The sequence below is a fragment of the Massilia polaris genome, from assembly GCF_012927275.1.
GTDB lineage: Bacteria > Pseudomonadota > Gammaproteobacteria > Burkholderiales > Burkholderiaceae_D > Telluria_A > Telluria_A polaris.
The window spans coordinates 1-57,519 of sequence record NZ_JABBGG010000001.1; the positions used below are offsets into that span (position 1 = coordinate 1).

General features: G+C 64.3%; 51 protein-coding genes and 1 pseudogene (1 of these 52 only partly in view). 34 read left to right on the forward strand and 18 right to left on the reverse strand.

Going from position 1 to position 57,519, the window contains the following annotated elements:
- Positions 1–216: pseudogene (locus HHL21_RS21330) on the forward strand (IS4 family transposase); the annotation flags it as partial.
- Positions 217–259: 43 nt separating this feature from the next.
- On the opposite strand, the gene HHL21_RS00005 reads toward HHL21_RS21330, so the two are convergent.
- The gene (locus HHL21_RS00005) at positions 260–1,027 is read right to left on the reverse strand and encodes a substrate-binding periplasmic protein (RefSeq protein ID WP_169463209.1); all 768 of its coding nucleotides are present in this window, start codon (positions 1,025–1,027) and stop codon (positions 260–262) included.
- 330 nt (positions 1,028–1,357) lie between these two features.
- Between HHL21_RS00005 and HHL21_RS00010 the strand changes: the two genes are divergently transcribed.
- The 3 genes from HHL21_RS00010 (at position 1,358) to gluQRS (ending at position 4,503) form a co-directional block, all read left to right on the forward strand.
- Positions 1,358–2,977: a S8 family serine peptidase gene (locus HHL21_RS00010; RefSeq protein WP_169463210.1), complete on the forward strand. Its 1,620-nt coding sequence runs from the start codon at positions 1,358–1,360 to the stop codon at positions 2,975–2,977.
- A gap of 122 nt (positions 2,978–3,099) precedes the next feature.
- Positions 3,100–3,594 carry a nuclear transport factor 2 family protein gene (locus HHL21_RS00015; protein WP_169463211.1) on the forward strand — a complete coding sequence of 165 codons (495 nt, stop codon included), beginning with the start codon at positions 3,100–3,102 and terminating at the stop codon, positions 3,592–3,594.
- 9 nt (positions 3,595–3,603) lie between these two features.
- On the forward strand, positions 3,604–4,503 hold the full coding sequence (gene gluQRS, locus HHL21_RS00020; RefSeq protein WP_169463212.1) for a tRNA glutamyl-Q(34) synthetase GluQRS: 900 nt from the start codon (positions 3,604–3,606) through the stop codon (positions 4,501–4,503).
- Positions 4,504–4,590: 87 nt separating this feature from the next.
- Here the strand turns inward: gluQRS and HHL21_RS00025 are convergent, their stop codons facing one another.
- The 3 genes from HHL21_RS00025 to HHL21_RS00035 form a co-directional block, all read right to left on the reverse strand.
- Positions 4,591–5,058, reverse strand: coding sequence for a DUF421 domain-containing protein (locus tag HHL21_RS00025; RefSeq protein WP_169463213.1), 468 nt, complete (start codon positions 5,056–5,058; stop codon positions 4,591–4,593).
- Between the two features lie 80 nt (positions 5,059–5,138).
- A complete protein-coding gene (locus HHL21_RS00030; RefSeq protein ID WP_169463214.1) occupies positions 5,139–5,336 on the reverse strand; it encodes an oxidoreductase-like domain-containing protein in 198 nt (65 codons plus the stop codon).
- Positions 5,333–5,713: a BlaI/MecI/CopY family transcriptional regulator gene (locus tag HHL21_RS00035; RefSeq protein WP_169463215.1), complete on the reverse strand. Its 381-nt coding sequence runs from the start codon at positions 5,711–5,713 to the stop codon at positions 5,333–5,335. The genes HHL21_RS00030 and HHL21_RS00035 overlap by 4 nt, the downstream gene beginning before the upstream one ends.
- A gap of 120 nt (positions 5,714–5,833) precedes the next feature.
- Here HHL21_RS00035 and HHL21_RS00040 point away from each other — a divergent pair, with 120 nt between their 5' ends.
- Positions 5,834–6,208 carry a four-helix bundle copper-binding protein gene (locus tag HHL21_RS00040; protein ID WP_169463216.1) on the forward strand — a complete coding sequence of 125 codons (375 nt, stop codon included), beginning with the start codon at positions 5,834–5,836 and terminating at the stop codon, positions 6,206–6,208.
- A 10-nt stretch (positions 6,209–6,218) separates the two neighbouring features.
- On the opposite strand, the gene HHL21_RS00045 is transcribed toward HHL21_RS00040, so the two are convergent.
- The 9 genes from HHL21_RS00045 to HHL21_RS00085 all read right to left on the reverse strand — a co-directional run bounded on the left by HHL21_RS00045 (position 6,219) and on the right by HHL21_RS00085 (position 17,336).
- Positions 6,219–6,899, reverse strand: a complete 681-nt coding sequence (locus HHL21_RS00045) for a Fe2+-dependent dioxygenase (protein WP_169463217.1) — start codon at positions 6,897–6,899, stop codon at positions 6,219–6,221.
- Positions 6,900–6,913: 14 nt separating this feature from the next.
- The gene (locus HHL21_RS00050; protein ID WP_169463218.1) at positions 6,914–9,214 is read right to left on the reverse strand and encodes a catecholate siderophore receptor Fiu; all 2,301 of its coding nucleotides are present in this window, start codon (positions 9,212–9,214) and stop codon (positions 6,914–6,916) included.
- Between the two features lie 167 nt (positions 9,215–9,381).
- The gene (locus HHL21_RS00055; protein WP_169463219.1) at positions 9,382–10,719 is read right to left on the reverse strand and encodes a sulfite reductase subunit alpha; all 1,338 of its coding nucleotides are present in this window, start codon (positions 10,717–10,719) and stop codon (positions 9,382–9,384) included.
- Positions 10,716–11,717: an FAD:protein FMN transferase gene (locus tag HHL21_RS00060; protein WP_169463221.1), complete on the reverse strand. Its 1,002-nt coding sequence runs from the start codon at positions 11,715–11,717 to the stop codon at positions 10,716–10,718. Before HHL21_RS00060 ends, HHL21_RS00055 begins: the two co-directional genes overlap by 4 nt.
- Positions 11,718–11,719: 2 nt before the next feature.
- On the reverse strand, positions 11,720–12,538 hold the full coding sequence (locus HHL21_RS00065) for a DUF4198 domain-containing protein (RefSeq protein ID WP_169463222.1): 819 nt from the start codon (positions 12,536–12,538) through the stop codon (positions 11,720–11,722).
- 12 nt (positions 12,539–12,550) lie between these two features.
- Entirely contained in the window at positions 12,551–13,066 is a 516-nt protein-coding gene (locus HHL21_RS00070) for a DUF2271 domain-containing protein (RefSeq protein ID WP_169463224.1), read from the reverse strand.
- 10 nt (positions 13,067–13,076) lie between these two features.
- Positions 13,077–13,721, reverse strand: a complete 645-nt coding sequence (locus tag HHL21_RS00075) for a PepSY-associated TM helix domain-containing protein (RefSeq protein WP_169463225.1) — start codon at positions 13,719–13,721, stop codon at positions 13,077–13,079.
- 75 nt (positions 13,722–13,796) lie between these two features.
- Positions 13,797–14,786 carry a glucokinase gene (locus HHL21_RS00080; RefSeq protein WP_169463226.1) on the reverse strand — a complete coding sequence of 330 codons (990 nt, stop codon included), beginning with the start codon at positions 14,784–14,786 and terminating at the stop codon, positions 13,797–13,799.
- Between the two features lie 102 nt (positions 14,787–14,888).
- Positions 14,889–17,336: a TonB-dependent receptor gene (locus HHL21_RS00085; RefSeq protein ID WP_169463227.1), complete on the reverse strand. Its 2,448-nt coding sequence runs from the start codon at positions 17,334–17,336 to the stop codon at positions 14,889–14,891.
- 313 nt (positions 17,337–17,649) lie between these two features.
- Between HHL21_RS00085 and HHL21_RS00090 the strand changes: the two genes are divergently transcribed.
- The 10 genes from HHL21_RS00090 (at position 17,650) to HHL21_RS00135 (ending at position 31,119) form a co-directional block, all read left to right on the forward strand.
- Positions 17,650–18,660, forward strand: coding sequence for a LacI family DNA-binding transcriptional regulator (locus HHL21_RS00090; RefSeq protein WP_169463228.1), 1,011 nt, complete (start codon positions 17,650–17,652; stop codon positions 18,658–18,660).
- An 85-nt stretch (positions 18,661–18,745) separates the two neighbouring features.
- The gene (locus HHL21_RS00095) at positions 18,746–21,094 is read left to right on the forward strand and encodes a glycoside hydrolase family 65 protein (RefSeq protein WP_169463229.1); all 2,349 of its coding nucleotides are present in this window, start codon (positions 18,746–18,748) and stop codon (positions 21,092–21,094) included.
- Positions 21,091–21,732: a beta-phosphoglucomutase gene (gene pgmB / locus HHL21_RS00100; protein WP_169463230.1), complete on the forward strand. Its 642-nt coding sequence runs from the start codon at positions 21,091–21,093 to the stop codon at positions 21,730–21,732. The genes HHL21_RS00095 and pgmB overlap by 4 nt, the downstream gene beginning before the upstream one ends.
- Before the next feature lie 54 nt (positions 21,733–21,786).
- Entirely contained in the window at positions 21,787–23,016 is a 1,230-nt protein-coding gene (locus HHL21_RS00105) for an MFS transporter (protein WP_169463232.1), read from the forward strand.
- Between the two features lie 244 nt (positions 23,017–23,260).
- Positions 23,261–26,119, forward strand: a complete 2,859-nt coding sequence (locus HHL21_RS00110) for a 2-oxoglutarate dehydrogenase E1 component (protein ID WP_169463234.1) — start codon at positions 23,261–23,263, stop codon at positions 26,117–26,119.
- A 54-nt stretch (positions 26,120–26,173) separates the two neighbouring features.
- Positions 26,174–27,424, forward strand: a complete 1,251-nt coding sequence (gene odhB / locus HHL21_RS00115; protein ID WP_169463236.1) for a 2-oxoglutarate dehydrogenase complex dihydrolipoyllysine-residue succinyltransferase — start codon at positions 26,174–26,176, stop codon at positions 27,422–27,424.
- 85 nt (positions 27,425–27,509) lie between these two features.
- Positions 27,510–27,851 (forward strand): PspC domain-containing protein, encoded by a 342-nt coding sequence (locus HHL21_RS00120; protein WP_169463238.1) that lies wholly within the window; start codon positions 27,510–27,512, stop codon positions 27,849–27,851.
- A gap of 15 nt (positions 27,852–27,866) precedes the next feature.
- The gene (lpdA, locus tag HHL21_RS00125) at positions 27,867–29,300 is read left to right on the forward strand and encodes a dihydrolipoyl dehydrogenase (RefSeq protein WP_169463240.1); all 1,434 of its coding nucleotides are present in this window, start codon (positions 27,867–27,869) and stop codon (positions 29,298–29,300) included.
- 55 nt (positions 29,301–29,355) lie between these two features.
- Positions 29,356–30,453 carry a cell division protein ZapE gene (zapE, locus tag HHL21_RS00130; protein ID WP_169463242.1) on the forward strand — a complete coding sequence of 366 codons (1,098 nt, stop codon included), beginning with the start codon at positions 29,356–29,358 and terminating at the stop codon, positions 30,451–30,453.
- 24 nt (positions 30,454–30,477) lie between these two features.
- Positions 30,478–31,119, forward strand: coding sequence for a hypothetical protein (locus HHL21_RS00135; protein WP_169463244.1), 642 nt, complete (start codon positions 30,478–30,480; stop codon positions 31,117–31,119).
- A gap of 218 nt (positions 31,120–31,337) precedes the next feature.
- Here the strand turns inward: HHL21_RS00135 and HHL21_RS00140 are convergent, their stop codons facing one another.
- Positions 31,338–32,144: a PP2C family protein-serine/threonine phosphatase gene (locus HHL21_RS00140; RefSeq protein ID WP_169463246.1), complete on the reverse strand. Its 807-nt coding sequence runs from the start codon at positions 32,142–32,144 to the stop codon at positions 31,338–31,340.
- Positions 32,145–32,356: 212 nt separating this feature from the next.
- Here HHL21_RS00140 and HHL21_RS00145 point away from each other — a divergent pair, with 212 nt between their 5' ends.
- Both HHL21_RS00145 and yoaA read left to right on the forward strand, forming a co-directional pair.
- Positions 32,357–32,557: a YdcH family protein gene (locus tag HHL21_RS00145; RefSeq protein ID WP_169463248.1), complete on the forward strand. Its 201-nt coding sequence runs from the start codon at positions 32,357–32,359 to the stop codon at positions 32,555–32,557.
- 67 nt (positions 32,558–32,624) lie between these two features.
- Entirely contained in the window at positions 32,625–34,625 is a 2,001-nt protein-coding gene (gene yoaA / locus HHL21_RS00150; RefSeq protein ID WP_169463868.1) for a DNA repair helicase YoaA, read from the forward strand.
- A 1-nt stretch (position 34,626) separates the two neighbouring features.
- On the opposite strand, the gene HHL21_RS00155 is transcribed toward yoaA, so the two are convergent.
- The 3 genes from HHL21_RS00155 to HHL21_RS00165 form a co-directional block, all read right to left on the reverse strand.
- Entirely contained in the window at positions 34,627–36,453 is a 1,827-nt protein-coding gene (locus tag HHL21_RS00155; RefSeq protein ID WP_169463250.1) for a potassium-transporting ATPase subunit KdpA, read from the reverse strand.
- Positions 36,453–36,542, reverse strand: a complete 90-nt coding sequence (kdpF, locus tag HHL21_RS00160) for a K(+)-transporting ATPase subunit F (protein ID WP_169463252.1) — start codon at positions 36,540–36,542, stop codon at positions 36,453–36,455. Before kdpF ends, HHL21_RS00155 begins: the two co-directional genes overlap by 1 nt.
- Positions 36,543–36,761: 219 nt before the next feature.
- The gene (locus tag HHL21_RS00165; protein ID WP_169463253.1) at positions 36,762–37,511 is read right to left on the reverse strand and encodes a TorF family putative porin; all 750 of its coding nucleotides are present in this window, start codon (positions 37,509–37,511) and stop codon (positions 36,762–36,764) included.
- A 605-nt stretch (positions 37,512–38,116) separates the two neighbouring features.
- On the opposite strand from HHL21_RS00165, the gene HHL21_RS00170 reads away from it, so the two are divergent.
- The 8 genes from HHL21_RS00170 to rlmD all read left to right on the forward strand — a co-directional run bounded on the left by HHL21_RS00170 (position 38,117) and on the right by rlmD (position 48,346).
- Positions 38,117–39,997: a potassium transporter Kup gene (locus HHL21_RS00170; protein ID WP_169463255.1), complete on the forward strand. Its 1,881-nt coding sequence runs from the start codon at positions 38,117–38,119 to the stop codon at positions 39,995–39,997.
- A gap of 164 nt (positions 39,998–40,161) precedes the next feature.
- A complete protein-coding gene (locus HHL21_RS00175) occupies positions 40,162–40,770 on the forward strand; it encodes a toll/interleukin-1 receptor domain-containing protein (RefSeq protein WP_169463256.1) in 609 nt (202 codons plus the stop codon).
- A gap of 9 nt (positions 40,771–40,779) precedes the next feature.
- Positions 40,780–43,224 carry a tetratricopeptide repeat protein gene (locus tag HHL21_RS00180; protein WP_169463258.1) on the forward strand — a complete coding sequence of 815 codons (2,445 nt, stop codon included), beginning with the start codon at positions 40,780–40,782 and terminating at the stop codon, positions 43,222–43,224.
- Between the two features lie 70 nt (positions 43,225–43,294).
- Positions 43,295–44,032, forward strand: coding sequence for a 5'/3'-nucleotidase SurE (gene surE / locus HHL21_RS00185; RefSeq protein ID WP_169463260.1), 738 nt, complete (start codon positions 43,295–43,297; stop codon positions 44,030–44,032).
- Positions 44,029–44,895, forward strand: coding sequence for a protein-L-isoaspartate(D-aspartate) O-methyltransferase (locus tag HHL21_RS00190; RefSeq protein WP_169463261.1), 867 nt, complete (start codon positions 44,029–44,031; stop codon positions 44,893–44,895). The genes surE and HHL21_RS00190 overlap by 4 nt, the downstream gene beginning before the upstream one ends.
- A 36-nt stretch (positions 44,896–44,931) precedes the next feature.
- Positions 44,932–45,858, forward strand: a complete 927-nt coding sequence (locus HHL21_RS00195; protein ID WP_169463263.1) for a peptidoglycan DD-metalloendopeptidase family protein — start codon at positions 44,932–44,934, stop codon at positions 45,856–45,858.
- A gap of 22 nt (positions 45,859–45,880) precedes the next feature.
- Positions 45,881–46,897 (forward strand): RNA polymerase sigma factor RpoS, encoded by a 1,017-nt coding sequence (gene rpoS / locus HHL21_RS00200; protein WP_169463265.1) that lies wholly within the window; start codon positions 45,881–45,883, stop codon positions 46,895–46,897.
- Positions 46,898–47,005: 108 nt separating this feature from the next.
- The gene (rlmD, locus tag HHL21_RS00205) at positions 47,006–48,346 is read left to right on the forward strand and encodes a 23S rRNA (uracil(1939)-C(5))-methyltransferase RlmD (protein WP_169463270.1); all 1,341 of its coding nucleotides are present in this window, start codon (positions 47,006–47,008) and stop codon (positions 48,344–48,346) included.
- 132 nt (positions 48,347–48,478) lie between these two features.
- Here the strand turns inward: rlmD and HHL21_RS00210 are convergent, their stop codons facing one another.
- Positions 48,479–49,162, reverse strand: coding sequence for a Bax inhibitor-1 family protein (locus HHL21_RS00210; protein ID WP_169463272.1), 684 nt, complete (start codon positions 49,160–49,162; stop codon positions 48,479–48,481).
- Positions 49,163–49,388: 226 nt separating this feature from the next.
- On the opposite strand from HHL21_RS00210, the gene ndk reads away from it, so the two are divergent.
- From ndk to der, 9 genes are all read left to right on the forward strand, one after another.
- A complete protein-coding gene (gene ndk / locus HHL21_RS00215; protein ID WP_169463274.1) occupies positions 49,389–49,802 on the forward strand; it encodes a nucleoside-diphosphate kinase in 414 nt (137 codons plus the stop codon).
- A 79-nt stretch (positions 49,803–49,881) separates the two neighbouring features.
- Positions 49,882–51,051 (forward strand): dual-specificity RNA methyltransferase RlmN, encoded by a 1,170-nt coding sequence (rlmN, locus tag HHL21_RS00220; RefSeq protein ID WP_169463275.1) that lies wholly within the window; start codon positions 49,882–49,884, stop codon positions 51,049–51,051.
- Positions 51,048–51,863 (forward strand): type IV pilus biogenesis/stability protein PilW, encoded by an 816-nt coding sequence (gene pilW / locus HHL21_RS00225; protein WP_169463277.1) that lies wholly within the window; start codon positions 51,048–51,050, stop codon positions 51,861–51,863. Before rlmN ends, pilW begins: the two co-directional genes overlap by 4 nt.
- Entirely contained in the window at positions 51,856–52,845 is a 990-nt protein-coding gene (locus HHL21_RS00230; protein WP_229495729.1) for a helix-turn-helix domain-containing protein, read from the forward strand. Before pilW ends, HHL21_RS00230 begins: the two co-directional genes overlap by 8 nt.
- 2 nt (positions 52,846–52,847) lie before the next feature.
- Entirely contained in the window at positions 52,848–54,116 is a 1,269-nt protein-coding gene (ispG, locus tag HHL21_RS00235; protein ID WP_169463279.1) for a flavodoxin-dependent (E)-4-hydroxy-3-methylbut-2-enyl-diphosphate synthase, read from the forward strand.
- Positions 54,109–55,449, forward strand: a complete 1,341-nt coding sequence (hisS, locus tag HHL21_RS00240) for a histidine--tRNA ligase (protein ID WP_169463281.1) — start codon at positions 54,109–54,111, stop codon at positions 55,447–55,449. The genes ispG and hisS overlap by 8 nt, the downstream gene beginning before the upstream one ends.
- Positions 55,450–55,485: 36 nt before the next feature.
- A complete protein-coding gene (locus HHL21_RS00245) occupies positions 55,486–56,139 on the forward strand; it encodes a YfgM family protein (RefSeq protein ID WP_169463282.1) in 654 nt (217 codons plus the stop codon).
- Positions 56,140–56,236: 97 nt separating this feature from the next.
- Entirely contained in the window at positions 56,237–57,391 is a 1,155-nt protein-coding gene (gene bamB, locus HHL21_RS00250) for an outer membrane protein assembly factor BamB (protein WP_169463284.1), read from the forward strand.
- Between the two features lies 1 nt (position 57,392).
- On the forward strand, positions 57,393–57,519 hold the 5' end (the start) of the coding sequence (gene der, locus HHL21_RS00255) for a ribosome biogenesis GTPase Der (RefSeq protein WP_169463285.1). The gene runs 1,217 nt beyond the window's last position; 127 of the gene's 1,344 nt are visible here — the first part of the coding sequence; the start codon lies at positions 57,393–57,395; its stop codon lies beyond the right edge, outside the window.

A 57,519-nucleotide genomic window follows, 5' to 3' on the forward strand; every position in this document is an offset into this window, starting at 1 on the left:
GAAGTCAGTTTCATCCGTGCATTCCACCTGATCCAGTTTGAGTTGCACTGGGCTGCCGTCACCAGGTCGTACGGAAAACTACCAGCCTCGATGAAGCATTTGCGCGAAAGGCTGGTTAGCCTCCTGAATGACGAACGGCCCGATCGCAAATACGACCGGGCCGTCAAAGCGACACCGAAGCGCTACGCCGTTCGCGTCATTAAGAAATCACCTTAACTGAACGGCATTAAGCTTCGGCTCGCTTTTTTTGGTCCGGGTTTTAGTGTGGCGCCTGCAAGCTCTTGTCGTATTTCCTGACAATCTTCGCGAAGCGCTGGCGGCCATGCCCGGCCGCCCAGTCCCACATCGTCGTCACCTGCGCCGGGTTGCGTGCGTAATAGTCCTTGCTGATCGCGAGCCAGATATTGCTGGTCTGAACCGGGCGCTCGAGCCGCACCACCGCGTTGCCGTATTTCGCCGCTACCCAGCCGTCCATGTCCGTCAGCGCAGACACTGAAATGGCATAGCCATCAATCCGGTTGCGCAACAGTTTTTCGAAATTGCGTTCGGTATCGAGCGCGCCGTCGTCGACGCGGAAGCCTTGCTTGCGCAGCGGCGCCACCAGTGGCGCGCCGAAGTTGCTGCCCAGCCAGCGCTGGCCGAAGTCGCGCGCCGGGTCGATGTTGCGCAGCGCGGTGTCGCTTGCGCGCACGAACACCACGGTGTGCGCGCGCAGCGCCTTGCCCACGTCGAGCTTGCCCGCCGCATCGAGCGGCAACGCATAAAGTTCCTTGTCGGATTCGACCGCCTCAATCGACATCATATCGATGGTCCCGGCCTTGAGCGCACTGCGCAAACGCGCGGGCGGCAGGCGCACCGCCATGACCTGGCAGCCGGCAATCGCCGCGACTTCACGGATCATGTCGACGCTCGCGCCCGCCGGGGTCGCTTCCGCGGTGCCGCTGCCCAGGAAGTACGGCGGCCGATGCTGGTCGACGTAGCCCAGGCGCAGCGGCGCGCATTCAGCGGCGGCGTTTCCAGCGGCCATTACCAGTCCGAACATCCACGAAAAATGAAGAAGGCGCATTAGCTCAGCAATAACAGTGACAGACTATTATAGTCGCCCGCGCGGCAGCTGGGTAACTGCCGTTGATGGATGGCGCTTTGGATAAAAGGCCGGGTTTTGCAGTTATTGTCAATATAATCCGGTCGTGTCTCAACTTGTGAAAATATCATCGGAAAATGCACCAAATGTTGTTGACGTTGCCATGCTGCAGACTTAGCATCAACTCTTGCTGAGTTCGTGACGCTTATCCGGCGTACATCGGCCTGCTGCAAATCCAGTTAATTTAAACACTACAACCATATTGGACGAGACATGAAACGCAAAATTACCGCACTCCCAGTACGCACCCTTGCCATGCTGTGCTCCGTCGCCGTGCTCGGCATGGCTGCCAGCGCCGCTAGCGCCGCGCCGCCAGTCCGGTACATCGTCGGCTTCAAGGCTGGCGCCGACAACGACGCCAGCGCAGCGGTCATCCGCGCACGCGGCAACGTGAAGCGCAAAATCCGCGGCATGAATGCAATGTCTGTCGAACTGCCTGGGGAACAGGTCGACACGCTGCGCGCCGATAAGAACGTGGCGTACGTCGAAATCGACCCGCCACGCTACCTTCCTTCGATGGAGATGAGCGCCGAGTACACCAGCGCCACCGAACGCAGCTCCGCCGCCAACCCGGCATCGGGCAAGAATTACTATCTTGGCCAGCTTGTCCCATACGGGATCAGCATGACCCAGGCCGACCAGCTGCCGAACGGCGGGGCCAAGTCGGGCAACCGCAAGATCTGCATCATCGATTCGGGCTATGACCGCAGCCACGAAGACCTGAACAACAACGGCACCGTCACGGGCGAGTACGACCCGGGAACAGGCTGGTGGCACACCGATGAAAACAGCCACGGCACCCATGTGGCCGGCACCATCGCCGCCGCCAACAACAGCGGTATCGGCGTGGTCGGCGTCATCCCTAACCAGCAACTGAAACTGCACATCGTCAAGGTGTTCGGCGCCGATGGCTGGGCCTATTCGTCGGAACTCGCCGATGCAGCAAACAAGTGCGGTGACGCCAAGGCGAATATCATCAGCATGTCGCTGAGCGGCCCTGAACCTAGCGCCACCGAACAGGCCGCGTTTGACGCGCTGGCAGCCAAAGGCATCCTGTCGGTCGCCGCATCGAGCAATGCCGGCACCACCGCGCCACGCTGGCCAGCCGGCTACCAGAGCGTCGTCTCGGTTGGCGCGCTCGACAGCAACAAGAGCTGGGCAACCTTCTCGAACTACAACCCGAAGGTGGAACTGTCGGCGCCGGGCGTACGCGTGCTGTCGACCGTCCCGATGGGCACCGCGCTGGTGTCGTCGCTGAACGTGGGCGCAAGCAGCTATGCGGTCGGCTCGGTCACCGGATCGCCACACGCGACCGTCACCGCGCCAATGGCCGACTTCGGCTTCGGCGGCGCGATCAATCCAGCGATGGCTGGCAAGGTCTGCCTGATCTCGCGCGGCGCGGGCCTGCCGTTTGGCGTCAAGGTCGCCAACTGCGAAGCCAGCGGCGGCGTTGGCGCGATCCTGTACAACAACGTTGCAGGCAGCCTGAATCCAACCTTGGGCACCACCGTCACCACGATTCCATCGGTGGCGGCATCGCTGGCTGAAGGCGCCGCGATGCTGGGCCAGCTGGGCCAGGACGCGACGGTGTCGGTCAAGGTTGGCAACTACGCTTACTTCGACGGCACCTCGATGGCCACGCCGCACGTCGCCGCCGTCGCAGGCCTGGTGTGGAGCTACTTCCCAAGCTGCACCGCTGCGCAGATCCGCAACACGCTGGCCAAGTCGGCTGAGGACCTTGGCACCGCGGGCCGCGACGACAAGTACGGCTATGGCCTGGTCCGGGCGAAGGCCGCTTACGACCGCATCGCCACCATGGGCTGCAACAACTAAGCAAGCAACGCGTCAGGAGAAAGGCTGCCGCGGCAGCCTTTTTTCATGCGTCGCTGCCGCCATTGTGTACAATCGCCAGCGCAGTTTTGAACGGCGCGCTGCGCCTCACCACACGGGAAAATATGAAGAACTTCATTCTGTCGGCCTGCCTGGCCTTGTTCGCCCTGTCCGCCTTCGCGGCGCCTGCCACCCCGGCCGATACGCGCGCCCAGGTCAACGCCTTCATCGACGAGTGGCACGACGACGCCGCGCACGCGCGCCTTGCTTACTTCGACAAGATGGCAAAGGACGGTATCTACATCGGCACCGACAAGACCGAACTGTGGAACCGCGACGAATTCAAGACCTGGGCAAGGCGTTTCTTCGAGCGCAAGTCGGCTTGGGCTTTCAAGGCCACCAAGCGCAACGTCTACATGTCGGAAGACCAGAAGTTCATCTGGTTCGACGAGCTGCTCGACACGCAGATGGGCGTATGCCAGGCCAGCGGCGTGATCCGCAAAACCGACAACGGTTTCGAGATCCAGCACTACCAGCTGTCGATCGCCGTGCCGAACAGCGTGGCGGACAAGGTCACCAAGACCATCAAGGACCACGAAGCGCGCCCCGGCGCGAAGTAAGCGGCAACGATGCACAGCACTTATACGGGCAGGTTCGCGCCATCGCCAACCGGTCCGCTGCACGCGGGATCGGTGGTGGCCGCGGTCGCCAGCTACCTCGATGCGCGCGCGCACCACGGCCGCTGGCTGGTGCGCATCGAAGACATCGACGAAGGCCGCACGGTGTCCGGCGCCGCCGAGGGCATCCTGCAGGTGCTCGATGCGCTCGGCATGCACCCGGACGGCGAGGTGGCCTGGCAAAGCACGCGCAAGCCGCTGTACCAGGCCGCCGCCGACAAATTATCCGCGCACACTTTCGGCTGCGGCTGCAACCGCCGCGAAATCGCCGACTCGCGCCTCGGCGTCGCGCCGGATGGCTCGGCGATCTATCCGGGCACCTGCCGCGCCGGACTGGCCGAAGGGCGCACCGCGCGCAGCCTGCGCGTGCGCGTACCCGACGCCGGCCAGGCAGGCGAGGCCATCTCGTTTACCGACCGGTTTGCCGGCATCGTCACCCAGCACCTCGCCACCGAATCGGGCGACTTCGTCCTCAAGCGCGCCGACGGCTTCTGGGCCTACCAGCTCGGCGTCGTCGTCGACGACGCCGAACAGGGCGTGACCGATGTCGTGCGCGGCACCGACCTGATCGATTCCACCGCGCGCCAGATCTACCTGCAAGGCCTGCTCGGCGTGCCGACCCCGCGCTACCTGCACGTGCCGGTGGTGCGCAACGCGCAGGGCGAGAAGCTGTCCAAGCAGACCGGCGCGGTCGCCGTTGCGCCCGGCGACGAGCCTGCCGCGCTGGCCGTATTGCAGGACGCCGCCGCGTTCCTGGGACTGCAGCCCATTCCCGCAGCGACCGTCAGCCAGTTCTGGCAGGCCGCGATTCCCGCCTGGGACTCACTGCTAAGGCAACGCGGCGCCGCTTGATGGCCGCACGCGCATCCGGTGCGCCTGCGCCGCCCCGCAATCCCAGCGCACCGATGCCCATCGCCAGCATGGCCCAGCCCGGCGGGGTCAGGACGGACGCTTCTTCTGCACCGTGATGCGGCCGTCCGCTTCGAGGAACATGTATTCCATTTCGTCGAGCTTGCAGTCGCACTCGCGCATCGACTCCTGCACTTCTTCGTCCGACAAGCGGCATTTCTTGATGACCTCTTCAAACAGGGCGCCGTTGCGGCCCAACAGGACCGCCGAGCCGTCGAGTACCTTCGCCATCCTCTCGCTGTGCGAGGACAGGAAGGCCATCAGTATGTTGAGTGCGACCAGCACCGCCGCCACGATCAGGCCGCCGCCGATCGAATGGTCGCCCCCGGTGAGCGCGTTCGACACCGATTCGCTCAGCAGCATCACCACCAGCAGGTCGAACGGGGTGAACTGGCCGACCGTGCGGCGGCCCGAGACCCTCACCATGACCAGCAGCACCAGGTACACGATGGCGCCGCGCGCGATGAACTCCCACCAAGGATATTCCATTTCAAACATGTCGTTCCTTCCCAGCGCATCGGCCTGACCTGTATTGCGTTATCTTTACATATTGCAAATAAACGTGCCAATACCCTGAGTCAGGCGTGCGGGGGAGCCTCCGGATGGCGCAGCCGCCACGCCGCCATCTCGGTGCGGTAGCGTTCCAGCGCGTCCTCGTACAGGTCGAAGATGCACGGCGAGCAGCCGCTCAGGCAGCAGTCTTCCAGCGCGGGCTGGTGCGGGGGGCGCGGCTCCGGATCTGCCGGCGCGGCGGTTGGGGCAGGGCGGGGCTTCACTTTTCGCGGTCGAGGATCGACTGGATTTCGGCCCGTTCGCGTTCGCTGACGTGGCCGCGCAGTGCGGCCAGGATCAGCTCCTTGCCGGACCCGGCGAAGGCCTTGTTGATGAGGTCCTTGATCAGGCTGGTCTGCCAGGTGTCCTGCGGCTGGGCCGGCGAGTAGACATGGGCGCGCTGGCTTTCGTCGCGCACCAGCAAGCCCTTGGTGTGCATCATCTGCAGCAGGCGCAGCACGTTCGCGTACGCCATGTCGGGGCGGGCGGCGACGGCCGCTTCGTGGACCTGGCGCGCGGTGGCCGGGCCGAGCTGCCACAGCAGCCGCAGCATCTCGAGCTCGGCGGCGGTGGGCTTCGGTACGGGAGCGGGACTGTTCATGGAATCTAGAATAAATGATCTAGACGAGAATGTCTAGGGAGCCCGGCCGAACTTGCGCCACCGGCTTCAGGTCATATCAGTATGACCCGCGCGGTGCGCGCATCAACGAGGGGGAGCGAGATGGCCCAACGACAGTATCAATCGTGCATGGACGCATGCGACGCCTGTGCCGATGCCTGCGACTTCTGTGTCGCGTCGTGCTTGCAGGAAGAGAACGTCAACATGATGGCGCAGTGCATTGCGCTGGACATGGACTGTGGGCAGCTGTGCCGCATGGCCGCGTCCTACATGGCGCGCTCGAGCGAGTTTGCAGTGGCGGTGTGCCAGATGTGTGCGGATGTGTGCGACAGCTGCGCCGATGAGTGCTCAAAACACCCGATGGCCCACTGCCAGGAGTGCGCGCAGGCTTGCCGCCGCTGTGCCGACGAATGCCGCCGCATGGCTGGCATCGGCCAGCCCGTGCAGGGTGCGGGCGCCGGCGCCCAGGCGCATTAAGCGCGCCGGCTCAGGTCTCGGCCCACTGGCGCAGCAGGTTGTGGTAGTGCGAGGTGAGTCCGACCAGTTCCTCGCAGTCGCCGAGGCGTGCGCGCAGGCGCTGGATGTTCTGGTCGAGGTCGAGCAGCATGCTGCGGCGCGCATCGTCGCGCACCATGCTTTGCACCCAGAAGAATGAGCAGATGCGTTCGCCGCGCGTCACAGGTTCGACCTTGTGCACGCTGGACGACGGATACACCACCAGGTCGCCCGCGGCCAGCTTGACCTCGTGCGCGCCGTAGGTATCCATGACCAGCAGCTCGCCGCCGTCGTACTCCTCAGGCTCGGACAGGAACAGGGTCGCCGACACGTCGGTGCGCAGCGGCAGCGGGCTGCCGGGAACCTGGCGCACCGCGCCGTCGACATGGGCGCCGTATTCCTCGCCCACGCCGTAGCGGTTGAACAGCGGCGGCACGATGCGCAGCGGCAGCGCGGCGGCGAAGAACATCGGGTTCGCCGCCAGTGCCGCCAGCACCACCTGCCCAAGCTCCCGCGCAAGCGGGGAGGCTTCGGGCAACTGCCGGTTGTGCTTGACCTGCGCGCCCTGCGGCCCCACCGTCGCGCGGCCATCCACCCAGCCGGACTGGTCGAGCTGGGCGCGCATCGTTGCTACCTGATCGCGCGTGAGTACGGCTGGGATGTGGAGCATCATGGCGGGGCGGTCTCCTAGAAGCGGATGTTGGCGGTCAGGCTGGCCGAACGCGGCGCGCCTGGCGTGTAACGATAGCCGCTCTTGTTGATCGCCGCAATGTACTGCTCGTCGCCGAGGTTGTACACGTTCAGCTGGAGCTCGACGTTCTTGCTGACGTTGTACGACGCCATCGCATCGAACACCCAGTAGGAATCGGCAAACGCCGGGGTGCCGACCGCGCCATCGGTGCCGCGCAGCAGCTTGTCGACGAAGCGCGCGCCGCCGCCCAGTTTCAGGCCCATCGGCAGGGTGTACGAGGTCCACGCGGTGAAAGCCTGCTTCGGCGTGTAGCTCAGGTTGTTGATGCCGCTGGCGGTGACGACCTTGCCCGATTCGACTTCAGTGTCCATCCGGGTGTAGCCGGCGTTGGCCAGCCAGTTGCGCGCCACTTCTCCGGTCACGCCCAGTTCGACGCCCTGCACCTGCTTGCGGCCGGTCTGGTAGTACTGCAGGTCGACCGGGTCCTGTTCGACCTCGTTCTTGACCGTGGTGCGGTACAGCGCCGCCGTCAGCGACAGCTTTTTCTTCAACAGGTCCCACTTGGCGCCGACTTCGGTGGTGGTCGAATCCTGCGGTTCGAAGCGCGGGTTCGATGCGTTGCTCGCCGATGTCGACAGCACCAGGTTGGTGCCAGGCGGCTGCTTGGACGTGGCGACCAGTGCGTACACGCTGCTCTGCGGCGTTGGCTTGTACAGCGCCGACACCTTGCCGTTGACCAGCGTGTCGGTCACGTCGAGCGCGACCGGGACCAGGGTGCCGACCGGCAGGGCAGGGTGCGTCGTTGCGGTCGACAGCGCGATGGCGTTGTAGCCGATGTCGAAGTGGTCGGCGCGCACGCCGGCGTTGATGATCCACTTGTCGCCGAGGTGCAGCGTGTCGAACGCATACAGGCTTTGCGTGTTGACGGTGGCGTCGCTGCGCACGCCGTTGCGTACCGGGGCCAGGCCGGCGACCGGCAGGAACGGGTTGGGTGCATACAGCGGCGCCGCAGCCAGGGTGCCGAGGCCGGCGTAGCCGACGTTCTTCTGCTTTTCGTTGGCCAGCTCAAGGCCGGCGACAACGGTGTGCTTGACTGGGCCGCGGCCGAAGTCCAGGGTCACCGCGGTCTGGTTGGTCAGGATTTCGTTGGTCTGGTCCTTGACGGTGCGGTTGGTACGCGCCAGGGTCCAGCCGGCCGGGTTGGCCGGGTCTGGCGTGACCAGGTTGGCGGTGGTGCCCGTGAAGGCCGTCAGCAGGTAGTCCTGCTGGGTCTTGCCGTAGCGGGCGGTGTTGTGCAGCTTCACGCCGCGGCCGAAATCGTGTTCGAGCTTGAAGGTCAGCATGTCCGCCTTGACCTTGTCGTAGTCGGTCGCCGAACCGTAGAAGCCGTCCGGGTCGACCGGCGCGGCGTTGGTCAGGAACGGGCGTTTCGGGTCAGGGCTGGAGTAGCCTGGCAGGCCGACCGTCGGCACGCCGCCGTCGGGCGTGTTGTCCTGGTCGACGTGCAGGAAGTTCACGTAGGCGCGGGTCGGGCCGTTCAGGCCGAACGCGAACGATGGCGCGATCGCCCAGCGCTTGTTGTTGACGATGTCGCGGGCAGGGTTGCCGCTGTCCTGCGCCATCACGTTCAGGCGGAACGCGCTGCCGCTGCGTTCATTGATCACGGTGTTCAGGTCCGCGGTGGCGCGCTTGACGCTGCCGGTGCCGGCCGTGACCGTGCCGCTGACCGAGTCTTCCATCGACGCCTGCTTCGAGACCAGGTTGACCGAGCCGGTAGGGGAGGCGCGGCCATTGTCGGTACCGGCCGGGCCCTTCAGCACGTCGATCTGTTCGATGTTGAAGACATCGCGCGAGACCGAGCCGATGTCGCGCACGCCGTCGACGTAGATGCTGGTCGAGGAGTCGAAGCCGCGCATGTAGATCGAGTCGCCGGTGTTGGTGTTGCCGTTCTCGCCGAGGAAGAAGGTGCCGACGCCAGGGGTGTTGCGCAGCGCTTCAGTCAGGGTCACAGCGCCTTGCTGCTGGATCAGCTCCTTCTTGATGACGGTGATCGTCTGCGCGGTGTTGACCAGCTGCTCGGTGTACTTCGGCGACGACGCTTTGTCTGCCTTGAAGTCGTTTTCGGCGGTGCCGGTGATCGTCACTTCGGGCATCGCGTGCGCGTGGTGCGGCTTGTGATTCGGGCTGTCGGGCGGGTTGCCGGCGTGGGCGGCAACCGGCAGCAGCATGGCGGCCAGGGTTGCGTTGACCTGAAGGTTGAAACGGTTCGCGTGCTTGCGGCTTTTGATGGTGGCCATGGATTCTTTTCTTCGGTTATATGGCGCTGGCTACTGGGCAACACGAACTCGGAAGAGCCCGGCTACAGCTGGCTTGCGATGGTCAGGACTACTGATGGCGAATTGTAATCAAGGGCGCTCAACCTGTAAATGAGAATCGTTATCAATCGCATTCATGGGTGTTGCGTTTAGTATACGTCGCGCTGGTAGCGGCCTTCGGCGGCGAGCGCTTGGAGCCGTTCGGCGCCGAGGGCGTCCGCCAGCACCGTGTTGACGCCGGCGGCCATGCCCTGCAGGCTGCCGCAGACATAGATCGCCGCGCCCTGGTCGACCCACGCGCCGACCTGGTGGGCCCGCAGCGCCAGGGTGTCCTGCACGTAGCGCGGTCCGCCGTCGTCGCGCGAGAAGGCGAAATTGACCCGTTCGACCAGGCCGTCGCGATGCCAGCCTGCGATCTCGGCGCCGAAGAAATTGTCGGTGGCGGCATTGCGTTCGCCGAACAGCAGCCAGTTGCGCTTGTTCCCGAGGGCGATGCGCGCGCGCAGGTGCGAGCGCAGGCCGGCGATGCCGGTGCCGTTGCCGATCAGGATCAGCGGCCGGCTGGCGTTGGCGCCGAGCCGGAAGCGCGTGTGCTGGCGCACCCGCAGGGCGATGGTGTCGGCGCTGGTCGCGCCTTCGCACAGCCAGCCCGAGGCCGCGCCGCGGCTGCCGTCCTCGTGCACGTGCAGGCGCACCAGCAGTTCGAGGCGGCCATCGGCTGGCACCGAAGCGATCGAATATTCGCGCGGCTGGCCAGGGTCGGGCGGTGGGCTGACCTGCACCAGGTCGCCGGCTTCCCACGCGGGTAGCGGGCCGCCTGAAGGAACCAGGGACAGCAGGTAGACCGGCGCGCCGGCGCTGCCGGGGTTCAGCAGCTGGCGCGATTCGATGCGCCAGGATTCGTAGGACGGCGCGTTCCAGTCGGGGGCGTCGGCGGTGCCGGCCAGGTGGCTGAGCTGGCGCTGCCAGGCATCGATGCCGGCGCCGCGGTCAATCTCGATACGCTCGAACAGCGGCTGCGCGCCGCGCGCCTTGAGTGCGTCGTCGAGCCAGCGGCCGAAGCCGCAGTAGTTGGCGTAGGTGCTGTCGCCCAGCGCCAGTACCGCGTAGTGCAGCTGGCCGAGCGGCGCGCCGCCGGCGGCGAGTTTGCTGGTAAAGCGCGCCGCGCTATCCGGCGCATCGCCTTCGCCGTAGGTGCTGGCGATGAACAGGATGCGGCAGCCGTTGGTCAGCACATCCGCTGCGAGGGTGTCGATGCTGGCGCCGCTGGCCTCCAGGCCAGCGGCGCGCAAGGTGGCCACGGTCTGGCCGGCCAGGTATTCGCCGGTGCCGGTCTGGCTGGCGTAGGCCACCAGCCAGTCGCCGCGCGCGCCGGATGATGCGGCGCCGCGGCGTCGCATCGAACGGACGATGGTCGCGCACATGCCGGCATATGCCGACAGCAGCAGGGCGGCCGCCGCGATGCGGCCAGGGTCGATGGTGATCATTGCAGCATCGCGCGGAACGCGCTTGAGGCAAGTTCTTCCAGCTTGCCCGGTGCGCGCAGCAGGAAGCGCGCCGCCAGCTGGTGCCGTTCGGCGAAGGCCAGGCCTTCTTCCGGGCCCAGAACCGACAGCGCGGTGGACAGGGCATCGGCCGCCATGCACTCGGGATGCAGCACCGTGACCGATGCGACGCGGTTGCCGATCGGGTAGCCGGTGCGCGGATCGAGGGTGTGCGACGCGCGCATGTCGCCGTGGCGGAAGTGGCGGCGGTAGTCGCCCGACGTGGCGACCGACAGGCCGTGCAGCGCGGCCACCGTGGCCTCGCCGCTGTCCTCGCCCGGCACGCCTTCCAGCTCAACCCACCATGGATGGCCGTCGGGCTTGACACCGGCGCCGCGCAGCTCGCCTCCTGCTTCGACCAGGTAGTCGCGCACCCCGGCCGCTTCCAGCGTGCGCGCCATTTGGTCCACCGCGAAGCCTTTGGCGACGGCGGACAGGTCGAGTTCGACGCCGCCGGGCTGCAGCATGCGGCGGGTCACAGGGTCGAAGCGCACGCGCGCGCCATCGGTACGCGCCAGCACGGCGCGGATCGCGAATTCGGTCGGGACGTGGAATTCCGGCTGGTCGTAACGGCGCCGGGCGCCGAAGCCCCACAGGTTGACCAGCGCGCCGGCACAGGGATCGTAGGCGCCGGTGCTGGCGCCGCGCACCCACAGCGCGTACGCCATCACGCGCGCGAAGGCCGCCGGCAGCAGGTGCCAGCTGCCGGCGTCGGCGCGATTGTAGAGGCCGAGGTTGGACCCGGCTTCCCAATGGCTCATTTGCGCCACGACGTCGTCGAGCGCGTTCTGCAGGCGCTGCGCCAGCACGGTATCGAAGCCATCGGCCAGCACCGCTTTCGCCGACCATGAGGTGCCCATCGACGTGCCGCCCATGGTGGCGATGCGGCCCTCAAGCGGCTCGCCCTCGCGGAGGGTGAGCGGTACCAGTACACGGCGCATGCTTATTCCGGCAGCACTTCGAGCGTTGCCGAGTACGAGTAGCGGCGCGGGTTCGGGCCTTTCGGCGACTCGCCCTTGGCCAGTCCGGCCGGGTAGCTCGCGCTCATCCAGTACATGCCGCCGGCCGGCAACTGCACGGTGGCTTCGCCGTTGGCGTCGGTACTCAAACGGATCTCGCCCAGCACGCCGCGATGGCGAACGCCGCCCGGCACCAGCGAGAACGGGAAGTTCGCCAGCGCTTTGCCGTCGAGGGTGAAGCGCCATTTGGCGGTCTCGCCGGCGCGCAGTTCGTTCGGATGCGTGACCGGCACCATCTCCAGGCCGCTGCCGCTTGGCTTGAGCGCGCCGTTGCTCGGCTTGGTCGCGGTGATGAAGGTTTCCATGCGCGTCTGCGTGATGGTGGTCTGGAGGTCCTGGGCATTGGCCGGCACCTGCTTGGCGAACGCTTCTTCCGGCCCGCGCCAGCGGCGCGTCTCGCTGCCTTCCTTCCAGCTTGCCATCATGTTCTTGCTGGCCATGCTGACCTTGTACGTGCCCGGCTTCGGCAGCTTCAGGTCGAAGCTGCTGCGCGACTTCAGGCTGGCCGCTTGCGGCGCAGGCGTCACCACGCCATCGGGGTCGGTCACCACGGCGCCGTCGAACTTGAGGGCGATGTGATCGAACTCGAACAGTTCTTCGGAAACGGCGCCGTCGATGATCACGACCGGCTCCTTGCCGTCGACCTGGGTCAGGGAAGGCATCAGCCAAGGACGGTGTGCGCTGGCTTGCAGCGACAGGGTGGCCAGTACGGCGGCCAGCAGGACGTTTTTAGTATGGTTCATTTCTGGCTCCGTTTATTTGCTGACCGTAAGGCTGACCGCGCCCAGTTCTTCCTTGCCGCTCGCGCTCAGCACTTGGCCCGGCTTGGCCGGCAGCGTGAACGGAATGCGTACCAGCTCGCGGCCGCCGGCTTCGCGCGCGGCCTCGATCACCAGCTTGTAGTCGCCGGCCGGCAGCTTGTCGATTTGCGTGCGCGCCGGGCCGAAGCTCATGCTCTGCGCGCCGCTGGCGCGGGTGGCGCCCGAGACGCCGTCCATCGGCAGTTCCAGTTCGCGGCCGGCCTTGCGCCACCACGTGCGCAAGTCCTTGACCCACTTGGTGCCGCCGTTGTCCTTCTTCTTGACGTCGTACAGCACGGCCATGTTGGCGGCGACGCTCTGGTCGGCGCGCTCGAGCCAGATGGCGACGTAAGGACGGTGGTATTCGGCCACGTTCAGCTGCGGGATCTCGAACTTGACGGTGAGGTCGGCGGCGACCGCCCAGCTACTGAGCATCGGAAGGGTTAACGCCAGCGTGTGTTGTAGTTTCATGGAGCGAGGTCTAGTGGATGAAAAGGAGGGCGATCAGAACAGGGGCGACGATGCCGAAACCGACCACCGGCCAGGTCGCGGGGCGGTTGGCGGCGTGCAGCTTGAGGATCAGGAAACCGGTAATCGAAAACACCAGGGAGGCGATCGCGAAGATGTCGATGAACCAGCTCCACACCGGGCCGGTGTTGCGGCCCTTGTGCAGGTCGTTGAGCCAGGAGATCGCGCCGCGGGAGGTCGTCTCGTATTCGGCGGCGCCGTCGATGCCGATGCGCAGCCAGGCGTCGCCGCCGGGGCGCGGCAGCGGCACGTAAGCATCCTCGGGGCTCCACTCGGCCTCGATGCCGGCGACGTCGATGCCGAAGGTGCTGCGCACCCAGCCTTCGACGGCGGGCGGCAGCGGGGCGCTGTCGTCGGCATGTTGTTCTGCGCTCTTCGCCATGCGCGCGTGCAGCGGCGCCGGCAAGGTGGCCTTGCGGTTGCTGACCTGCGGCTTCGATTCGATCTGGGTGGCGTGGTTGAGGGTGAAGCCGGTCACGCTGAACATCAGCATGCCGAGCAGGCACAGCGAGGCGCTGATCCAGTGCCATTGGTGGAGCGTCTTGAGCCACACGGCGCGGCCGGCGCCGGGCAGTGCGGAGGGGGGAGAAGGTGGCATTGGATCGTTATTATTAAAATTCGTTATTGCGAATAATAACTATTCTCATTTGGATCGTCAACGCCTCATTGCAAGTTAGGCAGCAGTTGTCGCCCGCGTCTCGCGCAGCCATGCGGCCACGCCCGGGAAGCAGGGATAGTCGGCGGTGATGACGTAGGTCGGGATCCTGCTGAGGTAGGCGGCGAAGCGGCCCTTTTCCTCGAAGCGGCGGCGAAAGCCGGACGCATCGAATGCGGCGCCAAGGCGCGGCACGATGCCGCCGCCGATGTAGATGCCGCCCATCGCGCCCAAGGTCACCGCGAGGTTGGCGGCGACGGTGCCGAGCATCTCGCAGAAGCATTCCACGGTTTCAACGCATAATTCGCAGGTGCCATCCAGCGCCAGTGCGATGATTTCGGCGGCAGGACGCGATGCCGGGTGGCCGGCGCGCGCGGCCAGCGCGCGGTACACCAGTTCGAGCCCGCCGCCCGACATCAGCCGCTCCGCCGATACGTGCGGGAACGCCTTCCACGCGAAGCGCAGCACGTCGATTTCGCGTTCATTGGCAGGGGAGAAGGTGGCGTGGCCGCCCTCGCTGTCGAGCGCGTTCCAGCCGTCGCCCGAAGGCACCAGTCCAGAGACGCCCAGCCCGGTGCCGGCGCCGAGCAGGCCGATCACGCCGGAGGCAGCAACGCCGCCGCCGACCTGGCGCTTGTGCTCCGGTCCCAGCAAGGGCAGGGCCAGCGCCAGCGCCTTGAAATCGTTGATGACGCCGAGGCGCGCCAGGCCGAACTCCTGCCGCACCGCCTCGATCGAGAACTGCCAGTGGTGGTTGGTCATGCGGACCAGGTCGCCGTTGACCGGATTGGCGACCGCGATCGCCGCGGCTTCCGGCATTCCGTGCGCGGCGACGGCAGGATCGGCCAGGTAGCTGCGCATCGCATCCTGCAAGGTCGGATAGCGTGTGCACGGCAGCACGCGCACGCAGTCGAACCGGCCGGGCGCGGTTTCGAGCGCAAAGCGGGCATTGGTGCCGCCGATATCGGCCAGCAGGGATGGACGGTCGACGGACGGTGTCGCGTGCATGATCAGGTCAGAGTGCATGTTGAAAAAAAACGAAGGTGAAAAAAAGGGCAAGGCGCTTAGCCTTGCCCCAACCCTTGGAACGGGAGGACTTTTAACGACTGTTTAGAAGCGGTACATCACCGATGCTTCAACAGCGCGGCCGAAAATCGGACGGGCGTTGATCGGGCCGCTGCTCTGGGCGCCGGTGAGGCGCGAATTACCCTCGGTCAGGCCAAGCTCGTTGGACAGGTTGGTGCCCGCGACACGGAACTCCCAGTGATCGCCCACCGTTGCCAGCACGCCGGCGTCGAAGGTCTTGTAGGACGGCAGGTAGGACAGGTTGGCCTGGTCGGCCCAGCGGTCGCCGATATGGGTGTAAGTGGCGTACAACTTGAGCGCGTTGTCGCCGAGCGGGATGCGGTAGCTCGGGGTCAGGCGGAACTGCAGCTGGGGCTGGCGCTGCACGTCGTTGCCGGAGATGGCCGGGTTGTCCTTGTACTCCGATTTCTGGTAGTTGCCGGTGAGGGTGACTTGCAGGTTGGTGATCGGGCGCACCGCCAGTTCGAACTCGACGCCGTGGCCTTTCGAGCCGCTGACCGAATTGAGCACCGCATCGGTGGTGATCTGCTGGAACGAGATGCCGCTGAAGTCGGTGAAGAAGGCGTTGATGTAGGCGCTGTACAGCGGGGTCGCCGTCTTGAAGCCCACTTCATACTGCGACACTTCCGGCGTCGGCACGCCGTTGCGGTCGTTCAGCGCGGCCTGCGTACCGGCGTTGCGCATGTCGTCGAAGAAGATGAAGGTGTGGCCCTTGTTGGCGCGGGCGAACAGGCTGGCGTTCTCGGACAGCTTGAACAGCGCGCCGGCGGTGAACGAATTGACGCTGTCGTCGCGGTCCAGCTGCGTGAAGGTACCGGTCGTCATCGAGGTGCCGTTGTTGTAGACGGTCAGCGGATTGTTGTCCGTGTCACCCGATTTCAGGTTCGAGATCGACGCGTGCAGGCTCTGCTTTTCACGGCGCGCGCCGACGTCCAGCTTGATGCGCTCGTTGACCTTGAACTCGTCGGCGATGAACACGGCCGTGTTGTCGCCCTTGTAGGACGCGGTCGGCGCGTAGAACACGTTGCCGTCGACGCCGCGGTTCGACACGATCACGCCGTTGTTCAGGCGCACGTCGATCAGGCTGGCGTTCGGGGTGGCGGTCATCAGGTGGCTGTTACCCAGGTACCACTCGTCGTTCGACTTGTAGTTCGCGTGGTAGATGCCGGCGGTAAACGTGTGGTTCTTGATCAGCTCACGGCTGGCGCGGAACTCGTTGGTGAACGACTTGAGCTGCTTCTCCACCGACCACAGGCCGGCCTGCACTACCTGCTGGTCAGGTGCGACGGTGCCGCCCTTCACATAGGTCATGGTGCCCGAGCCGGCGGCAGCGCCCGGGTTGTGGTTGGCGTTGGCGGTGGCCAGGTAGGCGGCGGCACTGACCGGGTTGTTACCGGTGAACATGGAGATCGTGTTCAGGTCGCCGTCGAAGTAGTTGGCCTTGTTCGACAGGTCCCAGCCGCCGATCTTTTGCTCGTAGTTGAGGCCGAAGACGGTAGCGTCCATGCCGCGTCCGTCGGCCAGGTCGCGCGTCAGGGTCTTGCCCGGCGCTGCGTCGATGGTGAAGATGCGCATCTCTTCGCTCATCAGGGTGCCGGTCAGCGGGTCGAAGCCCGGGAATTCGGTGATGGTGCGGCCATTGTTCGACGAGATCAGCGGCACGCCGGTGTAGAAGGCGTTCTTGTCCTTGGTCGTGCGCACGTAGGCGGTCACTTCGCCGCCGTCGAGCGTACGGGTGAGGGACGCGGTCAGCTGGTGGCCGTCGTCGGCCTTGAATTGCGGGTCGCGCACGCCGTGCGATTCGCGCACGAAGCCGCCGACGGTGCCGTACCAGCCATCGGCGATCTTGCCGCCGAAGAAGCCGTCGACTCGGCGCAGGTCGCCGGTGCCGGCGGTAAAGCGGAGGGTGCGTTCAGGCGTGTCGCTGCCTTTTTTCAGGATGAAGTTCATGGTGGCGCCTGGCTGGCCCACCGAATAAATGGTGCTCGGGCCGCCGCGCAGCACTTCGACGCGCTCGATGGTGTCGTCCAGGCGGAAGGCCGAGGTGCCTTCGAAGAACGACAGCACTGGAACTGGGTAGATCGGGTTGCCGTTCAGCTGCACCGAGACGAAGGGCGAATCGCTGCCCGACGGGAAGCCGCGCACTTCGACGTTGGCGCCCGACTGCCCGCCGGTCGATTCCGCATACACGCCCGGCACCAGCTTGAGCACGTCCGCGGTGCTGCTAGGCGAGGCCGACTTGAGCTGTTCCTCGGTGGCGGTGGTGATCGAGAAGCTGGTGTCGATCTTGCGCGTGCCCGATGCCGACGCGGTACCGGTCACGACGACCTGCTGGATTTCAGCCTGTACGCCTTGCTGGGCAGCGGCGGTGGCTGGCGTCCCGGGCTGCTGGCCGGCTGCCTGGGCCTGGCTGACCAGGGTGAGGACTGCCAGTCCGATCGAGGACAGCAGGAACTGCTTCTGACTTTTCATCGTTTTACTCTCTTCTTATGGTGTGAAAATCCGTCTCCCGGACCAGCCGGCCGCCCCTTGCGCGGCCGCCGAACATCGTGCTGTCCCTGGTCTTTAGCCTTGCGTGCTGCCTTGCAGCTTGCTTGCCCGTGCACCGGTTTGGTGCCGTGTTGCACTGAAAAAGGCAATCCATTGAATCAAGAAATGATATCGATGTCAATTAAAATGTTATCGATGTCACTAAAATGGTATCGATATCATTTTTAGGTTGCAAGCAAACTAAATCTGTCATAATGCATCGGTAACGTTGTTTATCCACGATGGGTTGAGCTGAATGGCAGCAGTAAACAAGAAGGCAGGACGCGCCAGCGATACTGGCCTGACGATGGAAGACATCGCCCGCGTGGCGGGCGTCTCCACGATTACCGTATCGCGCGCCTTGCGCGACAGTCCGCTGGTCACCGAAAAGACGCGCGAAAAGGTGCGTCGTATTGCCGAGGAGCAAGGCTACCGGCTCAATATCAGTGCACGCAACCTGCGCATGCGGCGCAGCTACTCGATCGCGGTTGTGGTGGAAATGACACCCGTGAAGGGCCGGCCGATGTCCGACCCGTACCCGCTTGAGTTGCTGGGCGGCATTACCCAGGAATTGACGACCGCAGGTTACAGCGTCGTGCTGACCTCAAAGCAGTTGCTCGATACCGCGCCGGTACAGGGCGCCGACGGCATGATCCTGCTCGGCCAGGGCTCGCATGGCGAGGCCGTGCGCACGCTGGAAAGAACCGGCTTGCCGCTGGTGGTGTGGGGCGCGCCGGAAGCGGGCGCCACTTATATCGTGGTCGGCAGCGACAACCGCAAAGGCGGCATCAGCGTCGGCCAGCGCTTCCTCGAACAGGGACGCAAGAAGCTGATCTTCCTCGGCGATGTCGATCACGCCGAAGTGAAGGAACGCTGCGCTGGTTTCATCGAGGCGCTCGGCAAACAGGCGACGGTGCACATCATCCGCCCGAAGGCATTCACCTTCGAAGCAGGGTTCGACAGCATATCGGCGGTACTCAAGAAGAGCGGTCACGGCTTCGATGGGGTATTCGCCGCCAGCGACCTGCTGGCCATGGGCGCGATCCGCGCGCTGACCGAAAGCAGCCTGAGTGTGCCGGACGACGTGTCGGTGATCGGCTACGACGACACGCCGGGCGCCGCCAGTTTCGTACCGCCGCTGACCAGCGTGCACCAGTACCTGCGCGACGGCGGCGTCCTGCTCGCGAAAAAAATACTGGGCCTCGTCAACGGCGAAACCGTCGAATCCGAAATGCTTCCGACCGAACTGGTACGGCGCCAGACCTGACCGGCGATCCCACCCGCACCGATCTCATTTTTTAACTCCTCCGCCCTTGGGGGAACGACCAACTGATAAGACTGAAGGACATCTTGTGCAGCAGCCGAGCCACTCCCACACCTTCCCCCTCGATCCATGGCGCTTGCGTGAGGCCGGCCTGGATACTGCCAATAACTTCCTGAACGAGACCCTGTTCGCACTGGGGAATGGCTATATCGGCCTGCGAGGCTGCCATGAGGAAGGCTACAGCGGCACCGCAGGTTCGCTCGATGGCACCTACCTGAATGGATTCTACGAGTCCGAGCCGATCGTCTACCCGGAGTCCGCATACGGCCTGGCCAAGACCAACCAGTTTATGCTGAATGTGCCGAACGCCAAAGGCATCCATTTGTGGGTCGGCGACGAGCGCTTCGACATGGCGACGGGCGCCTTGTCGGCATTCGAGCGCACCCTCGATTTCCGTACCGGCGTGCTGACGCGCAGCCTGGAGTGGACTTCGCCAGGCGGCAAGCGCATCGCGCTGGTGAGCCGCCGCGTGGTGGCCTTCGCTAACAAGCACCTGTTCGCCATCGAGTACCAGCTCACGCCGCTGAACTACTCGGGCGCGGTCACGCTCGTGTCGCAGATCGACGGCGCGGTAAAGAACCAGGAGGCCGGCGACGATCCGCGCGTTGGTTCGGCGGTGTCCGGCCCGGCGCTTCAACTTGTGGGCATCGACCAGGACGGTGCGTTCTCCAGCATCACGCAGCGCACTCATAACAGCGGCTTCACCCTGGTCAGCGCGATCGATACCAGCGTTGAAAGCGGCGGCGCGCAGGTGCGCGCGTCCAGCCACCAGCAAGAGCAGGTGGCTGGCCAGTCGTTCGGGTTTGAGGCGACCAGCGGCGAAGCGGTGCGCCTGACCAAATTCGGCGTGTATTACTCGTCGCGCGATTATCCCGAACAGGAGCTGGCCGGACTGGCGCGCGGCGCACTCGCGCAGGCGCGCGCCGCCGGCTTCGAGGCCTTGTGCGCGCAGCAGGCCGCATACCTCGACGCGTTCTGGGGCGAGGCCGATGTCGAAATCGCCGGCGACGACGCGCTCCAGCAGGGCATGCGCTTCAACCAGTATCACCTGCTGCAATCGGTCGGCCGCGACGGCAAGACCAACATCGCGGCGAAAGGCGTCACGGGGGAGGGTTACGAAGGCCACTATTTCTGGGACACCGAGATCTACATCTTCCCGTTCTTCTTGTATTCAAAGCCGGAAATCGCCCGCAAGCTGCTCGACTACCGCTACGCAGGCCTGCCGAAGGCGCGCGAACGCGCACGCCAGATGTCGCACGCAAAAGGCGCGCTCTACCCATGGCGCACCATCGCCGGCGACGAGTGCTCGGCCTACTATCCGGCCGGAACCGCGCAGTACCACATCAATGCCGACATCGCGTACTCGATCAAGCTGTACTTCGAAGCGACCGGCGACCTTGAATTCATGGCACAGGCGGGCGCCGAGATCGTGCTGGAAACGGCGCGCATCTGGATGGGCATCGGCAGCTACAACCGCGAGGGACAGTTCTGCATCAACGAAGTGACCGGCCCGGACGAATACACTGCGCTGGTCAACAACAACTACTACACCAATGCGATGGCGCGCATGCACCTGAACTTCGCCGCGGACATCGCCGGCACCATCGGCCGCGAACGTCCGGCGGAGTTCGCCCGCATCGCGCTAGCCGCGCAGCTGGAGGGCAGTGAGCCGGCGGAATGGCGCCGCGCCGCCGATCACATGGCGCTGCCGTACGACGCCGCGCTGGGCATCCACGAGCAGGACGACAGCTTCCTGTCCAAGAAGGTATGGGACTTCGCGTCCACGCCAAAAGAGAACTACCCGCTGCTGCTGAACTACCACCCGCTAGTGATCTACCGCCACCAGGTGTGCAAGCAGGCCGACGTGGTGCTGGCGCTGCTGCTGCTGTCCGACCAGTTCACGCTGGAGGACAAGAAGCGCGACTTCGACTACTACGAAGCGGTGACTACGCACGATTCGTCGCTGTCGTCGTGCATCTTCAGCATCATCGCGTCCGAGGTCGGCTATCACGACAAGGCCTACGACTACTTCATGGAGACGGCGCGGCTCGACCTCGACGACACCCACGGGAACACCCATTACGGCGTGCACACCGCGGCCATGGCCGGCACCTGGATGGGCGTGGCCTATGGCTTCGCCGGCATGCGCGTCACCGACGGCGCGCTGCGCTTCGCGCCGACCCTGCCTGCGAAGTGGCAGCACTACCAATTCAAGATCCACATCCGCGGCGCCTTGCTGCAGGTGAGGGTGGAGCCCGGCCATGTCGAGTACACGCTGCTGCACGGCGCCTCGCTCGGGTTCACGCACCGCGGCCGCGAGGTCGCCTTAACCACTGCGGCGCCATCGGTCCGCATCAATCCGGAGGACGCAGCATGACGAGGTTCAAGGCAGTCATTTTCGACCTGGACGGCGTCATCACCGACACCGCCCACTACCACTACCTCGCATGGAAGCGGCTTGCCGAGTCGGTGGGCGTGCATTTCGACGAAGCCTTTAACGAGCACCTGAAAGGCGTCGACCGCATGGGCTCCCTCGACCTGATCCTGGGCGAGGCCGCGCGAAACTACAGCGCGCAGCAGAAGCTTGAAATGGCCGACGCCAAGAACCGCCACTACCAGGACCTGATCTCGACGATGTCCGAAGCCGACTTGCTGCCGGGTGCCGTCGACGCGCTAGCGGCCGTGCGCGCGGCCGGCCTGCGCATCGGCCTGGCCTCGGTCAGCAAGAACGCCTTCACCGTGCTCGAACACCTCGGCATCCGCGGCCGCTTCGACTACGTGGTCGATGCGGCGACGATCACCCACAGCAAACCGCATCCGGAGATTTTCCTGACCGCCGCCGACAAGCTGGGTGTCGACCCGGGCGAATGCCTCGGCGTGGAAGACGCGGTCGCCGGCGTGGCGTCGATCAAGCGCGCAGGCATGTACGCGCTAGGCGTCGGCAGCCCGGAAGTGCTGACCCAGGCCGACCGGGTCATCCCGGGCCTCGACCAGTTCAGGCTCGAAGACTATTAAGAGATAGCCGTACCCGCAGCACCCCATATAAAAAATAGAAATCCAGGAGACCGCGTGAAAAACCAGCGCATCGTGCTTGCCCTTTTCTTGATCTACTTTGTCTTTGCGATCCTGCTGAACAGCGTCGGGACCGTGATCCTCCAGGTGATCAATAACTACGACGTCAGCAAATCGAGCGCCAGCGTGCTGGAGGCCTTCAAGGACCTGCCGATCGCGGTGGTGTCCTTCCTGGTCGCGTCGTTCCTGCCGCGCATCGGCTACCGCAAGGCGATTTTGGCCGCGTTGGCGCTGGTGACCTGCGCCAGCATCGCGATGCCGCTGGTGCCGGCTTTCCTGACCACCAAGCTGCTGTTCATGTGTGTCGGTATCGCGTTCGCGCTGGTCAAGGTGTCGGTGTATTCGACGCTGGGCCTGGTCGCCACCGACCGCAAACATCACGCCGGGTTGATGAATACGCTGGAAGGCGTATTCATGGTCGGCGTGCTGAGCGCCTACTGGATATTCGCCCACTTCATCGACTCGAACGATCCGAAGTCGCAAAGCTGGCTGCAAGTCTATTGGGTGCTGGCGGCGCTGTGCGGCGTGACCTTTGCGCTGGTGCTGGCAACCCCGTTCGACGAGCGCACCGCCGCGCTGCCGGAAGGGCGCAGCCGCTGGGACGACTTCACCGCGATGCTGAAGATGTTCTTCAAACCGCTGATCTGCGTATTCGTCATCACCGCCTTCCTGTACGTGCTGATCGAGCAGAGCGTAGGCACCTGGCTGCCGACGTTTAACAACGAGATCCTGATGCTGCCGGCCGCCATGAGCGTTGAAGTCACCAGTATTTTCGCGGCCTGCCTCGCGATCGGACGCCTGTCGGCCGGCGTGATCATGCGGCGCGTGAACTGGTACCCGGTGATGAACGCGTGCGTGATCGGCATGGCTGCGGTGGTGCTGGTGGCGCTGCCGCTGACCCAGAATGTCGTCCATGACCCGAACATCAGCTGGGCGAGCGCGCCGCTGGCGACCTTCCTGTTTCCGCTGATCGGCCTGTTCATGGCGCCGATCTACCCGGGCATCAATTCGGTCATGCTGAGCTCGCTGCCGACCAACCAGCATTCCGCGATGACCGGCCTGCTGGTGATCTTCTCGGCGCTGGGCGGCACCACCGGCTCATTTATTACCGGCTACGTGTTCGGCAACTTCAGCGGGCACTTCGCCTTTTACCTGACGCTGGTGCCGATCGGGCTGGTGTTGGTGACGATGTACCTGTTCAAGCGCCAGGTCGACCGCGCCGCGTGAACTTGTTGCATTGATAATGTCCGGTAGCCAAACCTTCTAATTCGCAACATTCCCGCCGACTTTTTCTCCCAGCGGGATGTTGCGATACAATATCGCGTGCTATTCTGACGAACCCTGGAAAGAATACTCCGGCTTTAAAGTCCTTCCCCACAACTTGATGTGCAATCCGCTAAACGGTCAGGCCGTGTCGCGGAAGGTTAGATTAACCCGCCAACCTCGCGAAGCGCGAAGAAAGGTGAGCAAGATGATGAAAGAAAACACCGCCAACTCCTATTTGTTCGGCGGTAATGCGCCCTACGTAGAGGAGTTGTACGAGGCCTACCTCGACAACCCGGGCTCGGTGCCAGACAACTGGCGCTCCTACTTCGACACCATGCAGCATGTGCCTGCAGTCGATGGCTCCAGCAAGCCTGACGTCGCGCACGCTTCCGTGATCGCGTCGTTCGCCGAGCGCGCCAAGCAGGGCCCGATCCGCCTCGTGACCGCGTCGACCGACGTCGAAATGGGCCGCAAGCGCGTCGCCGTTACCCAGATGATCGCCGCTTACCGCTACCTGGGCGCGCGCTGGGCCAACCTCGACCCGCTGCAGCGCCAGGAACGTCCGCCTATCCCCGAGTTGGAACCGTCGTTCTACGGCTTCTCCGACGCCGACCTGGACACCGTCTTCAACATCAGCAACACCTACTTTGGGCAAGAGACCGCGTCCCTGCGCGACCTGCTCAACTTCCTGCGCGACACCTACTGCCGTTCGATCGGCGCTGAGTACATGTACATCAGCGACCCGGCCGAAAAGCGCTGGCTGCAGGAACGCCTCGAATCGATCCGCTCGACCCCGGCCTTCGGCAAGGAAGAAAAGCGCCACATCCTCGACCGCCTGACCGCGGCCGAAGGCCTGGAACGCTACCTCCACACCCGCTACGTCGGCCAGAAGCGCTTCTCGCTCGAAGGCTCCGAATCGTTCATCCCGTCGATCGACGAGACCATCCAGCGCGCCGGCGAAAAAGGCGTGCAGGAGATCGTTATCGGCATGGCCCACCGCGGCCGCCTGAACGTGCTCGTGAACACCCTGGGCAAATCGCCGCAGGACCTGTTCGAAGAATTCGAAGGCAAGCACGGCGACGAACTGCCATCGGGCGACGTCAAATACCACCAGGGCTTCTCGAGCGATATCTCGACCGCCGGCGGCCCGGTCCACCTGTCGCTGGCATTCAATCCGTCGCACCTCGAGATCGTCAACCCGGTGGTTGAAGGTTCGGTCAAGGCGCGCATGGACCGCCGCGGCGACAAGGAAGGCGCGCAAGTGCTGCCGATCCTGGTGCACGGCGACGCCGCATTCGCCGGCCAGGGCGTGGTCATGGAAACGCTGAACCTTGCGCAGACCCGCGGCTACGGCACGGGCGGCACGGTGCACATCGTGATCAACAACCAGATCGGTTTCACCACCTCCGATCCGCGCGACTCACGCTCGACCACCTACTGCTCCGACGTCGTCAAGATGATCGAAGCGCCGGTCCTGCACATCAACGGCGATGATCCTGAAGCGGTCGTGCTGGCGACCCAGATCGCGCTCGACTACCGCATGCAGTTCAAGAAGGACGTCGTCCTCGACATCATCTGCTACCGCAAACTGGGCCACAACGAGCAGGACACGCCTGCGCTGACCCAGCCGCTGATGTACAAGAAGATCGCCAAGCACCCGGGCACCCGCAAGCTGTACGCGGACAAGCTGGTCGCGCAGGGTATCATCGCCGAGGACGAAGGCGACAAGATGGTCGCTGCCTTCCGCGATGCGATGGACGCCGGCAAGCACACCAATGACCCGGTCATCACCGACTTCAAGAACAAGTACGCAGTCGACTGGCTGCCGTTCCTGAACAAGAAGTGGACCGACAGCGCCGACACCGCGGTGCCGATGACGGAACTGAAGCGCCTCGCCACCCGCATCACCACCGTACCTGAAGGCTTCAAGCCGCACTCGCTGGTTGAAAAGGTGCTGGGCGACCGCGCCGCGATGGGCAACGGCGACAATAACCTCGACTGGGGCATGGGCGAACACCTGGCCTACGCGTCGCTGGTGGCATCGGGCTACGCCATCCGCCTGACCGGCCAGGATGCCGGCCGCGGCACCTTCGTGCACCGCCATGCGGTACTGCACGACCAGAACCGCGAGCGTTGGGATGCAGGTACCTATGTCCCGCTGTGCAACGTGTCGGACACCCAGGCGCCGTTCACCGTGATCGACTCGGTGCTGTCCGAAGAAGCGGTGCTCGCATTCGAGTACGGCTATTCGACCGCCGAACCGAACACGCTGACCATCTGGGAAGCGCAGTTCGGCGACTTCGCCAACGGCGCCCAGGTCGTCATCGACCAGTTCATCAGCTCGGGCGAAGTCAAGTGGGGCCGCGCCTCCGGCCTGGTCATGATGCTGCCGCACGGTTACGAAGGCCAGGGTCCTGAGCACTCGTCCGCGCGTCCTGAGCGTTTCCTGCAGCTGTGCGCAGAGAACAACATGCAAGTGGTCCAGCCGACCACCGCCGCCCAGATCTTCCACCTGCTGCGCCGCCAGATGGTGCGCCAGTTCAGGAAGCCATTGGTCATCATGACGCCGAAGTCGCTGCTGCGTAACAAGGACGCCGGCTCGCCGCTGACCGACCTGGCCAAGGGCAGCTTCCAGACCGTGATCGGTGAAACCGACGACAAGATCGACGCCAAGAAGGTCAAGCGCGTCGTGGCCTGCTCGGGCAAGGTGTACTACGACCTGGTCAACGCACGCAAGACGCGCGGCCAGAGCGACACCGCGATCATCCGCGTCGAGCAGCTGTATCCGTTCCCGCACAAGTCGTTCGCCGCGGAGCTGAAGAAGTTCCCGAACGCGACCGAGCTGGTATGGGCGCAGGACGAGCCGCAAAACCAGGGCGCATGGTTCCAGATCCAGCACAACTTGTTCGAGAACATGGAGTCGGGCCAGCGCCTTGCGTACGCTGGACGTCCAGCTTCCGCCGCGCCTGCAGTCGGTTACTACGACAAGCACTACGCACAGCAGAAGGACCTGCTGGAAACGGCATTCTCGAAGCTCAAGGGCTTTGTGTTGAATAAACAGTGATAAAAAAGTGCCCGCCGGGCGGCGGGCACATAAAAACAGAATACGGAGTTTTACATGGCACAAATCGAAGTCAAGGTCCCACAACTGTCGGAATCGGTCGCTGAAGCTACCCTGCTGGCATGGCACAAGAAGCTCGGCGAAGCGGTCACCCGCGACGAGAACATGATCGACATCGAAACCGACAAGGTGGTCCTTGAACTGCCGGCGCCGGCATCGGGCGTCATCATCCAGATCATCAAGGGCGACGGCGCCACCGTGGTCGCGGGCGAAGTCATCGCGATCATCGACACCGAAGGCACCGCCAAGGTCAGCCCGCTGGAAGTCTCGGCAGCACCGGCGCCGACAGCACCTGCGGCGGCAGCAGCTGCGTCCTCGCAGTCGATGGCAGGCGTCGCAATGCCAGCCGCATCGAAGATCCTGGCAGATAACAGCATGAGCGCAGCCGACGTTGCCGGCAGCGGCAAAGACGGCCGCGTCACCAAGGGCGACGCGCTGGCAGCTGTAGCATCGGGCGTCAAGCCTGCGGCTCCGGCGCCGCTGGCAGCCGTGGCAGCCAAGCCTGCACTGCAGCAGGTCGCAGCGCCGGCGCCGGCCAAGCTGGGCGACCGTCCGGAAGAGCGCGTGCCAATGAGCCGCCTGCGCGCCCGTATCGCCGAGCGCCTGATCCAGTCGCAGTCGACCAACGCGATCCTGACCACCTTCAACGAAGTCAACATGCAGCCGGTCATCGACCTGCGCAACAAGTACAAGGACAAGTTCGAGAAAGAGCACGGCGTCAAGCTGGGTTTCATGTCCTTCTTCGTCAAGGCGGCGGTCGCGGCACTCAAGAAGTACCCGATCATCAACGCTTCGGTCGACGGTAACGACATCGTCTACCACGGTTACTTCGACATCGGCATCGCTGTCGGTTCGCCACGCGGCCTGGTAGTGCCTATCCTGCGCAACGCCGACCAGATGACGATCGCCGAGATCGAAAAGAAGATCGGTGAATTCGGCCAGAAGGCGAAAGAAGGCAAGCTGACCCTGGAAGACCTGACCGGCGGCACCTTCTCGATCTCGAACGGCGGCACCTTCGGTTCGATGCTGTCGACCCCGATCATCAACCCGCCGCAGTCGGCCATCCTGGGCGTTCACGCGACCAAGGACCGCGCCGTCGTCGAAAACGGCCAGATCGTGGTGCGTCCGATGAACTACCTGGCGATGTCGTACGACCACCGCATCATCGACGGCCGCGAAGCCGTCCTGGGCCTGGTCACGATGAAGGAAACGCTGGAAGACCCAGCGCGCCTGCTGCTGGACCTGTAAGCGTCGCGCGCCGGCAGCGGCGAGTGCAACGTCCGTGGTTCCCGCACACGCGGGAACCCTTTTTTCGTATTTAGAGAGGTAGTAATTGAACATCTCCGATGAAATCAAGCGTTTGCACGAACTGCACCAGGCCGGCGCCCTGACCGATGCCGAATTCGCACAGGCCAAGGCGCGGCTGCTGTCCGCCTCCGCCGACCTGAACAAGCCGGGACATACATTAAGCGGCAACGGCAGCCTGGGCGACGAGTTCTCGCGCCTGCGCCGTTCGCGCACCGACCGCTGGATCGGCGGCGTGTGCGGCGGCCTGGCGAAAGCTTCGGGCATGGATGCGTGGATCTGGCGCCTGGTATTCGCGCTGTTCACCATCTCGTTCGGTTTCGGCCTCGTGATCTACCTGCTGCTGTGGATTTTCGTCCCCGAAGAATAATCAAGGAAATAATCAATGAGCACTTCAAAACAATTCGATGTCGTCGTGATCGGCGGCGGTCCTGGCGGCTATATCGCCGCAATTCGCGCCGCGCAGCTGGGCTTTAACGTCGCCTGCGTCGACGAATGGGCCAACGCCAAGGGCGGTCCTGCTCCGGGCGGCACCTGCACCAACGTCGGCTGCATTCCATCGAAAGCGCTGCTGCAGTCGTCCGAGCATTTCGAGCACGCCGGCCACGCATTCAAGGAACACGGCATCGAAGTCTCCGGCCTGTCGCTGAACCTGCCGCAGATGCTCAAGCGTAAAGAAACCATCGTCAAGCAGAACAACGACGGCATCCTGTTCCTGTTCAAGAAGAACAAGGTCAGCTTCTTCCACGGCCGCGGCGCATTCGCCGGCGCCGCCGAGGGTGGCTACACCGTCAATGTCACCGGTCCTTCGACCGAAACGCTGCAGGCCAAGCATGTCGTGATTGCGACCGGCTCGAACGCGCGCCAGCTGCCAGGCGCGGAATTCGACGAGAAGCTGATCCTGTCGAACACCGGCGCACTCGCCATCGACGCGGTTCCAGCGAAGCTGGGCGTGATCGGCGCGGGCGTCATCGGCCTCGAGATGGGCAGCGTATGGCGCCGTGTCGGCGCTGACGTGACCGTGCTCGAAGGCCTGCCGACCTTCCTCGGCGCAGTCGACGAGCAGATCGCCAAGGAAGCGCACAAGCTGTTCACCAAGCAGGGCCTGAAGATCAGCCTCGGTTGCAAGATCGGCGCGATCACCAAGGGCGACAATAACGTCACTGTTGAATACGCCGATTCGACCGGCGCGGCGCAGACCGCGGTATTCGACAAGCTGATCATCTCGATCGGCCGCGTGCCGAACACCATCGGCCTGGGCGCGGAAGCGGTCGGCCTGGCGCTCGACGAGCGCGGCTTCATCGCCGTCGACGACGACTGCAAGACCAACCTGCCGAACGTATGGGCAGTTGGCGACGTCGTGCGCGGCCCGATGCTGGCGCACAAGGCGGAAGAAGAGGGCGTTGCGGTCGCCGAGCGTATCGCCGGCCAGCACGGCCACGTCAACTTCAACACGGTTCCCTGGGTGATCTACACCTCGCCGGAGATCGCGTGGGTTGGCCGCACCGAGCAGCAGCTGAAGGCGGACGGCGTGGCCTACAAGGCCGGCACCTTCCCGTTCATGGCGAACGGCCGCGCACGCGCGCTGGGCGACACCTCGGGCATGGTCAAGTTCCTCGCCGATGCGACGACCGATGAAATCCTCGGCGTGCACATCGTCGGCCCGATGGCATCCGAACTGATTTCGGAAGCCGTGGTCGCGATGGAGTTCCGTGCATCGTCGGAAGACATCGCCCGCATCTGCCACGCACACCCATCGCTGTCGGAAGCAACCAAGGAAGCCGCGCTCGCAGTCGACAAGCGTTCGCTGAACTTCTAATCTGTACCAAGCCGGACGGGCTTCGCGCCTGTCCGGCTCCTCGCATTGCCCTCCCATGAACGTCCAAGAGTTTTACCAGCACGCGCTGTCCCAGCGTGGATTCAAGTCCGACGAGGCGCAACAGCGCGCGGTCGACCGCCTGCAGCGCGCCTACGAAGAGTGGGGGCATTTCAGGTCGCAGCGCTCGTCCAGCTTCAAACGCCTGATCAACCGCCCGGACGTGCCGCGCGGCGTGTACCTGTGGGGCGGGGTAGGGCGGGGCAAGTCGTTTTTGATGGACAGCTTCTACTCGGTGGTGCCGGTGGTGCGCAAGACGCGCCTGCACTTCCACGAATTCATGCGCGGCGTGCACCGCCAGCTCGACGATCTCAAAGGCGTGGCCGATCCGCTCGACGAAGTAGCGCGCCGCATCGCCAAAAAATACCGCCTGATCTGCTTCGACGAATTCCACGTGTCCGACATCGCCGACGCGATGATTTTGTATAACCTGCTGACGGCGTTGTTCAACAACGGCGTGTCGTTCGTGATGACGTCGAACTACGACCCGGACAAGCTGTACCCGGACGGGCTGCACCGCGACCGCATGCTGCCGACCATCGCGCTGCTGAAGGACAAGCTGGATGTGATGAACGTCGACGCCGGCATCGACTACCGCAAGCGCGCGCTGGAACAGGTCGACGCCTACTACACGCCGCTGGGCGCTGGCGCCGACAAGGCGCTGCGCGATGCATATGCAGCGGTGGCCGAGACGGCCGACGAAGACCCGATCGTGCACATCGAGCACCGCGAGATCCGCTCGCTGCGCCGCGCCGGCGGCATCATCTGGTTCGACTTCCACACGCTGTGCGGCGGACCGCGTTCGCAGAACGACTATCTCGAAATCGCCAGCCGCTTCCACACGGTGATCCTGTCGAACGTGCCGGCGATGTCGGCCTCGCAGTCGTCCGAGGCGCGCCGCTTCACCTGGCTGATCGACGTGTTCTACGACAACAAGGTCAAGCTCTTGATGTCGGCCGAGGTCGAGCCGGAAGCGCTGTACACCAAGGGCACGCTGTCGAACGAGTTCCACCGCACGGTCTCGCGTATCATCGAGATGCAGTCGCGCGAATACATGGATACTCAACGGCGCGACGCCGCCGACGCACTGGCCTGACCGGCGCTAACAAGGACAATAACAATGGCTTATCCGTTCGCACTCTCAACGCTCCGCAACGCCGCACTCGCGCTGGCCTGCGCGGCGTTTTCCGCCTGCTCGTACGTGCTGTTGCCGCCCAACGTGCAGCACGTGGCGCCGCCGTCGAAGTCGCTGGCAGAAGCCGACCGCAAGCTGGCCGACGCCACCGCGCGGCGCGCCGCCATCGAGGCCGAGTTCGCGGCGAGCGAGCAGGTCTGCTATGGCAAATTCTTCGTCAACAACTGCCTCGACAAGGCGCGCGAAAAGCGGCGTGAAGAGCTGGCGGTGGTGCGTTCGATTGAAATCGAGGCCGAGCTGGTCCAGCGCCGTGCCAAGGTCGATGAGCGCGACCGCGCACTGGCCGAAACGCTGAAGGAAGACAAGGCCGAGGCGGCGCAGCGTGCCGCCAATCCGCGTCCTCCGCGCGAGGACGAAGCCGCGCCGCCGCCGAAACCGATTGCACCGCGCGCCAACCGCGAGGCGACCAATGCGGCCAAGCTGAAGGGCATCGCGGAAAAAGAAAAGGCGGAAGCGGGCAAACGCGCCGCGAATGTCGCGGCCTTCGAGAAGAAGCGCCAGGAGTCCGAGCGCCGCCAGGCCGAGCGTGCGAAGCGCCAGGCTGAACGCCAGGCTGAAAAGAACTGAAAGGCGCGTAAGAAGATGCCGCCGGTCGCGAATTGATGACTATTCGTGCGTCCGCTTTCTTTGCGTTTTGCATCTCCCATTACCTGAATTTGCAGTGTAGCTCAGTCTCACCCGCCGTCCGTGTGTCGCGCTACACGTGCCGACCGGACGACTGTCAAGCTTCAGTGGAAGAGGGGCGGGTTCAGGGCAAGCAGGTTTTTGCCAGGCACTTCAAAGGTCTAAACCGCCCGGCGCATCTTCTGCACCGTGTAGTTGGGCACTTCCTTGGGCGGCCGGACCAGCTTGACAATGGCCATCGTGCAGTTGTCGCCCTTGCCGTCGGCCCGTTCGCCGGCCTTGTTGATCAGCATCTCCGAGGCCTGGCGCGGCGCGTTCTTGTTCAGCACGGAGCCCAGCTCGGTGTCGGTGAAGTAAGCCCACAGCCCGTCCGAGCACAGCAGGAAGGCGTCGTCCGCGGCAAGGTCTTCGTGGCTGCCGATGGTGACGAAGGGCTCCTTGTGGACATTCCCCAGCACGTTATGCAGCAGCGCCGACTGGCGGTGCACTTTGGCCGCATCAAGCGCCCGTTGGTCGTTGTCAACCAGGTGTTCGACGTAAGCTGCGTCGGTCGTGCGGGCGCGGCACTTGCCCGCGGCGAATCGGTACAGGCGCGAATCGCCGACATGGGCCCATACCGCCTGTCCCTGCGGGCTGATCAGCAGCCCGACGAAACTGGCCAGCGGCTCGGTGCCGGTGGTGACGCCGTTCATCTTGATCACCAGGTGGGTTTCGTGCACGATTGCGTGCAGCAGCTCGGCCATGCGCTCGATGCTGGTGCTGTCGCCCGGCTTGAACTCGTCGAACACCAGCTTGGCGGTATGCAGCACCTGCTCTGGCGCGATGGCGCCGCCGGCCAGGCCGTCGGCCAGCACGGCCAGCACGTAGCCCGGCGCACGGGCGCCGCTGAACAGGGCGGCGCGGTCATTTTGCTGAGCCCGGCTGCCGATGTGCTGCGCGGTGCCCGCTTCGATCTTGTATGAACTCATCTCGTCAGTTGTTTCCAGGCTGCGTTAGCACTGCAATCGCAGCTCGCGGGTCGATCTGTATTGGCGGCAACGTCGTCGTAGATTAAACTATGCACCGGGAAGCCCTAAAGTTGCAAGTCGTAACGGTTGTACTGACGAAACTTTTGTATCCAATTGTATGCACGCCAGCCGGCGTGTGTTGGCAGCACTGAAACAAGGTTGGGAAAGCGATAATGACTGACGTACACGAAATCCAGCGCCGCCTCGTCGAGCTCGACGTGGAACATCGCGACCTGGACGCGGTCATAAACAAGCTGACCGACGACGGCCACAACGACCAGCTCCAGCTGCGCCGCCTGAAAAAGCGTAAGCTGCAGCTGAAAGACCATATCACCCTGCTGAAAATGCAATTGGTGCCGGACGTTCCGGCCTGATTTGTCTTCGCAATACCTGACACCCACTTTGACCGAGCAAACTCCAGCCCCGGGCACGCCCGGCGCGCTGCCTGCCGAAGGCGCCATAGAACAGGCCGCCCCGGCCGGCAAGTACGACGCCGAGATCGACCGCCTGTTTTCCGCGGGCGGCCCGCTCGCGCCCTCGGTCGGCGCGTTCAGCCCGCGCCGCTCGCAGACCGAGATGGCAAAGTCGATCGCGCAGGCGATCGCCGACCAGAAAACCCTGATCGCGGAAGCGGGCACCGGCACCGGCAAGACCTTCGCCTACCTCGTGCCCGCGCTGCTGTGGGGCGGCAAGACCATCGTCTCGACCGGCACCAAGAACCTGCAGGACCAGCTGTTCCTGCGCGACATCCCGACCGTGCGCACCGCCTTGCGCGCGCCGGTCTCGGTGGCGCTGCTGAAGGGCCGCTCGAACTACGTCTGCCACTACCACCTCGAACGCACGCTCAACAACGGCCGCATGACCTCGCGCGACGACGTCGGTCACCTGCGCGAGATTTCGCGCTTCATCAAGATGACCAGTTCGGGCGACAAGGCCGAGCTGACCAAGGTGCCCGAGAACGCGACGATCTGGAACCTGGTCACCTCGACCCGCGACACCTGCATGGGCGCCGAGTGCCAGTACTACCAGGACTGCTTCGTGATGAAGGCGCGCCGCGAGGCGCAGCAGGCCGACGTGGTGGTGGTCAATCACCACCTGTTCTTCGCCGACGTGGCCTTGAAGGACACCGGCGTGGCCGAGCTGCTGCCGTCGGCTAACACCATCATCTTCGACGAAGCGCACCAGTTGCCTGACACGGCGACCTTGTTCTTCGGCCAGACCGTGTCGACCTCGCAGATCCTCGAACTGTGCCGCGACGTGCTGGCCGAAGGCCTGGCGCATGCGCGCGGCGGTCCGGACTGGGCCAAGGTCGTCACCGCGGTCGAAAAAGCCGCGCGCGACCTGCGCCTGGCCTTCCCGCAAGACATCATGCGCCTGGCGCTGGCGCAGATCATGCCGTCGTCGGACTTCTTCCCGGCGCTGGCTACCTTGAAGGAACAGCTGGCGGCGATGATCGACGTGCTGGAAGACCAGGCGGCACGCGCCGAGAGCATCGAGCAATGCCGCGTGCGCGCGGTGGAACTCGCGGCCGGGCTGGATGCGTGGAAGCCTGATAACAAGGGTAAGGTCGTCGAAGGCGACCAGGCCGTGCTGTGGGTGGAGGCGTTCTCGTCCGCGCTGCAGCTGCACAAGACGCCGCTGTCGATCGCGCCGATCTTCTCGAACCAGCGCGAAGGCACGCCGCGCACCTGGATCTTTACGTCGGCGACGCTGGCGGTCAAGAACGACTTCAAGCACTTCTCGGCGCAGATGGGCCTGGAGGGCGAGGAAGCCAAAAACTGGCCAAGCCCGTTCGACTACGAGCAGCAAGGTTTACTGTATGTGCCGAACGGCCTGCCGGAGCCGAACGCGTTCGGCTATACCGATGCGGTGGTCGACAGCGCGCTGCCGGTGATCGAGGCGGCGGGCGGGCGCACCTTCTTCCTGTGCACCACGATTCGCGCGGTCAAGCATGTGGCCGAACGTCTGCGCACTGAGTTCGCCGAACGCGGGCTCGATTTTCCGCTGTTCGTGCAGGGCGAGCGCGGGCGCACCGAACTGCTCGATTCGTTCCGCACTGCGGGCAATGCGGTGCTGGTCGGCAGCCAGAGTTTCTGGGAAGGCGTCGACGTGCGCGGCGACGCGCTGTCGCTGGTCATCATCGACAAGATGCCGTTCGCGCCGCCGGACGACCCGGTGCTCGCGGCGCGCATCGACGTGATGGAGAAGCAGGGCATGAACGGCTTCATGCACCACACGCTGCCCGAAGCCATCATCAACCTGAAGCAGGGCGCGGGGCGCTTGATCCGCGATGAAACCGACCGTGGCGTGCTGATGATCTGCGACCCACGCATCATCACCAAGTCGTATGGACGGCGGGTGTGGCAGAGCCTGCCGCCGTTCAAGCGCACCAGGGTGCAGGCCGAAGTGATCGAGTTCTTCAAACCGAAGGACCCGGCGTAACTCAGGTGCCGGTCGCGGCCAGCGACGGTCCTTTGTACCTGAGTGCATCGATTACCAGGCCCAGGGGCCGCGACGAGTTGCGGCGGCTGGGGTAGTACGCATGCAATCCAGGGAACTTCGGGCACCAGTCTTCCATGACACTGACCAACTGCCCGGCGCGCACATGATGCAGTGCCATCTCCTCTGGCACGAAAGCCAGGCCGCAGCCGCTCAGCGCGGCGTTCAGCATATGCTGCACAGTGGTGAACGTGGCCTGGCCGCGCACCCGCACTTCCATGTCGCGCCCATCATGCTGCAGTTCCCACGCGTAGATTCCCCCGCTGCTCGCAAGGCGCAGCGTGATGCAGTTGTGCTTCATCAGTTCCTGCGGCGAGGCCGGAGTGCGGTGCCACTCGAAGTAAGCGGGCGAGCCGACGATCATCATGGGTACGTCGGCTGTCAGGCGCACCGCGATCATGTCCTTTTCAACCTGGTCGCCGTAGCGCACGCCAATGTCATAGCGCTCGGCCGTGATGTCGACCATGCGGGCGATAAACACGGCCAGGATGGCGAATATCAGCATGCCGTACAGGCCTGAACCGACGCCGCCGAACACCACTTCGCCCAGCTGCATCAGCACCATGGGCACCATCCCGCCCAGCGGCGAGAACGAGTCATGCATGGCGTTGACCGCGCCGCATGACGCCGCGGTGGTGACGGCGGCGAACAGCGCGGAGGCGCTGATGCCGAAGCGGGTTTCCTTGCCTTCCATGTTGCCGCCGGCCTGGGCCAGGCTGGCGTGCTGGTCGACGCCCATCGTGGCCAGTACCGGGTGGGCCTGCTGTTCGGCGATCATGATGGCCACCGTGGCGGCGACGAAAATCACGGTCATCGCCGCCAGCACGGCCCAGCCCTGGCGCTGGTCGCCGACCATGCGGCCGAACGCGAAGCAAAGGCCGGCCGGGATCAGGAAGATCGCCAGCATCTGCATGAAGTTCGACAGCGCGGTCGGGTTCTCGTAGGGGTGCGCCGAGTTCGCGTTAAAGAAGCCGCCCCCGTTGGTGCCGAGCATCTTGATCGCTTCCTGCGATGCGACCGGTCCCATGGCGAGGGTCTGCGTTTTTGCGACGACCGTTTCGGTGACCGCCGCTCCCTTGGCGTCGAGGACAGCCTGGCCGTCGGCAGTCTTGGCCGGCTGCACCCAGGTGACCGGATCGACCAGGGTCACTTCCTTGTATGGCGCGAAATTCTGGATCACGCCTTGCCCCATCAGGAACACCGAGAACAGCAGCGACAACGGCAGCAGCACGTAAAGCGTGCTGCGGGTCAGGTCGACCCAGAAGTTGCCGATCGTATTTGCCGAGCGCGCACTGAAGCCGCGGATCAGCGCGTAAGCGACCGCGATGCCGGTGGCGGCAGAAAAGAAATTCTGGCACGTCAGGGCGAGCATTTGCGTCAGGTAGCTCATGGTCTGCTCGCCGCTATAGCCCTGCCAGTTGGTGTTGGCCACGAAGCTGATCGCGGTGTTGAAGGACGAATCTGGCGATACGTTCGCCATGGCCTGCGGGTTGAGCGGCAAGTAGGACTGCAGTCGCTGCATGCCGTACACGAACAGCGCGCCCAGGCCGTTAAACACCAGCAGGGCGATGGCATAGGCTTTCCAGGTCATGCCCTGGTCGGCCTGGACACCGGCGGCGCGGTACAGCAGCCGCTCGACGGCGCCAAGCCAGCCGAGGCCGGGGACGCGGCCGCCGTCGCCAACGCGCGCCAGCACAATGCCGAGTGGGTAAGAAAGCGCCAGCAGCGCGACGAGGAAAGCAGCGAGCAGGAGCGTGGATTGGATGGTCATCACAGGTCCTCCGCTTTCAGCAGGGCGACCAGCAGGTACACCAGCAGGCAGGCCGAGACGAGCGCGCCGATCACATAGAAGTGGTTCATTTTTTCTCTCCCAGGCTGGCGCAGCCGGCGGCAAATGCCACGGTGAGCGCGAACACAAGCACGAGCCCTCCGATAAATACGAAGTCCATTACACCCTCATCATTGTTGGTTTTGGATAAGAACAGCTTAGCCAGAATGGGCTAAAAATTTTGTAAAGACCTGGCGGCGCGCCGTAAACAAACCGTAAACAAACCGTAAAAAACGGGCCGCCGTGAACTTTTAGAAAGTCTTGCCGAGGGTGAGGACGAGCGCGTTCTTGCCAAGGAATTTGCCATTGGCGGGGGATGCATAGGCGGTCCTCGACGCGTTGGTGCCGATCAGCGCGAGTGCGCCTGTGGCGAAGCCGAAGTCCCTGGTCACGCCCAGCTTCCAGTCGGTGTAGCTGGCGGCGGAGGTGTTCTTCACGGTCTGGCGGCCGAGGTGCAGGTTGACCACGGTGCCCGGCGCCGCTTCCAGGTTGGCGCCGATATCGACGTAGCCGCTGTTCTTGCTGTCGACAAAGCCAAACAGCTTGCTTACCCCGTACGAGTATTTGACATAGGCAGGACCGAGGCCGAGCTGGCCGTAGATTTCGGTCGTGTTCGCGCTGTCGAAACCGGGCACGCCGGCCAGGCCGTTGGACGGATAGACATAGGTCAATACCCCGACGTCATACGCGACGCCTTTGGCCAACACGCCGCGCTTGCCGGCATACAGGTCGATCTCGATATCACCGTCGCCGCCGGCATCGCTGGTCCATTTGATGGTCGACGCCCAGGCGCCCGCGTAGAAGCCGGACGGCGCGTGGGTGTAGTCGATGCCGCCCTGCAGCGCGGGCTGCAAGCGGGTCTGCGAAATGCCGCGGTAGCGGTAGTCCGATGCCGCCCCCACGTTGAAGCTGGTTGGGTGGTCGGGCGTCGCTTCTCCTGCGAATGCCGGTCCGGCGGCCACGGAGGCCAATACTGCGCTTGCGAGAATCAACTTCTTCATCTTGACATTCTCCCCTTCGTAAACGGAAGGGGATTCCCACTGCTGGCGTCTGATGCCCCAGACGGAAGCCGGACTGAAAGTAGCCCAGCTTCTTATTCAATCCGCAGGATATCTCTCGACCTCGCCTAAGGCGACTGCGGATCGGAAAAAAACGGTGCAGGTGACTCATGCCCCAGCGCGTAATCGCATACTGAAGCACTTATGGAGTTTGACCATGCCCCAACAACCAAGTTCAAAACATTTTTTCACCTGGACGGCTGCGGGCGCTACGCGTCCGGCTCCTTTCACTCCCTGCCCTGAAGGACAGGGTTTCTCGGAGCAATTCTGATGAATCCTTACTGTTGTTTGTATCCGAAATGGTTGGCGGCCCGACGCGGCACGGTTCTGAGCCTGCCGCCATGCGGGGGTAGCCATGAGGGAGAGCTTATCGGTACAACTGTAAAAATTTTCTAAAATGAAACCATTGCGTTGTAAACGTCCTGTAAATTTATCGGCCGTGTTCGACCTGGGCGGCATGACCCGGCCGGGTGCCGCTATCGTGCAGTACGGACATGTTGTAAACACAACCGTTACAATACCCGTCAAATTTATGAAGGAGAGAAACGGTGTCGAAAGAATCTACTGGCCGGAGCAGCGCGGCGGCGTTGACGGTCGCGGCGATCGGCGTCGTCTATGGCGACATCGGCACCAGCCCTCTTTATACGATGAAAGAGGTGTTCGCCCCGGCGCACGGCATTGCCGCCTCGCCCGCGAACATCATTGGCGTCGTCTCGCTGATCTTGTGGTGTCTGGTGATTGTCATTTCGTTGAAATACGTCACCTTGGTATTAAAGGCCGACAATAACGGTGAGGGCGGCATCATGGCCCTGACGGCGCTGGCGCTCAAATCCGTGACGCAGAATTCCCGTTTTTACTATCCGGTCATGCTGCTCGGCATGATAGGAGCGGGCCTGTTCTTCGGCGATGGCGTCATTACGCCGGCCATCACCGTGTTGTCTTCGATCGAGGGCCTCCAGGTGGCCACGCCGGCCTTCGAAGCGTATGTGGTCCCCCTGGCCCTGGTCGTGCTGACTGGCCTGTACATGGCGCAGCGGCGCGGCACCGGTGGCCTCGGCAAATGGTTCGGTCCGATCATGCTGGTCTGGTTTGCGACGCTTGCCGGAATGGGCCTCGTGAATATCGCGGAGAACCTGGAGATCCTGGCGGCGTTCAACCCGCTTCACGCATTCGGGTTCCTGCTTCAGAATGGCTGGTTCGCCTTCATTGCATTGGGAGCGGTCGTCCTCGCGCTGACCGGTGCGGAAGCGCTGTATGCCGATATGGGGCACTTCGGCAAAAAGCCGATCCGGCTTGCCTGGTTCTCGGTGGTCTTTCCCGCCCTCGCGTTGAACTACCTCGGGCAAGGCGCAATCTTGCTGTCGAATCCGGAGGCGGTGTCCAATCCGTTCTTCAACCAGCTCGGGGCGTGGAGTATCTATCCCCTGGTGGCGCTCTCCACGGTCGCCGCCATCGTCGCTTCGCAAGCGACGATATCCGGCGCGTTTTCGGTGGCTCAGCAGGCAATCGCGCTTGGTTTCCTGCCCCGCATGCGAGTTGCCCATACGTCGTCGCACGAGAAAGGTCAGATCTACATCCCGCTGGTCAACTGGCTGCAGTTCGGGGCTGTCGTGTTCGCAGTAGTGGCATTTGGTTCATCGACCAACCTGGCGTCCGCTTACGGGATCGCCGCGACCGCCACCATGTTGACGACGACACTGTTGACCTTCTTCGTGGTGAAGTATGGCTGGCATTACCACAGTTTTATCGCCGTCGGGGCCACGCTGTTCTTCCTGTTCTTCGACGTGACGCTGTTTGCTTCGACCAGTCTCAAGATCGTGAGCGGCGGCTGGTTTACGTTACTGATCAGCTTGGTCATGGTGACGATCATGCTTACCTGGCGCAAGGGACGCGAGCTGGTGTTTGAAAATCTCAAGGCCCATCTGATTCCCCTGCCGGAATTTTTGAGCAGCCTGTTCGCCAGTCCCCCGCACCGGGTCGACGGCACGGCAGTCTTCTTCCGTGCCGAAGGCGACGGCGTGCCGCACGCGATGCTGCACAACCTGTTGCACAACAAGGTGCTGCACGACCGCGTCATATTCCTCACAGTCCAATCGCTGGACATCCCGGCCGTGAAGCCGGAAAGCCGCGTGACGGTCGTGTCGCTGGGGCACAACTGTTTCCAGGTAAACCTTTGTTACGGATTCATCGAAGAGCGCAACGTACCGGCTGGCCTGGTACTGTGCGCGGCTGCGGGCCTCGCTTTCGATGCAATGGAAACGTCCTACTTCATCGCCCGGCATAACGTCATCGCCACACCTGGATCCGGGATGGCCATGTGGCGCGAAAACCTGTACGCCGCCATGGCGCGTAATGCGCGCGACGCCGCTGATTATTTCAGGTTGCCATCCAACCGGGTCATCGAGCTCGGTACACAAGTGGAGATTTGAGTCCCGAAAAGGAGATGCCTTCGAGCAGCAGGGCTGTCCGGCATTCCCCACGCTTTTGATGATGCCGGAGTGCCGGTTGCGCACGCACAAGGAGACAAAGGTCGAGCTTGTTAGAGTCGTGGATGGGAGTGCGCCCGTTGGCAACTTGGACAGGGGAGGCTGCAATGGCGATCCGTTATGGCTGTTTCTTCAGTTATGCCCATGGCCGCTATGAGTTGATGAACAGGTTCAAGAATGCGCTGTCGGATGCGATCCGCTGCTACCTGGAACCTTACTTCGACAATGAGAACGAGCTGTTCATCGATACCGAGCAGCTGGGCGGCGGCGACGACATCGACCGCCGCATCGCGCGCGCCATGTGCGAGAGCGTGGCGATGATCATGATCTACACCCCCAAGTACGAATCGCACCCCTACACGCGGCGCGAGTTCGCCGCCATGCAGTTGCTCGAAGCGGAGCGCAGCCAGTGGTACGAGCTGCCCAGCCGCCTGATCATCCCGGTGATCATGACCAGGCACCCCGACCGCCTGCCGGCCCAGATCGCCGAGTCGGCCATGTATGTCGACTTCTCCAATTTCACGATGGCGACCGGCGACATGATGGCGAATCCGGACTTTCTCCCCGATCTAAAGAAGATCGTGGATCGCATCGCCATGCACTACGAGTATCAAAAAAAGCATATGCCGGCGAGCCATAACTGCAACCAATTTGTGCTCCCCGATGTCCCACCTGCATGGCGCGACATTCCGGATACAACTTTCCCAAAAATATGAGGAGCATTAATGGAACTCAATCGAATTACGCTTCCGCCGATCACCGCTCCCGGCGAGGTGACCACGTTTTATTCCTTCGAGAGCGGAACCGCGCGCAGCGTGGCGTTGTCGAACATGGCCGTACTGCTGGCTGGGCGCCAGAACGCCACAGTGCCTGTACTGATGATCGACTGGGACACCGAGTCGCCCGGACTGCACCATTTTTTCGACCGGCGCGCAGAAAAGCCGGGCTTGCTCGAATATTTCCAGGCCTGCCGCGACCACCTGCGCCTGCTGGCCGGCACCAGCGGCGCCGATGACGACGCGCTGGCCCGCCGCGTCCTCGAATCGATCGACTGGGAACGGTATGTCGAACGGGTGGACGACAGCCGTCCGCTGTATTTGATGCGCGCCGGCCGCTTCGATGAAACCTACGGCGAGCGCGCCCACGGCATGGACTGGGACAGCCTGTTCGCCGCCTGCCCGGCCTTGTTCCGCTCGTTTGGCGACTTCATGTCGCGCAAGTTCCGCCATGTGCTGATCGATGCGCGCAGCGGCCGCTCGGCCGCCGTCAGCATCTGCACCGCGCTGTTGCCGCGCAAGCTGGTCGGCCTGTTCACGCCCAACCAGCGCAGCCTCGAAGGGCTGGCCGGCGTGGTCAACCGCGCCATCGACTACCGCTGCAGCCATGAAGAAGCGCAGCGCCCGCTGATGGTGTATCCGCTGCCGGCGCTGGTCGACAGCGCCGACTGCGAGCGCCGCGTGCAGTGGCGCCGCGGCGATGCGCTGCGCGGCAGCACCGGCTACCAGCCCGTGCTCGAGCGCCTGCTGGCGCAGTCGTACGGCCTGTCGCAACTGTCGCTCGACAGCTACCTCGATGAAATCCAGCTGCAGCAAACCGCCGCCATGTCGGGCGGTGCGCCGCTGCCGCACACGCGCGGCCACGGCGCCGACCGCTTCTCGCTCGAGCGTAGCTTCGACACCTTGCTCGGCTGGATGGAGCTCGACCGTTTCCCGTGGCAGTCGCGCAGCGAAATCGCGCTGCTGGGCGCGATCGCGGCCGCGCGCGCGCAGGCCGGCGACAACCTGGCCGGCCCGTCGCTGCTGCCGCTGGCGCGCGACCTCGCCGGCCTCGGCGACCTTTACCGCGATAATGGCAGGGAAGTGCAGGCGCGCGAATTTATCGAGGAAAGCCTGACGATCCGCCAGCGCATGCTGGGCAACGACCATCCCGATACGCGCGCCGGCTGCGCCAGCCTGGCCGCGCTGCTGCGCGATTCGGGCAAGCTCGATGACGCCCGCGAACTGTACGAGCGGCTGGCGCGCGATTGCGCCCGCCTGCTGGGCGAGCACAATGCCGAAACGCTGGCGGCGCGCTCCGGCCTTGCATCCGCGCTGGCGCAGCTGGGCGAGTTCGACCAGGCGCTCGGCCTGCACGCCGCCATCACCCGCACCTGCGAAGAGCGCTTCGGCAACGACCACGTGCTGACGCTCAACAGCTACGCCGGCCAGGCACAGACGCTGGCGCGCGAACGCGAATTCAGCCGCGCGCGCATGCTGTACGAACTGGTGCTCGATGGCCGCCAGCGGCTGCTCGGCAACGAGCACGAAGACACCTTGCGCTGCGCCCAGCAGCTGGCGGTGGTGCTGTCCGACCTGGGCGACATGGCCAACGCCAAAAAGCTGCAGCTGGACGTGGTCGCCGCGCGCGAACGCCATGCCGGGCCGGACCATCCGGCCACGGTGCGGGCGCGCGAGACGCTGGCCGAGATCCTGGCCGGCCTGGGCGATATCCCGGCGGTGCGCGCGTTGCAGGAAGAGCTTGCCCGCACGCGCGAGCGCAAGCTCGGCGCCGAGCATCCGGAAACCCTCAGCATCCAGCTGAGCCTGGCGACGACGCTGGGCATGCAGGGCGAACTCGACGCCGCCTGCGTGCTGCAGCAGCGCGTGGTCGAAACGCAGGAACGCATGTACGGCGCGGACAGTCCGCAGACCCTGCACAGCAAGAAGATGCTGGCGAAAACGCTCAGCGAGCAGGGCCACACGCTGGATGCGCGCCGGCTGGAGGAAGCGGTGGCCCATCCAGCCGACCGCCAGCTGGCGTCGCGCGCGATGGTGGCGGGACCGCACGCGTCGCAGGGCAGCCGGTTGCACTACGCGCCGGCCGGCCCGCAGGAGCGCGACGGCGCCGGCCAGCACCTGCAAACGCTGGATGACAAGCTGGAGCAGCTGCAGCAACTGATCGACAGCCGCAGCGACGGCGAGGCGCGCGAACTGGCCGACAGCCTGCGCAAGTCGGTGCTGCGCCCCAGTGTTGCCCATCCATTAAGAAAGCGCGGCGTGGCGATGATCCGCAAGGTCTACACGCGCGACGGCGACAAGGACGCGCTGCTGTCGTTCGTGCAAGACGAAGTGGCCCTGCTCGACGCCCACCTGAACCAGGCCGCGGGCGGGAGGGCGGTCACGGCCGAGTAAGTGTTGGGAGGCAACGGAAATGTTGTCGGTGAACGAACGACAGGACCGTTGCTTCAGGTAAAATCGCGGGATGCGAATTCTAATCAGTAACGACGACGGCTATCTGGCCCCCGGTATCAATGCACTGGCCGATGCGCTCGCATCGGTGGCCGACATTGTGGTGGTGGCGCCCGACAGCAACCGCTCGGGCGCGTCCAACTCACTGTCCCTCGACCGGCCGCTGTCGGTGACGCGGGCCGCCAACGGATTCTATTTCGTCAACGGCACGCCGACCGACTGCGTCCACATCGCGCTGACCGGCATGCTCGACTACCGGCCCGACCTGATTGTTTCCGGCATCAACAACGGCCAGAACATGGGCGACGACACCTTGTATTCGGGCACCGTCGCCGCCGCCACCGAAGGTTTCCTGTTCGGGATCCCGGCAATCGCCTTCTCGCAAGTCGAATACGGCTGGGCGCATATCGACGCCGCTGCCAAGGTGGCGCGCGAGCTGGTGCTGCGCCGCTTCGACGAGCTGCCGTCGCCGTACCTGCTGAACGTGAATATCCCCAACCGTCCGTACGAACAGCTGAGCACGATGGCCGCGACCCGCCTCGGGCGCCGCCACCAGGCCGAGCCGGTCATTCGCGCGCAAGACCCGCGCGGGCGCGAGATTTTCTGGATCGGGCCGCCGGGCGCGACCCGCGACGCCGGCGAGGGCACCGACTTCCACGCGACCGCCCAGGGGCAGGTCTCGATCACGCCCTTGCAGATCGACCTTACCCACAAGCTCCAGCTCGATTTGCTGGCCAAGGGACTCGCATGAACGACAAGCGCAGCAATTTCCCCTTGCCGCTGTCCTCGGTAACGGGCAGCGCGGCCAGGCCGGGCGGCTTGCCGGCCAGCCAGCCGATCCGGGTGGCGACGCCGCAGACGGCAACGCGCAATGCTGCGCACACGGCGGTGCAAGGGGCATTCGCTCCGGGCGTCGCCACGCCGGCGCGCCAAGCCGGCTCGCCGGTACAGGTTCCGCTCAGCGCGCCGCGCGCCGACATGATGGTGTCCGACGCGATCCGTAACGCGATGGTGCAGCGGGTCGCGCGCCAGGGCGTGCAGGACCAGCTGGTGCTGGGCGCGCTCAACACGGTGCCGCGCCACGGTTTCATCGAGCCGGCCCTGTCGGCGCAGGCGTACATCGACGCCTCGCTGCCGATCGGCCATAACCAGACGATTTCCCAGCCGTACATCGTGGCGCGCATGATCGAAGTGATGCGCAACGGTGGACAACTTAATAACGTGCTCGAGATCGGCACCGGCTGCGGCTACCAGGCGGCGGTGCTGGCCTGCGTGGCACGCAACGTGTATTCGATCGAACGCATCAAGCCCCTGCACGAGCTGGCCAAGGCCAATTTGCGGCCGTTGCGTATAGCGAACCTGCGCTTGCATTACGGAGATGGTATGCTTGGCCTGCCGCAGGCTGCCCCGTTCGACGGTATCATCCTCGCGGCGGCCGGTATTGCAGTCCCCCAGGCGCTGCTCGAGCAACTGTCAATCGGCGGACGCCTGGTCGCCCCGGTTGGCGCCCAAGTCCAGCACCTGCAACTGATCACGCGCACCGGCAAGGCGGAATGGACCAGCGACACGCTGGAAGCGTGCCACTTTGTGCCGCTGCGCCCAGGCATCGTCTGACCCGATGCCACGATTGTCGACCTACAGAATATGAGAATGAAACAAAAAAGCCAATATGCCCTGCTGTCCATCACCATCGGGCTGCTTTCCGCCTGTACCAGCACCACCCGCCAGGCGCCCGTAGTCGAGCGCACCCAGCCGGCCCAGGTGCGCCCGGCCGCGCCTGCGCCCCAGCCAGCCAAGGAAGACCGCACCAGCTACACCGTGCAGAGGGGCGATACCCTGCTGGGCATCGCGCTGGACTTCGGCCAGAACTACCGCGACTTGCAAGCCTGGAACAACCTGTCCGATCCAAACGACATCAAGTATGGCCAGGTGCTGCGCGTGTCGCCGCCTGCCCAGATGGCGCAGGCCACGCCGGTAGCCGCGCCGCCGGAAACCCGCCAGCCGGCGCCGCCGCGCAAGACCGCGCCGCGCGCCGACAAGCGTCCGTACACCGAAACCGCGATGGCCGACGCGCAAAAGAGCGACGGCACCAATGGCCGCGCCGACCCGAAGCCGGCCGACCGTCCTGAACCAGCCGCGCCGATCGCTGGCGCCACCCCGGCCGCACCCGCGATCGTGCCGGGCGCCACCGTGACCGCCACCGACGACGACAAGCTGTCGTGGATGTGGCCATCGGACGGCCGCATCGTCGCCACTTTCGATGAGGGCAAGAACAAAGGCATCGATATCGCCGGCCGCGCCGGACAGCATGTGATGGCTGCCGGTGCAGGAAAGGTAATGTACGCGGGCAGCGGTATCCGCGGATATGGTAATCTCGTCATTGTTAAGCACAGCAACAGCCTGCTGTCCGCCTATGCCCACAACCGCAGCATCGTGGTCAAGGAAGGACAGAACGTAAACAAGGGGCAGGTGATCGCCGAAATGGGCGATTCCGACGCCGACTCGGTCAAACTGCATTTCGAGATCCGCCAGCAGGGCAAGCCGGTCGACCCGTCGAAGTTCCTGCCGATCCGCTAAGCACTCCTTCCGGAGAGTAGCAATGTCACACTCGCCGCACGAACTTGAAGACGACGCCGCACCGGATGACTTTCCGGACGAGGCGATGGAAGACGGCGAGGGTGGCGAGGGCGGCGAACGCAGCGACGCTGGCGCCGTCCCCGGCGAAACCGGCGTCGTCCTCGAGACCGTCGACGAACTCAAGAAGGTGCTGGCAGCCGAGCTGTCGACCGACACCACCCAGCATTACCTGAACCAGATCGGCACCCGGCCGCTGCTGACCGCGCCCCAGGAAGTGCATTACGCCACGCTGGCCAAGGCGGGCAACTTCGAAGCGCGCCAGGCGATGATCGAACACAACCTGCGGCTGGTGGTGTCGATCGCCAAGCACTACATCAACCGCGGCGTCGTGCTGCTCGATATGATCGAGGAAGGCAATATCGGCCTGATGCGCGCGATCGACAAGTTCGAACCCGAACGCGGCTTCCGCTTTTCCACCTACGCCACCTGGTGGATCCGCCAGAGCATCGAGCGCGCCATCATGAACCAGGCGCGCACGGTGCGCCTGCCGGTGCACATGGTGCGCGAACTGAACCAGATCCTGCGCGCCAAGTACCACCTCGAAGCCCAGCACCACGACGGCAAGGACGCCACCGCCGAGGACATCGCCCACCTGGTCGGGCGCCCGGTCGAGGAAGTGCAGGACATCCTGGCGCTATCCGAGCACGCCACTTCGCTCGACGCCCCGCTCGACAACGATCCGCAATCCAGCCTGATGGACATGCTGCCCGGCGACGCCGACGACGGCCCCGACTCGCGCGCCGAACACCACGAGATGACGGTGCTGGTGCGCGACTGGCTGAGCCGGCTGCCCGACAAGCAGCGCATCGTCATCATGCGCCGCTTCGGGCTCGACAACGACGATCCGGCCACGCTGGAAACCCTGGCCGAAGAGATGGGCGTGACGCGCGAGCGGGTGCGCCAGATCCAGCAGGAAGCGCTGATCAAGCTGAAGCGGGCCATGGCGGCCCGTGGCGTGGTCCGCGATTCCTTGCTATGATGCGCACCGGCTGAGTAGCCCGGCAGGCATCCTTTTTTCCACACGAATCGAACCTGGCTGGTGCGCCAAAGCGTACCGGCCCGGCGTTATTTTTCTTCCGACATCGCTATGCAAGACAAGATCATCGACATCAAATCCCTCGACATGGACGCGCGCGGCGTCGGCCACCTCGAAAACGAGGACGGCTCGCCGGGCAAGGTGGTCTTCGTCGAGGGCGCCTTGCCGGGCGAACGGGTCAGCTTCGAGACCACCAAGAAGAAGAAAAACTGGGAAGCGGGGCGCATGACCGTGCTGCACCGCGAATCGTCGATGCGCGTCAAGCCGCGCTGCCCGCATTTCGGCGTGTGCGGCGGCTGCTCGATGCAGCACATGGAGCCGTCGGCCCAGGTCGCCGTCAAGCAGCGCGTGCTGGAAGACAATCTCTGGCACATCAGCAAGGTCAAGGCCGGCAACATCATGCGCCCGATGTACGGCCCGACCTGGGGTTACCGCTATCGCGCGCGCCTGTCGGCGCGCTACCTGGCCAAGCGCGAAACCGTGCTGGTCGGCTTCAATGAGCGCGGTTCCGGTTTCGTTGCCGACATCACCGAGTGCCACGTGCTGCCGCCCCACGTGTCGGACATGCTGGTGCCGCTGCGCGAACTGATCGGCGCCATGTCGATCTGCAGCAAGGTGCCGCAGATCGAAGTGGCGATCGGCGAGGACCTCACCGCGATGGTGATGCGCAACATGGAAGCGCTGACCGCGCAGGACGAAGCGCTGCTCAAGGCCTTCGCCGACAAGTGGAACATCCAGTGGTGGCTGCAGCCGGCCGGGCCGGAGACGGCGGCGCCGTTCTACCCGGTCGGCAAGGAACTGTATTACAGCCTGCCCGAGTTCAACGTGCGGATGCCGTTCAAGCCGACCGACTTCACCCAGGTCAACCACCACATCAACCGGGTGCTGGTGCACAAGGCCTTGCTGCTGCTGGAAGTGCAGCCAGGCGACCGCGTGGCCGACCTGTTCTGCGGGCTCGGCAACTTCACCCTGCCGCTGGCGACGCAGGCGCGCGAAGTGGTCGGCATCGAAGGCAGCACCGCGCTGACCGAACGCGCGCTGGCCAATGCCCGCGCGAATGGCTTGTCGGAAAAGACCTTCTTCTATACCCGCAACCTGTTCGATGTGACCACCGAAGACCTGGTCGCCCTCGGCCATTTTGAGCGCATGCTGATCGACCCGCCGCGCGACGGCGCCGCCGCGCTGTCGGTCGCGCTGGCGGGGCTGCGCGCCAGCCATCCGGAAATGATGCCGAAACGCATAGTCTACGTATCGTGCAGCCCGTCCACGCTGGCGCGCGACGCCGGCGTGCTGGTGCACGAGGCCGGCTACGTGCTGAGCAAGGCGGGCGTGGTCAACATGTTCCCGCACACTTCCCACGTCGAATCGATGGCGGTGTTCGACCTCGCCTAGCGGGGCGGCGTGGACGCCGCCTCCGCTATGCTGGCGGTGACCGCAAGAAGAGTAAGCGCCGATGCCAGCATTCCCGCGAGAACGGCGAAAAAAACCGACCCGCGGGTCGGTTTTTTATTGCTCTTGCGGCAATCAGTCGTTGCTGCCGCCCAGGCCCAGCAGGTGCAGCAGGGAGGTGAAGATGTTGTACACGCTCAGGTACAGCGACAGGGTTGCGGTGACGTAGTTGGTTTCGCCGCCGTTGACGATGCGTTGCACGTCATACAGGATGAAAGCGGAGAAGATACCGATCACCAGCACCGAGATCGCGATCGACAGCGCCGGCATGCCCAGGAAGATGTTGGCAACCGCGGCCAGCAGCACGACGACAACGCCGGCGGTCAGCCACTTGCCCATTGCCGAGAAGTCACGCTTGCTGGTCGAGGCGATGGTCGCCATCACCGCCAGGATGGTGGCGGTGCCGCCAAACGCGGTCATGATCAGCTGGCCGCCGTTCGAGTAACCCAGGGTGCGGGTCAGCAGCGGGGTCATCATCAGGCCCATGAAGAACGTGAAGCCCAGCAGCAGGGCAACGCCCACGCCCGAGTTCTTGTTCTTTTCAATCGCCCAGAAGAAGCCAAAGGCAATTGCCATGAAGATCATGAAACCCATGAAGCCGCTGAAGATCGGTACCTGCAGCGAAACGCCGACGAAGGCGCCGAGCATGGTCGGGATCATGGACAGCGCGAGCAGCCAGTAAGTGTTGCGCAGCACGCGGTTGCGCACCGCCTGGCCGCTTGCCGAGATGTCGTACGTGTTTTGCATCATTGGGGTCATAGTAGGCCTCCGGTCGTGGATAAGGTAAAAATGTGTGAACAGCATAGCACGGCTGGGTAAATCGGCGGAAAATCGCCGTTGACGCCCTGCCTTTTCCGTCGCCACTCTAACACTGCCGGGGCTGGCCGTGCAATATCCATCAAGTGGGGTGGAATATGGTAAAATCAAAGGTTGATTGAAGTCTTACAACGCAATACTTAAACCTTTCTTATTATTGGAGTTTTACATGGCAATCGAACGCACCCTCTCGATCATCAAACCAGACGCAGTTGCTAAAAACGTCATCGGCCAGATCTACAGCCGTTTCGAAGGCGCTGGCCTGAAGATCGTCGCCGCACGCATGACCCAGCTGTCGCGCGAACAGGCTGAAGGCTTCTACGCCGCCCATAAAGAGCGCGGCTTCTTCAAAGACCTGGTCGACTTCATGGTGTCCGGCCCTGTCATGATCCAGGCCCTGGAAGGCGAAAACGCGGTCCTGGCGCACCGTGACCTGATGGGCGCGACCGATCCGAAAAAAGCTGAGCCGGGCACCATCCGCGCCGATTTCGCCGATTCGATCGACGCTAACGCCGTTCACGGTTCGGACGCTGTCGAGGCTGCAAAAGTGGAAATCGCCTACTTCTTCCCAGAAGTGAAGTAATTTGTAATAAGGGCTATGCCTTGCCGTTCTCTGTCGCCGCACCTCCTGCGCGCGGGAACGGCTTTTTGGAATAATGAACATGACGACACTCACCAACCTGCTGGACTTCGATCCCGCGCAACTCATCGCTTATTGCGGCGAATTGGGTGAGAAGCCGTTCCGCGCCAAGCAGCTGCAGCGCTGGATCCACCAGTTCGGCGCCAGCGACTTCGACAGCATGACCGACCTGGCCAAGTCGCTGCGCGACAAGCTCAAGACGCGTGCCGAAATCCGCTCACCTGCCATCATCAGCGACAACACGTCCACCGACGGCACCCGCAAGTGGCTGGTCGATGTCGGCAATGGCAATGCGGTCGAAACCGTGTTCATCCCGGAAGAAAACCGCGGCACCCTGTGCATCTCGACCCAGGCCGGCTGCGCCGTCAATTGCCGTTTCTGCTCGACCGGCAAGCAGGGCTTCAACCGCAACCTGACGGTGGCCGAAATCATCGGCCAGCTGTGGATGGCCGAGTTTGAGCTGCGCAAGACCAAAGGCATCGAGCCCGGCCCGAAAGGCGAGCGCCAGATCACCAACGTGGTGATGATGGGCATGGGCGAGCCGCTGCTGAACTTCGAGCCGACCGCCACCGCGCTCAAGCTGATGCTCGACGATAACGCCTACGGCCTGTCGCGCCGCCGCGTGACCCTGTCGACCTCGGGCGTGGTGCCGATGATGGACAAGTTGTCCCAGGAAGTGCCGGTGGCGCTGGCGGTATCGCTGCACGCGTCCAACGACGCGCTGCGCGACGGCCTGGTGCCACTGAATAAAAAATACCCGCTGCGCGAGCTGATGGCCGCCTGCAAGCGTTACCTCGAATTCGCCCCGCGCGACTTCGTCACCTTCGAATACTGCATGCTCGACGGCGTCAACGACAGCGACGAGCACGCGCGCGAACTGGTGGCGCTGGTCAAGGACCCGGTGGTCGGCGTGTCGTGCAAGTTCAACCTGATCCCGTTCAACCCGTTCCCTGAGTCCGGCCTGCTGCGTTCGAAGAATCCGCGCATCAAGGCGTTCTCCGAAGTGCTGATGGCGGCCGGCATCGTGACCACCATTCGCAAGACGCGCGGCGACGATATCGACGCCGCCTGTGGCCAGCTGGCCGGCGAAGTGCAGGACCGCACGCGTGTGCAAGAACGAATGGAAAAAATGGCCGAGTACCAGCAGAAGTTCGGCGCCAACTTCGGGCGCATCGTGGAGATTCCTTCTTGAAGCGGGCTGCGGCCAGGCGTTTGCTGGCCCCGCTGGCGCTGTGCGCCGCCGCGGCCTTGTCCGCCTGTGCGGGCGGCAGCGGCAACACCACCAGCAGCGGCGACCTGAAGACCGCGTCCGACCAGACGCTGGATGAAAAGCGCGCGGGGATCCGCATGCAGCTGGCGATCGGCTACTACCAGGACCGCAAGTACGACGTGGCGCTGGACGAGATCAAGCAGGCCATCGCCGCCAATCCGGATTCGGCCGACGCGCATGGCGTGCGCGCCCTGATCTATTCGTCGATGGGCGAAACCGCGCTGGCCGACCAGAGCTACCAGCGCGCGCTGCAGCTGGCGCCGCGCAATCCTGAGCTGGCCAACAATTACGGCTCCTTCCTGTGCCAGAACGGCAGGGCGGAGCAGGGCATCGCGCTGTTCGAATCGGCCCTCAAGAACCCGGTCTACCAGTCGCCGGTCAATGCATTGCTGAACGCCGGCTCCTGCAGCCTGCGCGCCGGCAAGCTTGACGCGGCCGAGCGGTATTTGCTGGACGCGCTGCGCTACGACGCGGCGCTGCCGGCGACCAACGGCAACCTGGCCCAGGTCTATTTCGAGCGGCACGACATCCAGCGTGCCGGATTTTTTCTAAACCGCCTGCGCGAAGCTGCGAAAATAGATATCCTCCCGGCTGAAACGCTGTGGCTTGCGATCCGAATCGACCGCAAGCTCGGCGACAAGTCGTCCGAGGCGAGCATGGTGTCGCAGCTGCGGCGCCGTTTCCCCGCGTCGCCTGAATACGCGGAATACCAGCGCGGTGCATTTAATGAGTGAGACAGGAAATACGATGAGCGGAGAGTGGGCAGATCAGCCGGCAGCAGACAATCACGGCATTCCGGGCAAAACGCTGGCAGCCGCGCGTGAAGCGATGGGCTGGTCCGTCGAGCAGATAGCCGACCAGTTGAAGATGGCGGTGCGCCAGGTCGTCGCGCTGGAAGCGGGCGACTACGCCGCGCTGCCAGGTCCGGCGGTGGTGCGCGGCTTCGTGCGCGCTTACGCCAAGGTGGTCCGGCTCGACCCGGTGCCGCTGGTGGCCCAGATCGCGCTTGATGCGCCTGAGGCAGGCATCGCCGGCAGCATCCGCCGCGACCGTCCGGCGTCGTTCTCGGAAGTGCGTTTCCCGAGCCACGGCAAGCGCAGCAAGCTGCCGGTCATGCCGATCCTGGCCGTCGTGCTGGTCGCCGCCGCCATCGGCGCATGGCAGTTCGGCCTGGTGCCTGCCAGCCTGACCGGCGCCAGCGCGCCTGCCGGCCAGACCGCGGTGCTGAGCGAGGCCGAGACAGTCACTTCGCCGTCCACCCCGGCGATCCAGGATCCGTCGGTGCCGCTGATTTCGGTACCGCCTCCGGCAACCGCGTCCGATGCTGCTCCTGGCGCGGCCACGCCGGCAGGCGCCGGCCCGGTCCAGGGCGTGGGCGCCGCACCGCTTGCCCCGGCCGCGACCACCAGCGTGACGCCGCCGGCAGCCGCAGTCACTGCGCCCGCCGTTCCGGCCGCGACAGCGCCTGCAGCGGCGGGCGCCAATCCGCTGGTGCTGAACGTGCGCGAAGATTCCTGGGTCGAAGTGCGCGACGCGCAGGGCAAGGCGCTGGTGCGCCGCATGGTCAAGGCGGGTGAAACCGCCAGCATCGAGATCGCGGGTCCGTCCACCGTCATCGTCGGCAAGCCGAACGCGGTAACGGCCACCTTGCGCGGTGCGCCGGTTGCGCTGCCGCCTATGCAGGGCAGCACCATTTCACGAGTCAAAGTTCAGTAAACATGGCATTTTCGAATACTGCAATTCCGTCCGGACCACTCGCCCGCCGCGCCAGCCGCAGCGTGCTGGTGTCGCACGGCGAGCGCAAAATCTGGGTCGGCGGCGACGCGCCGGTGGTCGTGCAGTCGATGACCAATACCGATACCGCCGACGTGATCGGCACCGCGATCCAGGTCAAGGAGCTGGCGCGCGCCGGTTCCGAGATGGTCCGCATCACGGTCGACAAGCCGGAAGCGGCGGCCGCCGTGCCGCTGATCCGCGAACAGCTCGACCGCATGGAAGTCGACGTGCCGCTGGTGGGCGACTTCCACTACAACGGCCACACCTTGCTGCGCGACTTCCCCGAGTGCGCCCGCGCGCTGTCGAAGTACCGCATCAATCCGGGCAACGTGGGGCAGGGCGCCAAGCGCGACACCCAGTTTGCGCAGATGATTGAAGTGGCGGCCCAGTACGACAAGCCGGTGCGCATCGGCGTCAACTGGGGCAGCCTTGACCAGTCGCTGCTGGCCCGCATCATGGACGAAAACGCCCGGCGCGCCGAGCCATGGAGCGCGCAGGCGGTGATGTACGAAGCCCTGATCACGTCGGCGATCGAAAACGCGGTGCGCGCCGAAGAACTCGGCCTGGGCCGCGACAAGATCATCTTGTCGTGCAAGGTGTCGGGCGTGCAGGACCTGATCGCCGTGTACCGCGAGCTGGCGCGCCGCTGCGACTATCCGCTGCACCTCGGCCTGACCGAAGCGGGCATGGGCAGCAAGGGCATCGTGGCCTCGACGGCGGCGCTGTCGGTGCTGCTCCAGGAGGGCATCGGCGACACCATCCGCATTTCGCTGACCCCGGAACCGGGCGGCGACCGCACCCGGGAAGTGGTTGTCGCGCAGGAGATCCTGCAGACCATGGGCCTGCGCAAATTCTCGCCGATGGTGATCGCGTGCCCGGGCTGCGGCCGCACCACCTCGACCACTTTCCAGGAACTGGCCGACAACATCCAGACCTACCTGCGCGAGCAGATGCCGGAGTGGAAAAAGAGCTATCCGGGTGTCGAATCGATGAACGTGGCCGTCATGGGCTGCATCGTCAACGGCCCGGGCGAATCGAAGCACGCCAACATCGGCATCAGCCTGCCCGGCACCGGCGAATCGCCGGCCGCGCCGGTATTCGTCGACGGCCACAAGTTCGCCACCCTGCGCGGCGAACGCATCGTCGAAGAATTCCAGCAGATCGTGCTGAACTACGTCCAACAGAATTACGGTAAAAAAGAATATGTCTAAACCTGAAAAACTCTCTGCCGTCAAAGGCATGAACGACATCCTGCCGGCCGACGCGCCGCTGTGGGAGCTGTTCGAGAACACCGCGCAGTCGGTCCTGCAAAGCTACGGCTTCCAGAAGATCGTCACGCCGATCGTCGAAGACACCGCGCTGTTCGCGCGCGCCATCGGCGCCGTCACCGACATCGTGGAAAAGGAAATGTACTCGTTCACCGATTCGATGAACGGCGACGCGCTGACGCTGCGCCCTGAAGGCACTGCCGGCGTGGTGCGCGCGGTGGTCGAGCACAACCTGGTCTACGAAGGCCCGAAGCGCCTGTGGTACAAGGGCCCGATGTTCCGCCACGAGCGCCCGCAGCGCGGCCGCTACCGCCAGTTCTTCCAGATCGGCGCCGAGGCAGTCGGCTTCACCGGCCCTGACATCGACGCCGAACTGATCATGCTGTGCCGCCGCCTGTGGGACGACCTGGGCCTGGAAAACATCCGCCTCGAGCTGAACTCGATCGGCGACGCGGCCGAGCGCAACCGCCACCGCGCCGACCTGATCGCCTATTTCGAAGCGAATGAAGCGCTGCTCGACGCCGAAGCCAGGCGCCGCCTGCACGCCAATCCGCTGCGTATCCTCGACACCAAGAACCCGGCGATGCAGGAGCTGGTCAACAACGCGCCGAAGCTGCTCGACTACCTCGAAGGCGAGTCGATCGCCCACTTCGAAGGCGTCAAGCGCATCCTCGACGCGAACAACATCCAGTTCACGGTCAACCCGCGCCTGGTGCGCGGCCTGGACTACTACAACCGCACCGTGTTCGAGTGGGTCACCGACGAACTGGGCGCGCAGGGCACCGTGTGCGCCGGCGGCCGTTACGACCCGCTGATCGAAACCTTCGGCGGCAAGCCGACTCCGGCGGTCGGTTTCGCGATGGGCATCGAGCGCCTCGTCGAACTGATGAAACTGGCCGGCGAGCCTGCCGCGCCCGCGCTGTGCGACGTCTACATGGTGCACCAGGGCGAAGCGGCCCAGACCCAGGCCTTCATCCTGGCCGAGCGGATTCGCGATGCCGGCCTCGATGTTGTGCTACATTGCGCCACTGCCGCAGGTGCCGGCAGCTTCAAGAGCCAGATGAAGAAGGCGGACGGCAGCGGCGCTGCTTTTGCTGTCATCATCGGCGAGGACGAAGTCACCAACGAGATGGCTGCCATCAAGGCGCTGCGCGAAGGCGACGCCGACCAGCAGCAGGCGGCCGTGCCGTTCCTGGAAGTGGTCGACTACCTGGTCGACCAGATCGTCGGCTGCGGCCACGACCACGATCACGACCACGTGCATTATCATCACTGACACCATTTTTGATCCACTAACTATACCTATAAACACATGGCATACGATCTCGAAGAACAAGAGCAGATAGCGTCGCTGAAGGCTTTCTGGAACAAGTTTGGCAACCTGATTACCTGGCTGGCGATCATCGTCCTGGGTAGCTACGCGGCTTACAACTACTGGAACTACTACCAGCGCAACACCGCTGCCGAAGCATCGGGCCTGTACGAAGAAATGCAGAAGTCGCTGGCCGCCAAGGACAACACCAAGGTGCAGCGCATCGCCGCCGACATCGAGTCGAAGTACGCGCGCAGCGCCTACGCCCAGATGAGCGCACTGGCCGCGGCCAAGAGCGCGTTCGACGCCAATGACATGAAGACCGCCAAGGCGCGCCTGCAGTGGGTTGTCGAGCATGGCAGCGACGAGTACCAGTCGGTGGCGCGCCTGCGCCTGGCCGGCGTGCTGCTGGACGAGAAAGCCTACGACGAAGCTTTGACGGCATTGGGCGGCGAAGTGCTGCCGCAGTTCGCCGGCGCCGTGGCCGACCGCAAGGGCGACGTGCTGGTGGCACAGAACAAGGTGGCCGAGGCGCGCAGCGCCTACCAGGCTGCGCTCGACGCAATGGCAAAGAACGACCCGGCTCGCCAGCTGGTGCAGCTCAAGCTCGAAGCGATCGGCGGTACCGCAGCGACCCCGAAAGCGGCTGCGTAATTCCCGGTCCTGGCAGCCCGCGCGCGCCCTTGCCGGGTGCGCGCGGGCTTTGCGCCCTCTGGCGGCAATGAACAAAAAAAGTACAAGGTATATGAATATGCGTATTACCCAGAAGCTTGTCGGTGCAGGTGTATTGGCCCTGGTGGCCGGTTGTTCCACGCTCAATTCGATCAACCCTTTCGCTTCCAAGCCAAAGGGTAACCAGCCAGCGCCGCTGGTCGAGCTGAAAGGCTCGATGGCCGTGCGCACCGCATGGAAGCTCGACATCGGCAAGGCGGAGGACTTCCTGTTCACGCCTGCCGTCATCGGCAACACCGTGGTCGCTGCCAGCGCCGACGGCGCCATCGCGCGCGTCGAAGCGGCCAGCGGCCGCCAGCTGTGGCGCGTCAAGTCCGAGACCCCGCTGACCGCGGGTGTCGGCTCGGACGGCAACATGCTGGTGTTCGGCGGCCGCAAAGGCGCCGTGCTGGCGTTCGACATGGACGGCAAGGCGATGTGGAAGTACCAGGCTTCGTCCGAGGTGCTGTCCTCGCCGGTGGTAGGGCAAGGCATCGTCGTGGTGCGCTCGATCGACAACCGCATCGTCGGCCTGGACGCCAAAACCGGCGAACAGAAGTGGACCGTCCAGCGCGTCGCGCCGCCGCTCACCCTGCGCAACGCGCCGGGCATGATCGTGGTGAACAAGGACGTCATCATCGCCCAGCCGGGCGGCAAACTGATTTCGCTGTTGCTGGCGACCGGCGCGCCGCGCTGGGAAGTGGCGGTCGGCGAGGCGCGCGGCGCCACCGAACTGGAACGCGTAACCGACATCGGCGGCATGCCGGTGCTGTTCGAAAACCAGGTCTGCGCCGCTGCCTACCAGGGCCGCGTCGGCTGCTTCGACGTGTCCACCGGCGCGCCGCGCTGGAACAAGGACCTGTCGTCGGAAGTCGGCGTCTCGGTCGACCAGCGCTTCGTGTTCGCGGTCGACGACAAGGGCGCGGTAGCGGCCTTCGACCGCGAGAGCGGCGCCAGCGCCTGGAAGAACGACAAGCTTGGCTATCGCCGCGTGTCGACGCCTGTCTCCTACGGCCGCGCCGTGGCGGTGGGCGACTACCAGGGTTACATCCACTTCCTGTCGCGGGAAGATGGCAGCTTTTTAGCGCGTGCCGCAACTGACGGAAGCCCGGTAATCTCGGTTCCCCAGGTCGCAGGCTCGAATCTGATTTTTCAAACACAATCTGGGACTGTGACCGCAATCGCGGTCGAATAAAATGAAGCCGGTAATAGCACTAGTTGGTCGACCCAACGTCGGGAAATCGACCTTATTCAATCGCCTCACCCGCTCGCGCGATGCGCTGGTAGCGGACTTGCCTGGCCTGACGCGCGATCGCCACTACG

Excerpts from the sequence above, each read along its gene's own strand:
- HHL21_RS00005 (WP_169463209.1), bottom strand. The coding sequence starts at position 1,027 with ATGGCCGCTGGAAACGCCGCCGCTGAATGCGCGCCGCTGCGCCTGGGC.
- HHL21_RS00010 (WP_169463210.1), top strand. The coding sequence starts at position 1,358 with ATGAAACGCAAAATTACCGCACTCCCAGTACGCACCCTTGCCATGCTG.
- HHL21_RS00015 (WP_169463211.1), top strand. The coding sequence starts at position 3,100 with ATGAAGAACTTCATTCTGTCGGCCTGCCTGGCCTTGTTCGCCCTGTCC.
- gluQRS (WP_169463212.1), top strand. The coding sequence starts at position 3,604 with ATGCACAGCACTTATACGGGCAGGTTCGCGCCATCGCCAACCGGTCCG.
- HHL21_RS00025 (WP_169463213.1), bottom strand. The coding sequence starts at position 5,058 with ATGTTTGAAATGGAATATCCTTGGTGGGAGTTCATCGCGCGCGGCGCC.
- HHL21_RS00035 (WP_169463215.1), bottom strand. The coding sequence starts at position 5,713 with ATGAACAGTCCCGCTCCCGTACCGAAGCCCACCGCCGCCGAGCTCGAG.
- HHL21_RS00040 (WP_169463216.1), top strand. The coding sequence starts at position 5,834 with ATGGCCCAACGACAGTATCAATCGTGCATGGACGCATGCGACGCCTGT.
- HHL21_RS00045 (WP_169463217.1), bottom strand. The coding sequence starts at position 6,899 with ATGATGCTCCACATCCCAGCCGTACTCACGCGCGATCAGGTAGCAACG.
- HHL21_RS00050 (WP_169463218.1), bottom strand. The coding sequence starts at position 9,214 with ATGGCCACCATCAAAAGCCGCAAGCACGCGAACCGTTTCAACCTTCAG.
- HHL21_RS00055 (WP_169463219.1), bottom strand. The coding sequence starts at position 10,719 with ATGATCACCATCGACCCTGGCCGCATCGCGGCGGCCGCCCTGCTGCTG.
- HHL21_RS00060 (WP_169463221.1), bottom strand. The coding sequence starts at position 11,717 with ATGCGCCGTGTACTGGTACCGCTCACCCTCCGCGAGGGCGAGCCGCTT.
- HHL21_RS00065 (WP_169463222.1), bottom strand. The coding sequence starts at position 12,538 with ATGAACCATACTAAAAACGTCCTGCTGGCCGCCGTACTGGCCACCCTG.
- HHL21_RS00070 (WP_169463224.1), bottom strand. The coding sequence starts at position 13,066 with ATGAAACTACAACACACGCTGGCGTTAACCCTTCCGATGCTCAGTAGC.
- HHL21_RS00075 (WP_169463225.1), bottom strand. The coding sequence starts at position 13,721 with ATGCCACCTTCTCCCCCCTCCGCACTGCCCGGCGCCGGCCGCGCCGTG.
- HHL21_RS00080 (WP_169463226.1), bottom strand. The coding sequence starts at position 14,786 with ATGCACGCGACACCGTCCGTCGACCGTCCATCCCTGCTGGCCGATATC.
- HHL21_RS00085 (WP_169463227.1), bottom strand. The coding sequence starts at position 17,336 with ATGAAAAGTCAGAAGCAGTTCCTGCTGTCCTCGATCGGACTGGCAGTC.
- HHL21_RS00090 (WP_169463228.1), top strand. The coding sequence starts at position 17,650 with ATGGCAGCAGTAAACAAGAAGGCAGGACGCGCCAGCGATACTGGCCTG.
- pgmB (WP_169463230.1), top strand. The coding sequence starts at position 21,091 with ATGACGAGGTTCAAGGCAGTCATTTTCGACCTGGACGGCGTCATCACC.
- HHL21_RS00110 (WP_169463234.1), top strand. The coding sequence starts at position 23,261 with ATGATGAAAGAAAACACCGCCAACTCCTATTTGTTCGGCGGTAATGCG.
- odhB (WP_169463236.1), top strand. The coding sequence starts at position 26,174 with ATGGCACAAATCGAAGTCAAGGTCCCACAACTGTCGGAATCGGTCGCT.
- lpdA (WP_169463240.1), top strand. The coding sequence starts at position 27,867 with ATGAGCACTTCAAAACAATTCGATGTCGTCGTGATCGGCGGCGGTCCT.
- zapE (WP_169463242.1), top strand. The coding sequence starts at position 29,356 with ATGAACGTCCAAGAGTTTTACCAGCACGCGCTGTCCCAGCGTGGATTC.
- HHL21_RS00135 (WP_169463244.1), top strand. The coding sequence starts at position 30,478 with ATGGCTTATCCGTTCGCACTCTCAACGCTCCGCAACGCCGCACTCGCG.
- HHL21_RS00140 (WP_169463246.1), bottom strand. The coding sequence starts at position 32,144 with ATGAGTTCATACAAGATCGAAGCGGGCACCGCGCAGCACATCGGCAGC.
- HHL21_RS00145 (WP_169463248.1), top strand. The coding sequence starts at position 32,357 with ATGACTGACGTACACGAAATCCAGCGCCGCCTCGTCGAGCTCGACGTG.
- HHL21_RS00155 (WP_169463250.1), bottom strand. The coding sequence starts at position 36,453 with ATGACCATCCAATCCACGCTCCTGCTCGCTGCTTTCCTCGTCGCGCTG.
- kdpF (WP_169463252.1), bottom strand. The coding sequence starts at position 36,542 with ATGAACCACTTCTATGTGATCGGCGCGCTCGTCTCGGCCTGCCTGCTG.
- HHL21_RS00165 (WP_169463253.1), bottom strand. The coding sequence starts at position 37,511 with ATGAAGAAGTTGATTCTCGCAAGCGCAGTATTGGCCTCCGTGGCCGCC.
- HHL21_RS00175 (WP_169463256.1), top strand. The coding sequence starts at position 40,162 with ATGGCGATCCGTTATGGCTGTTTCTTCAGTTATGCCCATGGCCGCTAT.
- HHL21_RS00180 (WP_169463258.1), top strand. The coding sequence starts at position 40,780 with ATGGAACTCAATCGAATTACGCTTCCGCCGATCACCGCTCCCGGCGAG.
- surE (WP_169463260.1), top strand. The coding sequence starts at position 43,295 with ATGCGAATTCTAATCAGTAACGACGACGGCTATCTGGCCCCCGGTATC.
- HHL21_RS00190 (WP_169463261.1), top strand. The coding sequence starts at position 44,029 with ATGAACGACAAGCGCAGCAATTTCCCCTTGCCGCTGTCCTCGGTAACG.
- HHL21_RS00195 (WP_169463263.1), top strand. The coding sequence starts at position 44,932 with ATGAAACAAAAAAGCCAATATGCCCTGCTGTCCATCACCATCGGGCTG.
- rpoS (WP_169463265.1), top strand. The coding sequence starts at position 45,881 with ATGTCACACTCGCCGCACGAACTTGAAGACGACGCCGCACCGGATGAC.
- rlmD (WP_169463270.1), top strand. The coding sequence starts at position 47,006 with ATGCAAGACAAGATCATCGACATCAAATCCCTCGACATGGACGCGCGC.
- HHL21_RS00210 (WP_169463272.1), bottom strand. The coding sequence starts at position 49,162 with ATGACCCCAATGATGCAAAACACGTACGACATCTCGGCAAGCGGCCAG.
- ndk (WP_169463274.1), top strand. The coding sequence starts at position 49,389 with ATGGCAATCGAACGCACCCTCTCGATCATCAAACCAGACGCAGTTGCT.
- rlmN (WP_169463275.1), top strand. The coding sequence starts at position 49,882 with ATGACGACACTCACCAACCTGCTGGACTTCGATCCCGCGCAACTCATC.
- HHL21_RS00230 (WP_229495729.1), top strand. The coding sequence starts at position 51,856 with ATGAGTGAGACAGGAAATACGATGAGCGGAGAGTGGGCAGATCAGCCG.
- ispG (WP_169463279.1), top strand. The coding sequence starts at position 52,848 with ATGGCATTTTCGAATACTGCAATTCCGTCCGGACCACTCGCCCGCCGC.
- hisS (WP_169463281.1), top strand. The coding sequence starts at position 54,109 with ATGTCTAAACCTGAAAAACTCTCTGCCGTCAAAGGCATGAACGACATC.
- HHL21_RS00245 (WP_169463282.1), top strand. The coding sequence starts at position 55,486 with ATGGCATACGATCTCGAAGAACAAGAGCAGATAGCGTCGCTGAAGGCT.
- bamB (WP_169463284.1), top strand. The coding sequence starts at position 56,237 with ATGCGTATTACCCAGAAGCTTGTCGGTGCAGGTGTATTGGCCCTGGTG.